The following is a 55,568-nucleotide window of genomic DNA, read 5'->3' as shown; positions in this document are numbered from 1 at the left end:
TATCACGCCGAGCTACTTGAACGTATTAGCGTTAGGAAAGCGACACAGCTTGCCCCACCTGAGATTATTGATTGCAGGCGGCGAAGCAATGTCGATGGAACTTGCCGGTCGATGGGATTCGGATTGCGTGCTCATGAACGCCTATGGGCCAACCGAGGCAACGGTGACTGCGACAACGTTCCGCCTGCACGACCTGCCTTCAAACGGGTCGGGCTCCTTGCGCTATATTCCGATTGGACGATCAACCGGCGACACGCAAATTTACGTACTCGACACGCGATTGCAGCCTGTGCCACCGGGTGTCATCGGAGAGATTTATATCGGTGGTGCCAGTGTGGCGCGCGGTTATCTAAACCTACCGGCTTTGACAGCTGAGCGGTTTTTACAAGATCCGTTTCGATCGAAACAGGGTAGCCTCTTGTACAAGACTGGTGACTTGGGACGCTGGCTGGTGTGCGGTAATGTGGAGTTCCTTGGGCGCAACGATCATCAGGTGAAGATTCGTGGCTTCCGAATTGAATTGGGCGAGGTCGAGAATGCATTGCGGACGCATGAAGATGTGAAGGATGCCGTTGTCATTGCGCGTGAAGCGCCCGAGGGCGGAAAGCGCCTCCTAGCCTACGTGGTGAGCAATGGAGCAGCATTGGAGCAAACCTTGGACGTTCGCAACCAATTAACTGCACAACTGCGCCAGCACCTAATGTGCAATTTACCAGATTACATGGTTCCGCAAGCTGTCATGGTTCTCGACCAGTTTCCACTCACTCTCAATGGAAAGATCGACCAAAAGGCGTTGCCGGAATATGATCAGGCAGCGCTGGAACGGGAATATGTTGAAGCACGGACGGCAGTTGAGCGTGCGCTGTGCGAAAGCTGGCAGGAGGTGTTGCGCATACCACGGGTCGGCATCACTGACAATTTTTTCCAGTTGGGTGGGCACTCCCTGCTGGCGATCCAGCTGATGTCTACCGTCCGGCGGCGTCTGGACGTAGAGATGCCGTTAAGGTCTCTCTTTATTGCGCCCGATCCGGAGTCTTTTGCTCGCGCTATAGCCAATCAGGCAACGGTTATACCTTTCCAAAATTTGGTCAGAATTCGTTCGGGGAGCACAGCAATTACCTCTCCCCTCTTTCTGCTGCATTCTGGCGAGGGTGAAATCGCGTATGCAATCAAACTGGCTCAATCGTTGCATGGCGACCTGCCCGTGTATGGGTTGGCCGCGATTGGGTTCCTCGATGGCGAGGAGGTTATGTCCAGCGTGTCCACGATGGCATCGATGCAAATGAAGGCAATCCGGCACATCCAACCCGAGGGACCATACCGCCTTGCCGGCTGGTCGGCCGGCGGGACAATTGCCTATGAAATTGCTCGACAATTACTGGATGACGGGGAGGAAGTCGATTTTCTTGGCTTGATCGACACGACGAGCAATTACGGTGGTGGATCTTTATCTACAGGATATGTGGACGTGGATGATGCTGCTTTTTGGCTAGCCAACCTTGGCGAGCTTCCTAAAGGGGTTGCTACCCAATTGCAGGCACTGGCGTCATGTGGGGACTTAGCACTCATGTTCGACGTGTGCCGACGTGAAGACCTCATCCCTCCACAGCTTGATTTTGCGGCATTCCGGCGTCATCTCGCTGTCAGAGCATCGATTGCCCGTGCTTTGTATGCATACAAACTGGTTCCGATACCAATTAACATCTCCTTGTTTTGCGCGGTGGATGAGATGCGGTCCGAACCCGATTTGGGCTGGAAGCAGGTGATGGGTGGCAGGGTTAGCATAACTTCGATAGGCGGTGGACACTATACAATCATGGATGAGCCGAATATCAAGGCACTCGGCGAGGCGATTTCGGCCAAGCTGCGTCTTTAAGGTTACCTCTAAAAACCCTCCGCTGGCCGGCCTACCTGGGTAAAAGGGTTCTAATGGAATGGACGCCCTCTTTCAAACGGCATCGAGGTGCCCAAATAGGGGGGTATCCCCCCTTAAACGAAAGGAGCGTCCACTATGAAGATTACTAATGCTGGGATTGATTTGGCAAAGAACGTTTTTCAGGGTAAGCATCCAGCCGTCCCATCTATGAATACCCCTAACGTCTCGCCATACTCCGATTTTTTATGGAGATTAGGATGAATTCAGATTTACGCAGGGCCTTATGGAAAGTGCGGGTGTAGCAATGGCGTGACAGTGGTTTGCTGTGGTCCAATTTGCCCGGACACCTCAATAGGTGGAAAATCCACCATCTGAGGAAAAAGCATGACAACAAGAAAACGTAGAACCTTTGAGCCGAGCTTGAAACTGGAAGTGGTCCGGCTGATCAATGAGCAGGGCCAGAGCGTCCAGAACGTCAGCGAAAGCATGGGCATCGGCCAGACCGCGATCCGTCGCTGGCTGCAGCAGTACAGTACCGAGCAGAACGGGCAGCCCGGCATCGGCAAGCCGCTCACTGCCGAGCAGCAAAGAATCCGCCAACTGGAGCTGGAAAATCAGCAGCTACGGCAGGACGTCACCATCTTAAAAAAGGCCTCGGCCTTCTTTGCCCGCGAAATGAAGTGACCCATACGCTTATTCGCCAGCTGCAAAAGGAGGCCATCCCAGTCCAGCACAGCTGTCGCATCCTGGACGTGAGCCGATCTGGATTTTACGAGGCGCAGCGTCGTTCTGCTAAACCGGTTTTGTGCAAAGCGAGCGTTCATCTGCGGGCCGCGTTTATGGCAAGCCATCAGAGCTACGGAAGCCGCCGACTGGTCACTGCCATGGCCAGCGCAGGGTTCGACATCGGGCGTTACAAGGTGCGCAGTTTGATGCGCCAGCAGGCTTTGAAGCCGGTCTGGAAGCGCAAGTTCGTCCATACGACGGACAGCAAGCACGACCTGCCAGTGGCCGCCAACGTGCTGAACCGACAGTTCAATCCGAGCGCGCCGAACCTGGCGTACGTCAGCGACACCACGTACATCCGTACCGGTGCCGGCTGGCTGTATCTGGCAACCGTGCTGGACCTGTACGCGCGCAAAGTGGTGGGCTGGGCCATGGCACCAAGCATGCCAGCCAAGCTGGTCTGCGATGCGTTGACGATGGCCATCCAACAGCGCCGGCCGGCAGCTGGACTGATCGTCCATTCCGACCGGGGCAGTCAATATGCCAGCGAGCTTTACCAGGACCTGCTGGCCAGCCACGGTTTCGTCTGCAGCATGAGCCGCAAAGGTAACTGCTGGGACAACGCCGTCGCTGAACGCGTCTTCTTGAACCTCAAGATGGAACGGGTCTGGCAGCGTCAATACGCTAACCACGCCGAGGCCAAAGCCGACATCACCGACTACATCGTCAGCTTCTATAACTGCAAGCGCATCAATTCAGCATTGGGCAATCTGCCGCCCTCTGTCTACGAACAGAAAATGGCAGAACGTGAACCTATCGTTGTGTCCGAAATTGCTTGACCACCGCAACCACCGGTTGTTGATCCGTACATGCCAAGCGTGGTTGTACTCCTTAAGGTCCTTACCAGATTTTCCCTAAAATCGTTACATCAAACACTATAGGCGAACTTGATGGAAGAAATCGATGAGCATACTCGTATTATGGCGGTAGCCGGGCAACTAGAACCTATTTAGATTTTACGGGTAGGCAATCGCCCTCGACCAATAATGGGAAATATTATTTAAAATAAAAGACTTAAAAATTATAAAAGTTGCATAAACCGTGAACTACAAAAAACCGGATGAAAATTTGTGGGTATTATGACGAAGCGGGGGGGGCATACTAGAACGCCCAACTAGGAGTGTGTGATCTAGGGCGATCGACTGAAATATATTGTCTAGGTAATTTATTTTGTGGGTGTTATGACGAAGTATTGCCGGGATTGAGAGGCATGTTGGCGCCAGCTGCCTTGACGCGTACCGCCATCCTGGCAGGCTTGCTCAATATCGGCGACCAACTCCTGGCGCTGCGGCAACGCAATCATGCGTCCTCGCCGTCGGTCCACAGCGCTTCGTACTTTCGGGACAGCACCAGCAGCGCCGCCGTCTCGGCCAATGCCTTCTCCTTGCGGCGCAAATCCCTTTCCAGTTCCCGGATGCGCTTTTTGTCCGTCGCGCGTTCGGTCGCGCCAGCTCGGTTCTGTCCAGGCGACAAGGCCGTGTGGACTTCAGTGCGCCAGCGTTCCAGCTGTTCCACCAGCAATCCCTTGCGACGGCAGTACGCCGCCAATTCTGCCGCGTTCAGAGGCGCCGCCTCCAGCACCACCGCAAACTTGTCGGCGGAACTCCATTGCTCGGGATTTTGCCCATCGCCGGGCACCGCGCGACCTTGCTCGCGTGCCTGCTTGCGCCACAGGTACAGCGTGGCCTCCGGTACTCCGGTTAGCTGAGCCACTGCTGCCACAGGCTTGTTATGCGGCGCGCTCATTTGGCTGAGCGCGTGCTCTTTCTTCTCATTGGTGTATTTCGTCATCGTCAAATCCATCGCCCCAGGGCTGATTAGAACTCCAAATGCTGGAGACGACAACTATTTTGACAGAGGGGGCTTGCGCCACAGGTACAGCGTGGCTTCCGGCGCGCCGGTGAGTTGTGCCACTTCGGGCGCGGGCTTGTTATGCGGCGCGCTCATCTGGCTGAGAGCGTACTCTTTCTTCTCGTTCGTGTATTTCGTCATTGTCAAATCCATCACCCCAGGGTTGATTAGAACTCCAATTGCTGGAGGCGACAACTATTTTGATCGAGAGGGCTCGCGGCACAATTCAGGAACGGGAGAACCTCCTTCGGCTGGCTTGAGGATGACGATGATCTAGCTATAGGTAAAACGGGATGCCTTCATTCAGCACCTTCAAAAATCTGAGCTTGGAAAATTCTATTTTTAAACGCGGTCGTATTTTTGGGGATTGCTGTCATAAAATTCGTTTGCCTACTCGAATTTAATGGCTTGCTATTTAATTTTACTGAGAAAAGAAATTTCATTCCATAAAACTTCAAAAGCTGACTATTCATGCACGAAGATTGCTGTGTAAATAGATAAGAATTTCGTTTTTGTGCTGAAATTTTATGTGGAGCTTGGATTTTTTATATTTCCCATCACCGAATGATTTTTCAACGGCCTGCCAGTGTCCCAGATTAAAAATCCGTTGAGTGAGTGTGCCGAGAATCACACCGATACAGCGTCACCCATGCTCGACAGGACTGGCTGTGTTGTATTCCTTGTTTCTGCGCACTTTCGTCACATCTTATCGTCAATGAAATTAAAAATCATAACATTAAGGAAATACTGATCAATTCGCTTTTCGGCTAGGTCTTGCGAGCTGAACTGCAGCACGACGAGTCGAACAGGTGCATTTTCGGTCGACTTGAGGGGATGCTTCACGCGTTTCTGCAATCAGGACGGACTACGGAATTCAATGATCGTAAAGCCACTGCTGGCCAACCGACGCCAGGTTGGCGAAAGCGAACGACATGAACAGCTACGCATGTCACGTCGTCAAACTCGGCAAGGACAAGGCCGCACTGAGTCAGCTTCTTTTTGGCGGTGTATTCAAGGGCGGAAAAGCACCTTTGTATGTCGATGGCATGTGAAAGGGGACTGCTATTGCTATAGGTTAGCGAACCGCCGGGAGCCGTGCCCATTGAGTAAATCAGTTCTTCCCTAGAGGAATGGTAGCGAGTGAAAGAATGTTTAGCAAGCAAAAGAATGAATGCTTAGTATCAAATCTGCATGGGTGGATAATTCGGCCGCATCGTGCATCAGGGCGGCCAGGCGCAAGGGGGGCGGCACCAGTTCGGCGACGATCAGGCTGTGCTGGGCGACCGAGTAGAACACTTGCGTCTGTCCATTGAAGCGGCACTGGTAAGCGAGGCCGTGGGCGATGTCTTCGATGGCGACCTTGTCGATATGCGGGCGCAAGGGATAAAAACGGTTGCCTGAATAAGTGGATACGTAGTCGGTAGTAATCATTTCTGGATCAGCTCGCCTGCTTTGCACGGATGATCCATCCTACACCCGATGGCCAGCGCTTGCCTTCCGCCTGTCCTGCCTCCTCCCGACCGAGCCTATGCATCTTGGCAAATCCTTTAATTTATTTCATATCATTCATTGATATTTCTCAAATACACTGTGGAAATCTTGTTTGAATGAAACTTAAGGGGGGGGCAGGGCAATGACGGCGATACCTTCGGCAAGACCTTCGTATATCTATCAGGGCGGTTCGGTGATGATGCACTCGCCGCTGCAATTGAAACAGTCGGAAATGTACGGTTATTTCGTCCGGGGCGACCTGGCGAAGCTGCAGGCGACCGTGAATACCACCCTGAACCAGGTGGCGGGCAGCAAGATGACACTGAAAGCCCTGTCGCCGTATGTGATGCTGACGTTTACGCGCGTCAACCATGCGGATTCCGCCAACCCCGTTGACCAGGCCAAGGGCTGGATCACGGAAGTCGATATCGTCACCTGGATCATGGTCGGCCAGATGGACGCCGCCGGCAAGCTCGCGCATATCTACTGGTATCCGTGCCATATCTTCGTCGATGACGCCATGGCCCTGATCAACGGGCGCGAACTGTTCGGCTATCCGAAATACCTGTGCGACTACGAGATCCCCGCCGCCGGCAGCGAGCCGCTGCGCTGCTCCGTGGCCGCCAAGGGTTTCCAGCATTTTTCGCCGGAAACAAAACTGGCCCTGCATCCATTGCTGGAGGTTAATGCCACCGTGCAGACGGGGCAGCACAAGCCCATCAACAGTTTCCTGGAACTCATCGAGCAGGCGTTCCAGATTTTCCTGTCCATCCCCGATTTCTTTGACATGGATCAGGCCGGCTGGGCCGATGTTTTGTCGCTGCTGCGCAATCCCCGCATCGACCAGATTTTCCTCAAGCAATTCCCCGACAGTGCGGGCGTGAAAGCCGTGTATCAGGCCCTGGTGGCCGCGCCGGCCGAGATCAACCGCCTGCACAGTGCGCGCCTGCTTGGCTACGAATACGAATGCACGCTGCACGCCTTCGACAGCTTCCCGCTGGACCAGACCCTGGGCCTGAAACTGGGGCCGCAGGCGGCGATCTTGCCGTTCCAGGTGAATTTCGACTTCACGGCCATGCCGGGCGAGGAACTGGTCGACAATTCCCGCATCGCGCCGGAAAAGATCGCCATCCTCGGCGGCGGCGTGGCGGCCATGACCACGGCGTACTATCTGACGAACCAGCCGGGCTGGCAAAACCGGCACGCCATCACCGTGTACCAGCTGGGCTGGCGCCTGGGCGGCAAGGGCGCCAGCGGACGCAATGCGCAAGCGGGCCAGCGCATCGAGGAACACGGCCTGCACATCTGGTTCGGCTTTTACGCGAACGCCTTCAAGATGATCAAGGAAGCGTATGCAAGCCTGGACCGTCCGCCCGGCGCGCCGCTGGCCACCTGGCGCGACGCTTTCAAGCAGCACGATTACGTGGCCCTGTCGGAAGACGTCAAGGGCAAGTGGCGCAACTGGTCCATCGTCTTTCCCACCTTGCCGGGCGAGCCGGGCGAGGGCGGCGAAGACATCACCCTGTGGCAGATGGCCGTCGCCATGGTGGGCTGGATCGAGCAGTGGATACGCCAGATCCGGCAAGTGGCGGACGCCGATGCGCGCATCGTGCGCGCCAGCGCATCGCAAGGCGAGGGCGTGTGGCCGGGCTGGCTGCGCCGCCTGGCCGATGAAGTGGTGGGGCAGGCCGATGAACTGGGGCTGGACGTGGGCCTGTCCGTGGGCGCGCTGGCGGCACTGGTGGCCGACCTGGCGCCGGACTCCACGCGCCATGACCAGGCCCGCCACCAGCTGCTGGCTAGCACCCTGAACGGCATCCGTGCCTGGCTGCGCCTGCGCTACCGGGCCCTGATCGATGGCGACGATGAATTGCGCCGCCTGTTCATTTGCCTGGACCTGGGCATCACGGTCATGAAGGGCATGTTCCAGGATGGCGTGTTCAAGAACGGCTTCGACGTCATCAACGATATCGACTTGCGCGACTGGCTGTGCAAGCATGGCGGCGACGAGCAGTTCAGCGTCAACTCGGCGCCCGTGCGCGGCTTCTATGACCTGGTGTTCGCCTACGAGGGCGGCGATTTTGCGAAACCGAACATCGAGGCGGGGACGCTGTTGCGGGCGATGGCGCGCATCGGCCTGGCCTACAAGGGCGGCATCATGTTCAAGATGCAGGCCGGCATGGGCGACACGATCTTCACGCCGCTGTACCAAGTGTTGAAAAAAAGGGGCGTGGAATTCAAATTCTTCCAGCGCGTGGAAGAACTGGTGCCGGGCGCGGGCGATATCGACAGCATCCGCATCACCGAGCAGGTGCAATTGAAAGACCCCGCCGCCGGCTATGCGCCGCTGGTCGACGTGAAAGGCCTGGCGTGCTGGCCCAGTACCCCCGATTATGCGCAGATCGAAGCGGCGCAGGCGGCGCTGCTGCAAGCGCAGGACGTCAACCTGGAATCGTACTGGAGCGACTGGCCGCTGCAGTACCAGCAAGCGTTCGGCCGCGCGCTGCCCGCCACGGTATTGAAGAAGGGCGTCGACTTCGACAAGGTAGTGTTTGGCATTTCCATCGGCTCGCTGCCCGCCTTGTGCCCGCAACTGCTGGCGCAAAGCCCGGCCCTGCAACTGGCGGCCGACAAGGTGAAAACCGTGGCCACGCAAGCCTACCAGGTGTGGCTGAACAAGGACTTGCGTCAGATGGGCTGGACCACGCAACCGAAGGGCCAGCAGCCCGTGCTGTCGGCCTTCACGGAGCCGTACGACACGTGGGCGCCGATGGATCAATTGTTGGCGCACGAGGATTGGCCGGCGGGACTGGCACCGAAAAACGTCTCGTATTTTTGCAGCGCCTTCCCCGTCGACAGCTATCCGCCCGTCACCGACACGGATTTCCCGGCCCGCTGTGCGGCCAGGGCGAAGCAGGGCGCGCTGCACCAGCTGGAACGCGAGATCGGTGCGCTGTGGCCCGAAGCGGGCGGGCCGGGCGCGTTCCCGTGGCAATGGCTGGTCGACGCGAAGGCGGCCACGGGCGCGGCCCGTTTCGACAGCCAGTACTGGCGCGCCAACGTCGACCCGTCCGAGCGCTATGTGATGTCTGTCGTGAACAGCACGCAGTACCGGCTGGCCACCGACCAGTCAGGATTCAGTAACCTGTTCCTCACGGGCGACTGGATCAAGACGGGCATCAACGCGGGCTGCGTGGAGGCGGCCGTGATGGCGGGCATGCAGACGTCGCGCGCCATGACGGGGTATCCGGCAGTGATCCAGGGCGAGACAGATTTTTAGTGATTTCGCTATGATGGCGTTTCATTGTTCCCTGCGCGAGCGAATCATGCAACGCCTGCTGCTGTTGTTTCTGATCTGTATCAACCTGCACGCTGTCGCCGCGCCGCCCGGCGCGATTGTGCTGTGGCCCGGCGCGCCGCCCGGTGGCGCGGCGCCGGGCCCGCAGCGCGACAGCGCCAAGGGATCCATCACGCAGGCCGAACAACCGTATCTGATCGCGCACCGCCCGGCGCAGCCGAACGGCATCGCCATGCTCCTGGTCAGCGGCGGCGGCTATGCGCATATCGAGGCGGGCAAGGAGAGCGGCCCCACCGCCCGCTGGCTGCAGGCGCAAGGTATCACGGCGTTTGAACTCGTGTACCGCCTGCCGCAGGAGGGCGGCGGGGTGGCCGCGCCGTTCCAGGATGGCCAGCGCGCCATGCGCGTGATCCGTGCGCGCGCGGCCGAATGGGGCATCGACCCGGCACGCATCGGCATGCCGGGATTTTCCGCCGGCGCGCACCTGGCCGGCATGACGGCCGTCCAGCCCGACGCGGCCCGCTACGCGCCCGTCGATGCGGTCGATGCCGTCTCTGCGCGCCCCGACTTTGCCGTGCTGCTGTACCCCGTGCTGACCATGCAGGCGCCATTCGACACGACGCATGCGAAAAAGCAGTTGCTGGGACGTCACCCCGCGCAGGCGGCGCGCGACGCGCTGTCGGTGGAATTGCACGTCGATGCGCGCACGCCGCCCATGTTCATTGCGCAGGCGCTCGATGACCCGATTGCGCCGCCCGAGAACAGCCAGCTGATGGCGGCCGCCCTGCGCCGCGCGGGCGTGCCCGTCGAACTGCATATGTTCCAGCATGGCGGCCATGGCTGGGGCCTGGGCAAGCCGGGCAGCGAGCCGGCCGCCTGGCCACGGCTGTTGCTGGCGTGGCTGCAAGCGCATGGCTGGATGGCTCAGCCGGCGGGCTGAGTTTCCAGGTCGCGCCGCGCCACGCTCAGCGCCTCCTGCAGCTGCGGCAGGAACTGTTCCACGTTATCGAGCTGGCCGTTCGAGGCCAGGGTTTCCATCTGGTGGCACAGGCCGTGCAGGGTGGGGCGGCTCAGGTAGCCGGCGCTGCCCTTCAGGGCGTGGAAGGCGGCCGCCGCCGCGCTGGCATTGCCATCGCGCACGGCGTGGCAAGCCAGGTCCAGGCGCCGCGGCGCTTCCGTCAGGAACGCTTGTGCGATGCGCTGCAAATGCTGCGGCGACAGGCCGGCCAGCGGCAAAATGTGCACGGGCGCCGTCATGGGATCGGCCGGCGTCTCCGCCTGCGCCGTGCCGGCATCGTCCAGGCCGAACTGGCGCGCCAGGCTGTCGTCCCCGATGGGCGCGGCAGGCGGCAGCGCGTGGCCGCGCGCCAGCAGCAGGTCGATGAGGGCGTCGATTTTCTTGAATAGCAGCGCTTCGTCGACGGGTTTGCTGAGGAAGTCGTCCATGCCGGCGGCCAGATAGCGTTGCCGGTCATGTTCGCTGGCGTTGGCCGTCAGCGCGAGGATGGGAATGTGTGCGTCGGGAATGGGGAATTTGGCGTTGCCGCCGTCGCGGATCAGGCGCGCGGCCTGTTCGCCATCCATCAGCGGCATGCGGCCATCCATCAGCACGCAATCGTAGGCGCCCGCACCCAGCGCGCGCAGCGCCTGTTCGCCGTTTTCCACGATGGTGACCTCATGCCCCATGCTTTCGAGCAGGGTGCCGATAATGATCTGGTTGGTGCGCACGTCTTCGGCGCACAGGATGCGCAGACGGCAGGCGTGGCGCACGTGGCGTGCCGGCCGGCGCGCGTCGGCCGCCGGCGCGCTGCCTGGCGTCAGCGGCAAGGTGAAATGGAAGCGCGAGCCGATGCCGATGCGGCTTTCCACGCCGATCGTGCCGTTCATCAGTTCGACCAGCTCCTTGCAGATGGCCAGGCCCAGGCCCGTGCCGCCGTAGCGCCGCGTGGTGGAGTGGTCGGCTTGCTCGAATTTCTGGAACAGGCGCGGCAAGGTGTCCGCGTCGATGCCGGGGCCCGTGTCGCTGATGATGAATTCGATCTCGCTGCGGCCGTCGCGGCGCGGCGGCGTGCGGGCGCGCCTCACTTCCAGCAGCACTTCGCCATTCGCCGTGAATTTCAGCGCATTGCCCAGCAGGTTGATGAGGATTTGCCGCAGGCGCGTGGGGTCGGCGCGCACGTAGCGCGGCAAGTCCAGCGCCAGTTCGCGGCGCAGCAGCAGGCTCTTGGCGTCGGCCTGGCCCTGCACGATGCCGGCAGCGTCGCCGATCAGCGCCAGCAAGTCGAAGTCCACGGTTTCCAGGGTCAGCTTGCCGGCGTCGATCTTCGAGAAATCGAGGATGTCATTGAGAATGGTCAACAGCGACACGCCATTGTGCAAGCCGATGCGCAGGTATTCCTGCGTGCGGCCTTTGACGGACTGGTCGCGCAGGGCGAATTTCAGCATGCCGATCACGCCGGCCAGCGGCGTGCGGATGTCGTGGCTCATGGCGGATAGAAAATCGATGCGGTGGCGGCTGACCACTTCCGCGTGCTCCTTGGCTTTCAGCAGGGCGTCGTTGCTGAGGGTGAGCGCCAGGGTGCGCTCCTGCACGCGCTGTTCCAGGTTGTTGCGCAGCAGGCGGATCTGGTCGGCCAGGGCAAAGGCCAGCAGCAAGCCGTCGAGCGTGCCGCCGAGCAGGGTCACCAGCTGGGCGTTGGCCACCATGGCCGGCATCAGGCCCAGGTTGGCCGGCAGGATCAGGAAGCCGGGCAGCATCAGGGCGACGAAGGCCAGCACGAAGAAGCGCGCCGGCTGGTAGCCGCGGCACCAGACGACGATGCCGCAGACGAGCGCCAGCAGCATCCAGATGCTGATGACGATGGTGGCCAGCGTGTGCGCATACGACAGGGCGAAGAAGCAGCTGGGCAGCAGCAGCAGGGGCAGCACCAGGTTGACCTTGCTGATGCGGTGCAGCAGGGGCGAGTAGTCGCGCAGGCGCAGGAAATGCGTGTAGAACAGGGTGCTGAAGACGGGCAGCAGGAAAAACGGCACGTAATGTAGCTGCAGCAGGCGCCAGTCGAACAGGTCGGCAAAGACGTGGAAGGTCATGGCCCAGGCCAGGCCATAGGTCAGCACGTACAGCGCGTAATAGGCCGAGGCTTTTTCCAGGGTGATGGAAAAGATGAAGAAATTGAACAGGCCCAGCGCCAGCAGGGCGCCGATGGACGCCACCATCAGGAAGTTTTCCTTGCCCACCAGCTTGCGGTAATCCTGCTGCGTCTGCACGCCGAACAGCGGCGCGCGCGCGTAATAGGGGCTGGAAAAGCGGATCAGGATGTCATACGTGGCACCGGGCGCCAGCTGCACGTTCCTGCCGTAGTGCAACAAATACTCGTGCGGACGCTGGTAGCCCGTCAGCAAGGTCTGCGGCGCCGCCTGCAGTCCGGGGCCATACACGTACACGTCGACCAGGTCGATCAGGGTGTCGTTCGGGTCGATGACCCAGGCCGTTTCGCCGCTGTCGTTGCGCACCTGCGCGTGCAGCCAGTAGGCGCCGCCGAACAGGTCGACCTGGCTGGCCGGGCGCTGGTGCGCCAGCCAGGCGGGCAGGGCGGCCGCATCGGCGGGCGCGGCGTCATTTCCGGCGAGAAACAGTTGCCCACCGTTGCCCAGGTGCTGGATGCCTTGCTTGCTCAGGGGCAAGGGCGCCGCCTGCGCCCCACCCGCCAGCCCCAGCAGGCCGATCAGCAGGCCGACCAGGAGCGGCCAGCCGCATAGCCAGGCGCAGACGCGGGAGCTGGAAGCGCGGTGGCGGGAAAGGGGCGGGTGGGCTGGCATCGATGGGTTTGGTGATGGTCGCGCGGGAAGCGGCGGCAACGCCGTTTGCTGTGGAGTGCCCATTTTAATCGACTCTTGCTGGCATACGGGCAATTTCATGTCCTGCCGGCATGACGCCCGCTCCGGTATCATGGCGCCTTTGCCCGCGAGATATTCATGCTCAGTCCCGACCAGTTCCTGGCCTTCCTGGCCGCCGCCGTTCTCATTACCGCCAGTCCCGGCCCCGACAACCTGATGGTGCTGGGCGTGGGCATGTCGCGCGGACGCCGTCAGGGCATGGCGTTCGGCCTGGGCTGCGCCCTTGGCTGCCTCACGCACACCGTGCTGGCGACCATCGGCGTATCGGCCCTGCTGGCCGCCTCGCCCACGGCATTTACCGCGCTGAAAGTGGCCGGCGGGCTATATCTGGTGTGGCTGGGCATCGGGGCCTTGCGCAGCCGCGGCGGCGCCAAGGTCGATGGCGCGGCGGCCTTGCCGGACGAATCGCTGCTGCGCCTGTTCGGCAAGGGCTTGTTTGCCAACAGTATCAATCCGAAAGTCGTGCTGTTTTTCCTGTCGTTCCTGCCGCAGTTCATCGTCGCGGGCCAGGGTAATGCCAGCTGGCAAACGGCGCAGCTGGGCCTCGTCTTCACGGCGCAGGCTTGCGTGCTGTTCGGCCTGCTCGGCTATTTTTCCGGCGCCGTCGGACACTGGCTGAACCGCCGTCCGCGCGCCGGCCTGTGGCTCGACCGCGTGGCCGGCACCATCTTCATCGGCCTAGGCTTGCGCCTGATCCTGGCGCGCTGAGCTCTTGCCTGGCGGTAATGCGAAACGCCAGTTCCATCTGATCCTGCACGGCCATGGCGCCGCCCAGCACGGCGAAGGGCACGATGCCGAAGTCGCTCTGTTTCAAGAGAAGGCTGCCGCTGGCCTGCAGTTGGCGGCCATCGGCCGATTCCTCAATCCGCACCGGCAATTGCAGCGTGCGCGTCACGCCATGCAGGGTGATGTCCGCCTCGAGCACTTCCTTGTCGCCCGTGCGGCGCGCCTCGATGTTCACCCACGGATAGCGTTCCGCCTCGAGCACGCGCACCAGCATGTTGTGGCGCGTGCCCGCGATGGCGTCGGCCGACGGCGTCGTCGTCAAGCCGGCCGCCTGGCGCAGGCCGGCTTCATCCACACTCATCTCGTCGAGCCGGAAGCGGAACTGCGCGCGTCCCGGCGCGGGCGCCACCACGCCCTGCAGGCTGCGGCTGGCCACCACGTGGTCATGCCCCAGCCGCGCCAGCGCGCCGCCGCGGCGCACGGTGATGGTCAGCAGGGATTCCTGCGGGGCGATGTGCAGGATGCGCACGCCTGGCTGTTGCCAGGGCGGCGCCTGCATGGCTGGCGCCGCTACTGGCGCGGCCGGGAGCGAGGCGGCGGGCGGCGGGGCGAACGGGCTGCAGGCCGCGAGCAGGGCGCAGGCGCAGGCCAGCAGCAGGCGGCGAGGGGCGTGGGGCATCAATGAGGACTCCTGGCAAAGGGATGGCGGTGGCGCAGGGCGCGATGGGGCGATAGTAAGCGATCCGGCACCGGTGCGATAGCCGCGACGCATGCGTGGCCGTTTTGCAAGACCAATTCCTCCAGCCGCATGCCCTGTCTTGCAGGGAAATGGACGTGAATGCCGCGGAATTGGTATTAACAGCAGGCGCCAGAAAATGAATGTGCGGCGGTGCAAAATCGAATGACGGGATTGCCGCGCATGCCGGGAAAAGGCGTATTCGAATTAATGCTGTTAATTAGCATTAATAGTTTCTTTTGAAAAACAAACTACGCGTTTGATAGTTTCGCATGATTATGTAAATGATAATTTAAATATAATGCCGAGCTAATCAGTATGCGGTAAAAATAGAATGTCGGTGTGACTACACGATGAATTCGATGAATGTGTTGTGAAATATCAACGAGATAATTTAATTTCATTGTTGGAAACAAAAAAACCACTGTTGTCGTACGCTTGAAGTGTTACTTGTTCATATAATCATGACAAATAAATGTCATTTTTATATTTGTCTGCATCTTGCAGCGGTACATTTCTTAGCGAACAACATGATCAAAACACACCAGGAAACGGCAGGCCGTTCCGGCCGCCACGCAGCTTTTTCGTCCGCCGGGCGCTATCTGGGGATGCTGGCCGCGCTTGTCGGCCGCGCCCGCCTGCCTCATTTTTCCAAGTGTCATGTTGCGCCGCTGGCGCTCGCTTCCCTGCTGCTGGGCGCCGCCGCGCCCGCCGCCGCACAGGTGTTGTGGGAGGATTACCGCGGCATCGAGCGGGTGCCGGCCAATCCGCCCGCGCCCAATTACAACAACGGTTTCAACGCGGGCAGCACGGGCCGGCTCGCCAGTCTGGCGGCGCTGGCCGCCAATCCCGCCGCCAACGCGGCGCGCACGGGGACGTCGGCGCAGCTGGACTGGGCCAATGGCACGACCGCCAATCCCGGGCAGTTATGCAACTTCGATACGCAGCAAACGTCGGCCGCCTGCCGGGCCTGGATCATGGGCCGCGTGATGTACACGCTGGTGGTGTTTCCCCAGGCGGGCAATTACAAATTCAGCGTCGCGCACGATGACGACGTGAAGGTGGATTTCTCGACCCAATATTCGACCAATTACCGCAATACCGTGTACAACGTGGCCGTGGGCAGCGTGGCCGAATATTCGAATAATGAAACGGATTTCCAGAATTTGGCCGGCAATTTCAATAGCGCCACGCCCGGCGGCTGTTATCTGGCCCGCGTCCTGTGGAATAACGTGGGCGGCATCAATTATTTGCACATGCGCTGGACGCGTCCTGACAATGTGACGGAAATTATTCCCGCTGCGCAATTGCGCGATCCCGGCCTGGCCAGTTCCTATGCCGACTGTACCAATAGCAAGACGGACCTGGCCGTCAGCAAGGTGGGACCTGCACAGTTTTCCGTCGGCAAGCCCCTGAGCTACACCATGAAGGTGTGGAACCGCGGCCCGGCCCTCAGCACGGGCGCCACCTTCAGCGATGTGCTGCCGGCTAGCCTGAGCAATGTCAGCTGGACCTGCGCTGCCAGCGGCAGCGCTTCCTGCGGCACGAAAACCTCGGGTTCGGGCAGCAACAACGTGAGCATTACCATGGGCAACCTGCCCGTGAATGGCGCCGTCAGCGACCCTACCGCGGGTGCCTACCTGACGGTGACGGTCACGGCCACGCCGGGCGACGCCGCCAGCATCGTGAATACGGCCAATGTGACCGTCTCGCCCAACGAAACGGATAGCGATCTGAGCAACAACAGCAGCAGCACCACGGCCACGGTCAGGACGAATACCTTGACGGTGCTCAAGGTGCTGGCGCCGGCCGGCGACAGCGGCCTGTTCATCATGAATGCCAACGGCACGGCCGGCGTGCAGGGCGGCAACGGCGCCACGGCCAGCGCCGTGGTGCGCGTGGGCAACCTCGCGACGTTTGCGGAAACCGGGGGCGCGGCCACCGTGCTGGCCCAGTACCAGAGCAGCTACAGTTGCGTGCGCACGGATACGGCGGCCGTCATTTCCAGCGGCGCGGCCAACGCGGGCAACTTCACCATGCCCGAGGCGCCCGTCACGTGTACCATCAGCAACCGCCGCCTGCAGGCGGACATGCAAGCCGTTACGACGGTGCCGGCCGGCCCCTACAATGCCGGTTCGCCCGTGACGGTGACGGGTGTGTGCACGAACAACGGCCCCGACAGCGCGGCCGCGCCCACCTGCGTGATGAGCGGCTTGCCCGCCGGCGCCACGGCCACCTGCAGCGCGCCCGTGTCGCCCTTCATTCCCGGCTCGCGCATCAATTGCAGTTCCACCTTCAACCTGCCCGCCAGCGGCAGCCTGACGATCACCACCACGGCCGGCGCGAGCACGCTGGACCCGATCCACGCGAACAACGTCGACAGCGACACCCTGGGCATCGTCAGCCCGCTCGTGCGCGTGCAAAAAAGCGTCGACAAGACCAGCGCCTTCATAGGCGACACCGTGCAGTGGACCTTGACGGCGAACAACACCGGCACGGGCGCCACCACGGCCATCCTGACCCTGACTGATACCTTGCCGGCCAACCTGGCCGGCATCGTCGTCACGCCCACGGCGCCCGCCACCTGCGCGCCGCTGGCCGGCAATACGCTCAGCTGCACCGTGCCGGCCGGCCTGGCGCCGGGCGCCAGCGCCCAGGTCAGCCTCACTGGCGTGCCGACGGCGGCCGGCAATTTCATCAACAGCGTGGCGCCGTCCGGCGGCAATGGCGCCAGCTGCGCCACGGCCGGCGCCTGCCAGACCACTACCGTGGTCAGCAAGGCGCTGGTGGACGTCACCACCACCCTGAACGGATTTCCCGGTTCGACGAATGCGGGCGATGCCATCAGCGGCACGGTTACCTACCGCAACATGGGACCGGGCACGGCGGAAAACGTCACGTACACGCTGCAATTGCCGCCCGGCTTGACGGGCGTGTCCGTCGGCGGCGTGACGGGTGTGTACAACGCGGGCACGGGTTTCATCGTCCTGTCGGGGCTGCCGCCGAACTTGGCGGCCGGGCAGGGCGTCACCTTCAATCTCAGCTATACGCAGCCGCCCACGAACACCTCGTTTGTCACCAGCGTGATCGGTACCTCTTCGGTCGAAGTGGCCAACGATTTGCCGAATACGGCCACCGTGATGGTGCCGGGGCCGAACGTGCGCGTCACCAAGGTGGCCGACAAGCTGACGGCCAACGTGGGTGAAAACATCACGTGGACGATTACGGCCAGCAATACGGGCAATATCGCCAACCAGGGCGTCGTGAGCCTGGCCGATCTGCTGCCGCCCAACCTGGTGGTGACGAACGTGGTGGCGGCGCCCGGGGTGACCTGCCCGCCGCTGGCGGCCTGGGTGGCGTCGAGCACCCAGACGTGCACCATCGCCGCCGGCCAGCTGGCGGCCCTGAACGGCAGCCGCAGCGTCACCATCACGGCGCATGCGACGGCGGGCGGCAGCCTGGCCAACCGCATCATGCCGGCCGGCCCCGATAATCCATCCTGCGCCACGGCGGAAAATTGCAGTACGGTCACTGCGATCACCAGCCCCAAGGTGGCGGTGACGAAAACCGTCGACCACGCCAGCATCAATATCGGCGCCACCCTGACCTGGAGCGTCACGGCGACCAATAGCGGCGATGGCGCGAGCACCGCGCCCATCACCCTGACCGACACCTTGCCGGCCAACCTGACGGGCGTGAACGTGGCGCTGGTCGGCAGCGCCACGTGCGCCGCGCCGGTGGGCAATACCCTCACGTGCACGGTACCGGCCGGCCTGGCCGCGAATGGCGGCGTGGCTGGTTTCACCGTCACGGCCCAGCCTGCAGCGGCGGGAACGTATGCCAACAGCGTCGTGCCGTCCGGCGCCGACAACCCGGCCTGCGCCACGCCTGCCGCCTGCGCCACCACCAGCACGGTGACCAGCCCCAGCGTGGCCGTGACGAAAGGCGTCGACAGGACCACCGTCAACCTCGGCGACACCATCACGTGGACCCTGAAAGCCATCAACAGCGGCAGCGGCCCCACGAACGGCCCAATCACCCTGACCGACACCTTGCCCGCCAACGTGGGCGCGCTGCAGATACTGCCCGTGGCGCCCGCCAGTTGCGGCGTGCCCGCCGGCACCACGCTGACCTGCACGGTGCCGCCTGGCCTGGCCAGCGGCATGCAGGCAACGGTGACCATCAAGGCCGTGGCGAATGCGGCCGGCACGGTGGCCAACAGCCTCGTGCCGGGCGGCGTCGACAATCCTGCCTGCGCCACGCCGGGCGATTGCCAGACCACCACCACCGTCACCAGGCCGAACGTGGCCGTGAAGAAGACCGTCGACAAGGCCAGCATCAACGTGGGCGACACGCTCACGTGGACCTTGACGGTGAGCAATAGCGGCACGGGCGCCAGCACGGGCGCCGTCACCTTGGCCGACACCTTGCCGGCAGGGCTGTCGAACGTTGTCGTCAGCCCGCAGGCGCCCGCCACCTGCGCGCCCGTGGCGGGCCAGAACCTCGCATGCAGCGTGCCGGCCGGCCTGGCCCCCGGCGCCTCGGCGAAAATCGTCGTCAGCGCCACGGTCACCGTGGCTGGCGCCGCCGTCAACAGCGTGCTGCCATCGGGTCCCGACACTCCCGCCTGCGTGCTGCCCGGCGATTGCGGCACCACCACCACGGTGGTCAAGCTGCTGGTCGACGTCACCACCACCCTGAACAATTTCCCGCCGAATACCCTGGCGGGCGACATGATTTCCGGCACCGTCACCTACGCCAACGTGGGACCGGGCCCGGCTGAAGGCGTCACGTACACCCTGCAACTGACGCCCGGCTTGAGCAATGTCACCCTGACGGGCGCCGTGGGCAGCTACAATCCCGCCACGGGCGTCGTCACCCTCAGCGGCTTGCCCGTGGGCCTGGCGAATGGCCAGAGCACCAGTTTCAACGTCAGCTACACGCAGCCGGCCGACAACCTGTCGATGGTGACGTCGAGCATCGCCACCACCTCGGTGGAAGTGGCGAACCACTTGCCGAACACGGCCACGGCAACCGTGCCCGGCCCCATCATCCGCGTGACGAAACTGGCCGACAAGACGACGGCCAACGTGGGCGAGACGATCACCTGGACCATCACGGCCACGAACACGGGCAGCCTGGCCAACCTGGGCGTGCTGACCCTGACCGACATCCTGCCCGCCAACGTGGCGGTGCTGTCCGTCACGCCGGGCGCGGGCGTCAGCTGTCCGCCGCTGGCCAGCTGGCTGGCCAACAGCGCGCAAGCGTGTACCGTCGCGCCAGGCCAGCTGGCCGCCGTGAATGGCAGCCGCAGCATCACCATCACGGCCAGGGGCACGGCCGGAGGCAGCCTGGGCAATAAAGTGCTGCCGAGCGGGCCAGACAATCCCGCCTGCGCCCAAGCCGCTTCGTGCCAGACGACGACCACCATCCTCAGCCCGCAGGTGGCCGTGCGTAAAACCGTCGACAAGAGCAATATCAACGTGGGCGAGGCGCTGACGTGGACGATAGCCGTGGCCAATACGGGCACGGGCGCGACCATGGGCATCGTCACCCTGACGGACACCTTGCCGGCCAACCTGACCCTGTGGCAAGTGTTGCCCGCGTCGCCCGCCACGTGCGCGGTGCCGAGCGGCAACCAGCTCGTGTGTTCCATTCCCGCCGGCATGGCGGCGGGCGCCACGTTGAATATCGTCGTCAAGGGCGTGGCCAATGCGGCCGGCGCCTATGTCAATACGGTGGTGCCGAGCGGTCTTGATAATCCCGTCTGCCCGCAGCCCGGCGATTGCAGCACCACCAGCACGGCCGTGAAACTGCTGGTCGACGTGACCACCACCCTGAACGGCTTTCCTGGCAGCACGCATGCGGGCGACACGATTGCGGGCACCGTCAATTTCAGCAATATCGGCCCCGGCCCGGCCGAAGGCGTGACGTACAGCCTGCAACTGGCGCCCGGCCTGGCCGGCGTCAACCTCGGCGGCGTGACGGGCAGCTACAACGGCGGCTCCGGCCTGGTGACCTTCAGCGGCGTGCCAGCCACCCTGGCGGCGGGGCAGGGCTTCAGCTTCCAGCTCAGCTATATCCAGCCTGCCAGCAACCTGTCGACTGTGGTCAGCCGCATCGCCACGACATCGACGGAAGTGCCGAACGACCAGCCCAACGTGGCCACCATCACCATGCCCGGTTCCATCATTCGCGTCAGCAAGACGACCAATAAGGCCGTGGCGAATGTCGGCGAGGAAATTATCTGGACGATTACGGCCAGCAACACGGGCAGCCTGGCCAACCAGGGCGCCGTGATCCTGACGGACTTGCTGCCAGCCAATATCGTCGTGACGAATGTGGCGCCCGACAGCGGCGTCACCTGTCCGCCGCTGGCCAGCTGGGTAGCCAACAGCAGCCAGAGCTGCAGCGTGGCCATCGGCCAGCTGGCGGCCGGCAACGGCCAGCGCCAGATCGTGCTGACCGGCAAGGCCAGCGCGGGCGGCAACCTGGCCAACCAGGTCATGCCGAGCGGTCCGGACAATCCAGCCTGCTTCCAGGCCAACAGCTGCCAGACGCAGACCACCATCACCAGCCCCAGCCTGGCGCTGAGCAAGAGCGTCGACAAGCTGGCCCTGAATATCGGCGACAGCCTGACATGGACGGTCACGCTGGCCAATAGCGGCACGGGGGCCAGCACGGCCGTCGTCACCCTCACCGACACCTTGCCGGCCGGCCTGGCGAATATCGTCGTCACGCCCGCCGCGCCCGTCACCTGCGCGCCGCTGGCCGGCAATGTGCTCACGTGCAGCGTGCCGGCCGGCCTGGCCGCCGGCGGCAATGCCACGCTGCAAGTGACGGCGCGCGCCGCCGCCGCTGGCAGCCTGGTGAATGGCGTCAGCGCCAGCGGCACGGATAACCCCGTCTGCCTGCAGGCGGGCGATTGCAGCACCACCAGCACCGTCAGTTCGCCGCTGCTGCACGCCAGCAAGACGGTCGACAAGACGGCGTCCAACGTGGGCGATACCCTGACGTGGACCTTGACCTTGCGCAATACCGGCACGGGACCGAGCACGGCCATCGCCACCCTGGCCGATACCCTGCCTGCGGGCCTGGCGAACGTGCTGGTGACGCCGGTGGCGCCCGTCACCTGCGCCGCACCGGCGGGCAATGTCGTCAACTGCAGCGTGCCGGCCGGCCTGGCCGCCGGCAGCGCCGCCACCGTCAAGCTGAGCGCCACGGCGACCCTGTCGGGCAGCCTCGTCAATGCGCTGCTGCCGGGAGGGCCGGACAATCCCGTCTGCGCCGTGCCCGGCGATTGCCAGACCACCACGGTGGTGTCGAAACTGCTGGTCGACGTGACCACCACCCTGAACGGCTTTCCCGCCAGCAGCAATGCGGGCGACGCCATCCGCGGCGTGGTGACGTTTGCCAACGTGGGGCCGGGCGTGGCGGAAACGGTGACTTACAGCTTGCAGCTGGAAGCGGGCCTGAGCGGCGTATCGCTCAGCCCCGTCAGCGGCGCGCCCGGCATCAGCGGCGTCTACAACAGCGCCACGGGCATGTACGTGCTGAGCGGCTTGCCGGCCACCCTGATTGCGGGGCAGAGCGCCAGTTTCAACCTGTTCTACACCCAGCCGGCCAGCAACAGCTCGCGCATCACCAGCGTGGTGGGGACCAGTTCCACGGAAATCGTCAACGACTTGCCGAATACGGCGACGACGAACTTGCCCGGTCCCGTGATTCGCGCCAGCAAGACGGTCGACAAGGTGAACGCGGCCGTCGGCGATATCCTGACCTGGAGCATCACGGCGACGAACTCGGGCAACTTGCCGAATCAAAACGCCGTCGTCATCGCCGACGTGTTGCCCGCCAATATCGTCGTGCTCGGCGTGACGCCCGATGGGGGCGTGAGCTGTCCGCCGGCCGCCAGCTGGACGGCAGGCAGCGTGCAGTCATGCACGATTGCGGCAGGTCAATTGGCCGCCGGCAATGGCAGCCGCAAGGTCGTCATCACGGGACGCGGCACTGCGGGCGGCAGCCTGTCGAACCGCGTCGTGCCCAACGGTGGCGACAATCCCGCCTGCGATACGGCCAGCGCCTGCCAGGCCACGACGACCCTCGTCGCGCCGCAAGTGACGGTGCGCAAGAGCGTCGACAAGGGCAATGTCAGCGTGGGCGACTTGCTGACCTGGACCATTACCGCCAGCAATGGCGGCACGGGCGCGACCAAGTCCGCCATCGTGCTGACCGACAACCTGCCAGCGGGCGTCAGCGGCGTGCAAGTGCTGTCCACGCAGCTGGCCACCTGCGCGCCCGTGGCGGGCAATATCGTCACGTGCAGCGTGACGGCCGGCCTGGCGCCGGGCGGACAGGCGCAAGTGGTGCTGCGCGCCACGGCCAGCGCGGCCGGCGTGCTGCAGAACACGGTCTTGCCTAGCGGCCCGGACAATCCTGTCTGCGCGCAGGCGGCGGACTGCAGCACCACCACCACGGCCATCAAGCTGCTGGTCGACGTGACCACCACCCTGAACGGTTTCCCCGGCACCACCAGCGCCGGCGACCAGATCAACGGCATCGTCAGCTACAGCAATGTGGGTCCCGGCACGGCCGAGAACGTGACGTACAGCCTGAAACTGGCGCAAGGCCTGATGGGCGTGACCCTGAGCGGCGCGGCCGGCAGCTATGACGCCGTCAGCGGCATGCTGACGGTGACGGGCTTGCCCGCCAGCCTGGCGGCCAACGAATTGCACAGCTTTGGCCTGTCGTATATCCAGCCGGCCAGCAATGTGTCGACCATCGTCAGCATCATCGCCACCAGCTCGACGGAAGTGCAGTACGACTTGCCGAACACGGCCACGGTGACCATGCCTGGTCCCGTGATTCGCGTCAGCAAGACGGCCAACGTCGGCAATGCCAACGTGGGCGACAGCATCATCTGGACCATTACCGCCATCAACAGCGGCGGCGTGGCCAACCTGGGCGTGGTGACCCTGGCGGACATCCTGCCGCCGAACCTGACGGTGCTGGCGGTCAACGCCGATGCGGGCGTGACGTGCCCGCCGTTGGCGAACTGGGTGGCGAACAGCGTGCAAAGCTGCAGCATTGCTGCTGGTCAATTGGCTATCGGCAATGGCACGCGCAGCGTGCGCGTGACGGCCACGGGCACGCTGGAAGGCGTGCTGTCTAACCGCGTCATGCCGAGCGGACCCGACAATCCAGCCTGCGCGCAGGCGAACAGCTGCGAATCGAGCGTCGTGCTGACGGGACCCAAGGTAGCGGTGCGGAAAAGCGTCAACCGTGCCAGCGCCAATGTGGGCGATACCGTCGTATGGACCATCACGGCCAGCAACACGGGAACCGGCCCCACGCGCGCCGTCATGACCCTGGTCGACACCTTGCCGGCCGGCCTGGCGAATGTGGTGCTCACGCCCGTGCGCGCCACATGCGCGCCCGTGGCCGGCAATGTGCTCACTTGCAGCGTGCCTGCCGGTCTGATCGGCAATGGCGGCGAAGCCAGCGTGGAAGTGTCGGCGACCGTCACCCAGGCGGGCGCGGCGCTCAACCGCGTCGTGCCGTCCGGGCCCGATGCGCCGCTGTGCCTGTCTCCGGCCGATTGCCAGACCACCACCAACGTCACCAGCCCCAGCGTGATGGTCAAGAAAGTGGCGGACAAGGCCAATGCCAGCATCGGCGATACCGTCAGCTGGACCATCACGGCCACCAACAGCGGTAGCGGCGCCACCACGGCGGCCATCACCTTGACGGACGACCTGGCCGTCAGCCTGGCGGAGATCGTCGTCACGCCTGCCGCACCGACCACGTGCGCGCCGCTGGCGGCGAATAAACTCGTCTGCACGGTGCCGGCCGGCCTGGCGCCGAATGCCGTGGCCGCCGTCACGGTGAGTGCGAAAGTGGCGGCCAGCGGCACCCTGAGCAATACCATCGTGCCGACAGGTCCCGACTTGCCGCGTTGCGCGCAGGCATCCGATTGCACGGCCGTCACGGACGTGGCGAATCCCGCCATCGGCGCGGCGCTGGGCGTGGGCAAGGTGACCCAGCTGTCGGCCAAGGTCTTCAACGTGCCGTACACGGTGGTGATCCGCAACGTGGGCAAGGGCGCGGCGCAAAACGTGCAGGCGCTCGACAGCCTGCGCGCCGCCTTCCCCGAACCGGTCGCGTGCCGCATCGTCGCGCCGCCTGCCGCGCCCGCCATTGGCGGCAGCCGGCAGTTGGCCGTCAATCCGGGCTTTACGGGCGGTTGCGGCGGCAGCGACTTGCGTTTGCTCAATGGTGATGCGGCCTTGGGCGAGGGCGAGTTGAGCGTCATTACTTTCACTGTGGAAATCACGGTGCAGGATGCGACCTTGCCGCAGTACAACAACAGCGTGTTTGCCAGCGCGCTGGGCGGCAATGTCGCCAACGGGGGCGGCGCCATCAGCGTGCCGCCCGCCCCGGCGGCAGGCGTGATCGCCGCCAACCCCACTTACACGCCGCCCGTGGGCAGCCTCGTGTTCGATGCGTCCAACAATGGCGGCAGCCATGCGGGCGCCGTGGCCACGGCGGCGGAGGTGGCCGCGCTGGCGGACAAGGTCGATCCCAACCGCAACGGCAATGCGTCGGATACCGTGGGCGGCGTCGCCTTCACGGGCGAAGACACGCCCACGCCCGTAGTGTTGCTGCGGCAAGTGGTCGATGTCATCAAGGCCGTGTCGGCGCAGCAGCAGGTCGATGCCAGCAAGTTCGAGATCAGTTACACCGTGCAGGCGGCCAACCGCTATCCTGCCGGTTACCCGACCTCGACCATGGTGCAGGTGGCGGAAAACCTGAAGGCCGTCTTCCCCACGGCCACGAACGTCACCTTCAAGCCGGGCAGCCTGGCCGTCACGGCGCGGCCCGCCGGCGCCACGGCTTGCGCGGCGAATGCCGACTTCAACGGCGTCACCGTGTTTGGCTTGCTGAGCGGCCAGGGCGACTTGCAGCCGCAGGAAAGCTGCAACATCGTCTTCACGGTACTGGTCGACTTCGGCAGCGTGGCGGCGATTCCCACCGTGCCGCAATTGAACCAGGTGTATGCGAGCACCATGCTGGGCACGGATGGAAGCGGGCGCAACATCGGCCACAGCTACAGCGGCGCCGGCGGGATCAGCACGCCGGTGGCGCCGGCCAGCGTGCTGGCCCTGGCCAGTTCGGCCGACACCTTGCTGCTGCCGGCCACGCCAGGCGCCACGCCGCCCAGCTTTACGCCCGTCGTGTTCAACACGAAGGACAAGCCGATGTTGTTGATCAGCAAGAGCGTCAACAAGACCCAGGCCGAGATCGGCGACAGTCTGCAATACACGATCGAGGTGAAGAACACGGGCCTGGCGACGGCGTTCGGCGTCAGCGTGCTCGATAAATTGCCGGCCGGCTTCCGCTACATCGACGGCACGACCACGCGCAACAATGTGCTGCAGCCCGATCCTTCCGGCAAGCCCGGTCCCCAGCTGAGCTTCAAGCTGGAATCGCTGGCGCCGAACGCCAGCGCCAGCTTCCGCTACCGCCTGCGCGTGGGCGTCGGTTCGCTGCAGGGCGACGGCATCAACCGGGCCCAGGCAACGACCACCAACGGCCCGCCCTCGAACGAGGCGCGCGCGAAAGTGAAGGTGACGGGCGGCGTGTTCACGACGGATGCCTGCATCGCCGGCAAGGTGTTTGTGGACTGCAACAACAACCACGTGCAGGACGGCGAGGAACTGGGCATCCCTGGCGTGCGGCTGTACATGGAGGATGGCACGAACTTCACCACGGACGTGGAAGGCAAGTACAGCTATTGCGGCATCACGCCGAACAGCCACGTGATCAAGGTCGACGGTTCGACCTTGCCGCGCGGCAGCCGCATGATGGAAGCGTCGAACCGCAACCTGGGCGACCCGCACAGCCTGTTCCTCGATACCAAGAACGGCGAGCTGCTGCGCGCCGACTTCATCGAGGGTTCGTGCTCGAATCCCGTGCTCGAGCAAGTCAAGGCGCGCCGCGCGCAGGGCGAGGTGCGCAGCGTGGAAAGGGAGGGCGGCAAGGGAGGGGGCTTGAGCTTCAGCAGCCAGCCGGCCGCCGCGCCGGCCCAGGCAACGGACAGCGCCAACCAGCCTGTCGTCGCACCGCGCGTACCTGCCGCCGCGCCAGCCGCAGGAGGCAGCCATGCGCAATAAGCCTCTTCCACCTTACTTGCCGCTCGCCAATGCTGCTAAAGAGAAACAAGCCATGAAGAGAACTCTCCCCGCGCCCCGGCGCATGGCGGCCGCGCTGGCCCTGCTGGCCTTGCCGGCGGCCAGCCTGGCGCAACTGCCCTTGCCGGATGGTGCGGCAAGCTCCGCCGTGGCGGCGCCATCCTTCCTTGCCGGCAAGGTGGGCGCCACCGATTACGCCATCAACCGGGGCGTGGCGCGCATCGCCGTCGAGACGGACGGGAACGGCGTGCCGGCCGATGGTCAGAGTCCCGTCAAGGTGACGGTGAGCCTGTTTGACGAGCAGGGCCAGCCCCTGGCGGGCAAGGCCTTGCTGACCATCGAAGCCAGCGGCGGGCGCATCCTGCTGCCCGGCGCCCGCACCGATGAACTGGGCCCGGAGCGGCGCGACGCCGACAAGGTCACGCCCGGCACGCAGCTGGCGGTGGAAAACGGCGTGGCGACGTTCAGCCTGCTGGCTCCCGCCACGCCGCAGGACGTGTTGCTGCGCGTGTCGGCCGGCAGTGTGGCGGCGCAGGGCACGATCAGTTTCTTGCCGGAACTGCGCGACATGCTGGCCGTGGGCTTGATCGACGGCATCATCAGCAAGCGCAGCCTGTCGAGCAGCGACATTGCGCCGTCGCGCTTCAACGACGGTTTCGAGCGCGACATCCAGCGCTGGAGCCGCGCTTTTAATAATGGCAAGGCCAACGTGGCGGGCCGCGCGGCGATGTTTTTGAAGGGAACCATCCGTGGCGACGCCTTGCTGACGGCCGCCTACGATTCGGACAAGGATACGCGCGCGCGCCTCTTGCGCGATGTCAATCCGGAAGAGTTCTATCCCGTGTACGGTGACAGTTCCGTGCGCAATTTCGACGCCCGCTCCAGCGACCGTTTATATGTGCGCATTGACCGGCAAAAAAGCTATGTGCTGTACGGCGACTTTGCCACGGGAGACGGCTTCAGCCAGATGACGGGCGGCGGCGCCGTGGCCAGCTTGCAGCAGAGAAAACTGGGCCAGTACAACCGCACGGCCACGGGCGGCCGCGGCCACTATGAGCAGGATGGCATCGTCGCGAATGCCTTCGCCATCAACGATAGCCTGAAGCAAGTGGTGGAAGAGTACCGGGCGAACGGCACGTCGGGGCCGTTCGCCGTGCGCAACAACAATGCCATCGAAAACTCGGAAAAGATCGAGATCGTCGTGCGCGACAAGAATCAGAACGGCAATATCGTGCAGGCGACGCAGTTGCGCCGCTTCGAGGATTACAGCTTCGAGCCGTTCAGCGGGCGCATCCTGTTCAAGCAGGCGATCCCCGCGCTGACACCGAATGGCGACCCGCAATCGATACGCATCAGCTACGAGGTGGACCAGGGCGGCGAGAAATTCTGGACCGTAGGCGTGGATGGACAAGTGCAGCTGGGCAAGATGGTCTCGCTCGGCGGCTCGGCCGTGGAAGACAGGAATCCCTTGTCGCCGTACAAATTGCATAGTGTCAACGCGGGTGTGCGCCTCGGCGAGCACAGCCTGCTGGTGGTCGAGGTGGCGCGCACCACGTCCACCAGCTACAGCGCGGGCGGCAGCATCTACACGACGCCGTCGGGCCAGGCGGGCGAGTTGCGCGATGAAGTCAGCGGCAATGCGGCACGGGTCGAGTTGCAGCACAAGGATGACAAGCTGGAAGCGAAAGCCTTCTGGAGCCGTTCCGACCAGGATTTCAACAACACGGCGGCCGGCATCACGGGCGGGCGGGGCGAGGCGGGGCTGAAAGCGGGCTACAAGCTCAGTCCCGCCGTCACCGTGTATGGCGAGGCCATCCGCAGCGACGAGCGCAGCACGGATGCCCGCCGCGATGCGCAGCGCCTGGGCGTGGCGTGGAATGCCAGCGAGCGCTGGCTGCTCGATGTGTCCGTGCAGCACATGAAGGAGAGCGGCGGCATGCCGTCGACGGCCGGCATCGCGCCGAACACGTCGCCGCTGGGCACGGGCTTGAATCCCACGGGCGGCTTCTTCGGCAACGGCACGGCGAACACGGCCATCGACCCCGTCACGGGCGGCAGCATCACCACGTTTGCGCCGATCAATCCCGGCGTGGGCGCGGGCGCGACGGTGCCGCTGGATGCCACCACCGTGCGCCTGGGCGCGCAATACAAGGCCACGGACCGCTGGACCCTGAATGGCGACGTGGAAAAAAGCATAGCCGACGCGGACCAGCACCGCTACGGCCTGGGTGCGCAATACCAGCTGGCCGAACGCAGCCGGCTGTATGCGCGCTATGAAAACCAGACGGGGCTGGCGTCCGCGTATTCGCTCAATCCGGCCGACCGCAGCACCAGCTTTGTCGCCGGCGCGGATACGGGCTACATGCCGGGCGGCACCGTGTTCGGCGAGTACCGCATGCGCGACGCCATGGATTACAGCCTCAGCAACCAGCGCGACTTGCAGCTGGCGTCCGGCTTGCGCAACACGTGGAACCTGGGCGAAGGGCTGGCGGCGAACACGAATGTGGAATACCTGAAAGTCATGAACGGCCAGCAACAGCAAGCCGTGGCCGTGGCGGCAGGCTTCGACTATGCCGTCAATCCTCTGTGGCGTGGCTCCGTCAAGCTCGAGTACCGGCGCCTGTTCGACAGCGACATCGCGCCGGGCAACCAGCGCCAGGATCAATGGCTCAATACCATCGCCTGGGCGCGCAAGCTGAGCCGCGACTGGACTTTGCTTGCACGCAACTACCTGCTATACACGCGCAACAACGACGACGCCAGCGGCGCGCCCGTGGGCAACGTGCTGCAGGACCGGGCGCAACTGGGCTTTGCGTGGCGTCCCGTCGACGACAACCGTTTCAACGGCCTGGCCCGCTATGAGTACAAGACGGTGCGCGACCAGTCGCAGATCGATGGCGACAATTACCGCGCGCATATCGTTTCCACGCACCTCGATTACCACCCCAGCCGTCCGTGGTGGTTCACGGGTAGGGTTGCCGCCAAGCACAATAACGACAGGAACCTGCCCGCCGGGCAAGAGAAGTACACGGCGTGGCTGTTTTCCGGACGCACCGTGTACGACATCAGCAAGAACTGGGACATCGGCGTGCTGGCGGCCGTGATGGGCAGCCCGCAAGGGGGCAGCCGCCAGTGGGCCAACGGCGTCGAAGTGGGCTATCTGCTGGCGCAAAACCTGTGGCTGTCGGCCGGCCACAACTGGTCGGGCTTTTCCGACCGCGACCTGACGGGCGCCGACTACACGGCCCGCGGCCCCTATTTGCGCCTGCGCTTCAAGTTCGATGAAAACTTGTTCAAAGGCAAAGACGCCACCATCAACCGTACCCTGGCCCGGCCATGAAAGCTACCATGACTCCTTCACTGATACCGACGATGACACCGATGATGACCACGACGATGAAACTGCTGCCGCTGGCCGGCCTGCTGGCCATGGGCCTGGCCCGGGCGGCTACGCCGACCCTGCCGGCGGCGCCGCTGGCCATGCCCCAGCTGCGCATCAGCGACCAGGCCGTCTCTGCCGACCAGCAGGCGTACCGGCTGCTGCAGGAGCGCATCAAGAAGCTCAACGACGGCGGCGTGCGCGTGGGCGACTATTACCTGTCCAAGGCGCAATGCTGGCTCGACGTATCGTTCCACGAATACACGCGCAACGACCGCTCGGCCTTTCCCCTGCAGGCGCTGCAGGAATCGGCGAAGATCGTTGCCGCGCTGGAAGACGGCAGTACGCCCAATCCCGGCGATGCGACGCCGCTGGTAAACGACGCCACGCGCTTGCGCGATGACCTGTGGGCCGGCTTCGGCAAGTTGCGCGCCTCGCCCGGCTTCGCCTGCGCGGCGCAAAAGGTGGCGTGCGGCGAAGTGGAACTGGCGCATGCGGGCAATGAATACAAGCAGCAGGGCTGGCGCCACGCGAACCCGTACGTGCAACTGGCCGAGGATGCGCAGGCGGCCGCCCAGTCCGCCGCGGCATCCTGTCCCGCCGACCAGCCGAAGCGGGTAACGCCGCCGGACATCTTGCCGCCGCGCATCGAGCATGAACGCATCACCCTGGACATGGACGCCCTGTTCCGCTTCGACAAGGCGGGCGCGGCCGACGTGCTGCCGCAGGGCATCGAGAAAATCCGCGACCTGGCGGCGCGCCTGAAGCAGGGCTATGTGCAGATCGATACGCTGTCCGTGACGGGGCACACGGACCGTCTGGGTTCGGACAGCTATAACCAGGCCTTGTCCGAGCGGCGCGCCTTGACGGTGAAACAGTTGCTGCGCGAACAGGGCATCGCCAATGTTATCAGCGCGTATGGCAAGGGCAAGGCGGAACCCGTCGCCGCTTGCGAGAAGGTGGCGCCGGGCGCGGCCCTGATCGCCTGTCTGCAGCCGAACCGCCGCGTGGAGATCGAGTTGACGGGTATCAAGAGTTCCGCAAAGGAGGGCGGCGCACCTTAGCGCTACGTCATAAGGCGGTCATATGCCGCTGTTATGATGCTTTTGTTGGCACACAGCATGCGGTGCGCAAATCACTACGTTCCGGGAGCGATAGGATGCAGGCATGACTCAACAGCTTAGCCGGTGAGCTCAACCATCGGCACCAGACAGGCCGGCGCAGCGTGAAATTGCTGTGATGGCAAGGCATGCAGGGTGAAAGCGGGAAAATGAAGGGACTTTAATGAAGTCCTAAGCCTGACTAAGTGAAGGACTGGCATAGTGGATACATGGCGCACGGAAACCCCGGGCGCAAGGTTGCCGGACACCTCAATGACCGGCACGATTTCCACTTTTTCATGTGTTTTCCGTTTTATCCCTGCGCTCTGAAACAGCGTTTCAACCGGCTGCCGCGACTTGCGAAGCCGGTTTTTTTTGCCCGGATTTTCGTGCAGGGCCGGAAAATGCCCGGCGCCGCCATACTGCGGCGCCGGGCGCGGGCGCTTAACCCGTTTGCTTGGCCAGCCATGCATCGACGGCCGGCAGGCGCTCGGTACGCACCTTGATGCGGTACTTGATGCCGGCCACGGAACTGTCGGCGTCGCCGCGCGCGCTGGCCGGCAGGTTGGCCTGCGCATACGCTTCCAGCTTGGCGATCATTTCCGGCTGCGCCGAGCCGGCGGCCAGGCGCGGGAAGTAGCGGCTGCGCGAACTGGCGTCGATGCGCGCATTGACTTGCTCCAGGTGCGCCAGCGCGAAGTCGAACGCCAGTTCCGGATGCCTGCGCGACACGCGCGAAATCATGGCCGGGCTGTTGGTCACGCCCGGTTCATCCGTCAGCGCCAGCGCCAGCGCGCGCTGCGCCAGGGCCGCGTCGTCGGTCGAGGCCAGCAAGTCGTACAGCTGGTTCTTGACTAGCGGCGTCTTTTCCTGCTGCGCCCTGGCGTGCAGCTGTTCCCAGGTGGCGGCGTCCGCATGCTGGGCCACGACGCCCAGGATGGTGCGGCGCAGCGGCGCGGGCATGGCGGACGGATCCTGTTCGCTGGCCGCGTAGCGGCGGCGCGCTTCCGCGATCACGCCGGGCTCGCCCATGTCGCCGAGGATGGCAATCAGGCGGCCGCGCAGGGTTGCCACGCTCGATGCTTCGCCCGCGCGCGCTTCCCAGCCCGTCTGCGCCATCATCGGCGCCAGGCGCGCCATGGCAAAGCGGGCGAAGGCCTGCTGTCGTGCCGTGTCGCCTGCATACTGTTCATACAGGCCGTTCAGCGCGCCAGCCACGCGGCCCAGCACTTGCGGGTCGGCCGACAGGGGCGTGGCCTTCACCAGTTCCAGGAAAGCGGCCGGGTCTTGCAAGCCCGCCATGCCCAGCGACTGGCTGTCCGCCAGCAGGCCCAGCTGGTCGATCGGCGCCAGGAGCGCGAAGCTGCCCGCCAGCGCGTGCGTGCCGGCCGGCGCGTACAGGGTGCGGTAGTAGCCGCTCTGGCCCGCGTTCACCAGCAGGGCGCCGCAACCGGGCACGTTCAGGGTGGCCTTGCCATTCTTGACCAGCACGCGGGCCAGCTTGCCGTTGCCGACCGTCGACGCGATGACGGGCACTTTCCACGACAGCGGTTTCTTGTCCGGCTGGTCCTTGGAAAATTCCGTCTGCGTCAGGGTCACGCGCGTATTGCCGTTCCTGCACACGGCGTCGCCCACGGTGATCATCGGCACGCCCGGCTGCAGGGTGAAATCATGGGCGATGGCGCTGACAGGCTTGCCCGCGGCCGCGTCGACTTCGCGCCACAGGTCGTTGGATACCGTATTGCCATACGCATGCTTGCGCATGTAGCTGCGCACGGCCGTGCGCCACGTGTCGGCGCCCACGTACGCTTCGAGCATGCTGATCACGGCCTTGCCCTTTTGATAGGTGATGCCGTCGAAGGCCTGGCTGGCCTGTTCCACGGTGGCGATGCGCTGCACCACCGGATGCGTGGTGAGCAGCGCATCCTGGCTCATGGCCGATTCGCGCCCGCCCACGTTGGACAGGGCCGTGTTCCATTCCGGGTGTAAACGCTCCGTGGTGCGGCTTTCCATCCACGAGGCAAAGCCTTCGTTGAGCCACAGGTCGTCCCACCAGCGCATGGTGACCAGGTCGCCGAACCACTGGTGCGCCATTTCATGCGACAGGGTGGTGTAGATGTTTTCCTTGTCCGACTGGGTCGAGATGGCCGGGTCGAGCAGCAGGCCGTATTCGAAGGTGAACACGGCGCCCCAGTTTTCCATGGCGCCGAAGAACTGGCTGCGGCCCGGCGCGGCGATGTTGTCGAGCTTGGGCAACGGGTAGCGCACGCCGAAATAATCGTTGTATTCGCGCAGCAGGGCGGCCGACTCGTCGAGCGCGAAGCGGCTTTGCGCCAGCGCGCCCTTCTTCGTGATGACGCCCAATTCCGTGCCGTCGGCCATCTTTGTCGCCCGTTCGAAGTCGCCCAGGCCTAAGAACAGCAAATACGTCGACATGCGCGGCGTAGTGGCGAAATACACGTGTTTCATGCCATTGCCCAGTTCTTCGCTGCTGGCGATCGGCATGTTACCGACGGCCATCTGGCTGCTCGGGACGACCACGTCCAGCGCGAAGGTGGCCTTGTAGTCCGGTTCATCCCACGACGGCAGCATGCTGCGCGCGTCCGAATTCTCGAACTGCGTGTACAGTGCGCGCTGGCGTCCTTGCGGCGTGTCGTAGTCGAGCGAGAACAGTCCCGTGGCCTGCGTGCCGATCTTGCCGGTGTAGTCGATGCGCAACAGGTACTCGCCCTTGGCCAGCGGCTCGGCGAAATGCACGGTGGCCGTCTGCTTGTCCGCGTCGATATCGATCTTGCGCGTCACCTGCTTGCTGCCGCCCGCGCCTTCGATGGCGGCGGCGGCAAACGCCAGGTTCAGGGCATTGAAAGTGATGCTGGCCGTCGGCGTGTCGACGGCCACCTTGATGGCGGCTGCGCCCTTGAAGGTGGAGGCGGCGGCGTCCGGCGTGATCGACAGGATGTAGTGCAAGGGCGTGACGCCGCGCGGCAGCTGCGTGGTGGTGCCAGGGGAGTGGCTGGCCGAGGCGTATTTGGCGGCCGGTGCGGCGTGGCCCGGGGTAAAGGCGGCGACGGCGGCCAGGGCCAGGACGGCGGCGGCCAGTTGGCTGCGGCGGAAACGCGGAGTCGGTGTGCGATGCATGGTATGCCCTTCGTTCATGGGTAAAACGCCCGCCGGCCGGGTAGGCTGCGAGCGTTGATGGCGGTTGGGGGACATCGCTGGAACTGGAAGCCAGCGTTCCCGTACAGCAATCTAAGTGGAAACGGGGGCAAAGTCAACGCGCCGGGAGCGCCGCACCATCACGGTGCGCTGGTATGATGGGCGCCTGACCGCCTTGCCACAGGCCGGTGCCGCACCTGATTGTCAACCACCCTAACGAGACGAGACTTGCACATGAAACTGTATATCAGCCCCCGCACGCCGAATCCACGCCGCGTCACCATGTTCATCGCCGAAAAAGGCATCACCGGCATCGAGGAAGTGGCGCTCGACCTGATGGCGGGCCAGCACCGCGATCCCGCCTTCCTGGCGAAAAACCCGCTGGGCCGCGTGCCCGTGCTGGAATTGGCGGACGGACGCGTGCTGACCGAGACGCGCGCCATCTGCACTTACCTGGAAGGCTTGCAGCCGCAGCCGAACCTGATGGGAGAAGGTTTCGAAGAGCGCGCGTTCATCGAAATGGCCGACCGCCGCGTGGAACTGCATTTGTTCAGCGCCGCCGCCAACTGGGTGCGCCACGGCCATCCGGCCCTGGTGGCGCTGGAAAACCCGCAGTTTCCCGATTTCGCCACGGCGCAGGCGGGCAAGCTGCGCGAGACGGCGCAGTGGCTGGACCAGGTGCTGGCGCAGCAGCCGTACATCGCCGGCGAGCGCTTCACCATTGCCGACATCACGGCCTTCTGCGCGCTGGAATTTGCGCGCGGCCTGATGAAATACCGTCCCGGCGCGGAAGGCTTGCAACACCTGCAGGCTTACCGCGACTGCATCGCCGAACGCCCCAGCGCGCAGGCGAAGTAAGCACTAAAAGCAGAACGCCTGCGCCGGAATCCGGTGCAGGCGTTCTGTCTTGCGGGGGCCGTCAGGCCGGGTTTACTTCGAGTTCCTTACTTCAGCTGCTCCAGCAGGAAGGTGTAGGTCAGCGCCCACATCAGCGCCTGCTGGTCGTTATTGGCGGCGCCCGCGTGGCCGCCTTCCGTGTTTTCCCAGTACAGCACGTCGTGGCCTTGCTCTTCCATCTTCGCCACCATCTTGCGCGCATGGCCGGGGTGGACCCGGTCGTCGCGCGTCGAGGTGGTAAACAGCACGCGCGGATATTTCTTGTCCTTGAAGACGTTCTGGTACGGCGAGTACTTGCTGATGTACGCCCATTGTTCCGGCACGTCCGGGTCGCCGTACTCTCCCATCCACGAGGCGCCCGCCAGCATCTTGTTATAGCGGCGCATGTCGAGCAGCGGCACCTGGCTGACGACGGCGTTGAACAGATCGGGACGCTGCACCAGCACGGCGCCCGTCAGCAGGCCGCCATTGCTGCCGCCCATGATGCCCAGGTGGCGCGGACTGGTGACCTTGCGCTGGATCAAATCCTGCGCCACCGAGATGAAATCGTCATACGCGCGCTGGCGGTTTTCCTTCAGCGCCGCCTGGTGCCAGCGGGGGCCGAATTCGCCGCCGCCGCGGATATTGGCCAGCACATACACGCCGCCTTTTTCCAGCCACGCCACGCCCGTGGTGCCGCTGTAGCTCGGTTTCAGCGACACTTCGAAGCCGCCGTAGCCATACAGCACGGTGGGGTTGCTGCCGTCGAATTTCGTCTTCTTGCCCATGATGGCGAAATACGGCACCTTCGTGCCATCCTTCGACGTCGATTCGAACTGCTCCACCTTGTACGGCGCCGCGTCGTAGTAGGCGGGCAGCGACTTGATCTTGGTCCGCTTGTCGCTCTGCGCCGTGGCCAGGTACAGGGTGGTGGGGTTGAGGAAGTCGGTCACCGTCAGGAAGTACTGGTCCGAGTCGACGGGGTCGAGCGCGCTGACGGCCAGGGTGCCCAGCTTGGGCGCATCGACGGCGCGGCGCTGCCACTTGCCGTTCACGTGGCGCAGTTCCGTCAGGCGGTTCTTGACCTTGTCCAGGGTGGTGACGAGGATGGCCGATTTCGTCGCCGTGACATTGTCCAGCGATGACGTGGCCGTGGGCGCGTACAGCACTTCCAGCACCTGCTTGCCCTGCATGAAGGACTTGAAGTCGGTCGCCAGCAATGAGCCTTGCGCATAGGTCTTGCCGTTGACTTTCCAGTCCGAACGCAGGGTGATGACCAGCTGGTCGCGCACGGTGACGGCCGTCGCGTCGTCCGGTTTCGGCACTTTCTTCAGCTCGGCGCCGTCGCGCAGGAACATTTCGCCGCTGTAGAAATCGATTTGCCGCTCGATGAACTGGTGTTCGTGGCCGGGCGTGAAATCCTTGTAGGCGCCCGCGCTCAGGTCGTCGGCTTTGGCTTCATACAGCGTTTGCGCCTGCGCCAGCGGCGTGCCGCGCTGCCACTGCTTGATGATGCGCGGGTAGCCGGAGCTGGTCATCGAGCCTGGGCCGAAATCCGTGGAGACGAACAGGGTGTCCTGGTCGATCCAGCTGGCGCTGCCCTTCGCTTCGGGCAGGGTGAAGCCGCCGTCGACGAAGGCGCGCTTGGCCACGTCGTATTCGCGCACCACCTTGGCGTCGCCGCCGCCACGCGACAGGGAAATGAGGCAGCGTTCGCCCTTCGGATACAGGCAGGAAGCGCCGCCCCAGACCCAGTTTTCACTCTCGCCGGCGGCCAGCTGGTCGAGGTCGATCACGGTTTCCCACGCAGGTTCGGCCTGCTGGTACTGCGCCAGCGTGGTGCGGCGCCAGATGCCGCGCACGTGCTGGGCGTCGCGCCAGAAGTTGTAGTAATACTCGCCTTCCTTGCTGACGTAGGGAATGCGTTCCTTGGAATTGAGGATGGTTTTCAGGCGCGCCTGCAGAGCCGAAAAGCCGGGCTGGGCTTCCAATTCCTTGGTGGTGACGGCATTGTGCTGCTTGACCCAGGCCAGCGGCTTGTCGCCGAGGACGTCTTCCAGCCACAGGTGGGGATCGGTGTTGGCGGCGGCGGGCGCGGGGGCTTGTGCATGGGCGATGCCCGCTGCGGCCAGGCCGAGCAGCATGCTGCTGGCGAGAATGCGATATGACGACATGTAGGGTTCCTGGTTGGTCCGATGGAGGCCGCGTTGCAGGCAAAACGGCGCAGCCATGGTGCCATGGATTGCTGTAAGGAACCAGTGTCTATGGGCGACTACTTAAAAAATAGCATGCTTTTCCAATATTGTTTGCTGGAATGGACGCAGGCCGCAGAATCTGCGGCGTGTCGCGCCTTTCAGCATATGCCAGGCCCGATCAGCGAGGTCAAGGTGAGCTGCGTCGGTTCGACATCGCCGCCGTCGCAGTGATAAATCCATAATGCCTCGTTGTCGCGGCTGTCGATGAACAGGATGCGCGTGTTTTCCTCGCCGATGGCCAGGCAATCCGCCAGTTCGGCAAGGCTGAACGGTGCTGCCTGCTTCGACCCCGTTCCCGCCGCTTGCGCCAGGGCCTGCCCAAAGCCGGCCAGTTGCCTGACTGCCAGGTACCTGGTTCCATCCACATCAACGTCCTGGCACAGCGCGTCCAGGCTGTACAAGGTGAAGGGCTCTTCATCCTTGAAAATCGCCACGCCGGGTAGTGACTTTGCGCTGCGGAGGTGCGCGAGATAGGCCTGGGGCACGATTACTTGTTCCCTGGCCAGCAACTTTTCCAGCTGCTTGCCGTTTTTCTTCGTGACTTTGGCGGCCTTGGGCGCAGCCGTCTCGCAAGCCTGCGCTGTCCAGGCGACCGGATTGAACTGGAACATCCTTGCACATGCGGGACAGTGCAGGAACATGAACGTCATCTTTTTGGCGATGGCCGTTGTTAAGAACGCGCCATCCGGGGCATCCATTGCGCTGGGGGCGAAGTGGCGCCCGCAGTCGCCATCGTAGGGACAAATGATCTCTGTCATAGTTCAGATTGGTGTCGCATTGAAGTAGTGTTCCATACGCAAAGCGATCTCCTCTTTTTCTTGCGGATAAGATGCCTTGGGGTTTCTTTCCCAGTAGGCAATACCTTCGTGCAAGGCCCACAAGGCTTTTTCCTGCTTGCCGGCCATCAGATAATAATCGTAGGCCCTGGCATGCGAGCCTTGCGCTTCGACCAGGGCCAGGGCCGCATTTTCCCAGTTGGACCGGTGGTCGAGCCAGGGAATGGCCAACTCCAGCAGATTGTCCCGCAGGCAGGCCATAACTGTTGTCCGATGGGACGGATCGACGAGCTGGTGTTCCTTGTCCTCCTTGCCATCGATGACAGGGAATTGCCAGTTTCTGATATCCCAGTCGGCCACATCACCAACGATATTGTTGGCAGGTTCGTGAGCGTAACGCGCCTTGTGCCATGAGGTGTAGGATCTGGATGAAACCTGATAGTGGCTCCAGAATGCCACACAGACATGCTCTTCATTATGGCGGTTGGCCTGGAAATGGATGGCCTGGACGAATTCGTTCCGCGCGCGCTTGAAGGTCAGCTGGCTTGGCGAGAACTTGAAGCCCGCTGCCGTCAGCGGCTCCAGCAAGAACGCTTCGATATTGGCGATGATCAGCGCTTTTGGCTTCATTCCGTTTCCTGGCATTCGTCGGTTGCGCCGCCTGCGGTCAAAACGGCGCTGCCATGTTGCCATAGATCAGCGCCAGCGCACCTTGCGGCGGGCAATCGTGCGAGGGGAAAACCTGCCGCTATTTTTCCTGCGCGCTTCCGGGGGCTGTGTGCTGGCCAGGCAGCCTGGCCACTACCTTGATCTCGAACTGGAAACCATACAGCCACGTCACGCCAACGGCCGTGACGGTGGGGTGGGGAGCTTCGCCCCAGTAACCGGCTTGCACGATATCCCAGATGCGCTGGAAGTTGGCCTGCGGGTCGACGATAAAGATGGTCACGTCCTGCACGTCGTCGAACGAGCAGCCGGCCGCTTGCAAGATGGCATTCAGGTTGTCGAAGGCGCGCCGGACCTGGGCTTCGAGCCCGGGTTCGGGCGAACCGTCTTCGCGGCTGCCGACCTGTCCCGACACGAACAGCAGGCCGTTGGCGCGCACGGCGGGCGAATAGCGGTTCTGCTCATACAGGGCTTGGCGGCCCGGAGGGAATACGACGTCGCGTTTCATCAGCTTTCCTTTGTCGATGCAGCGAAGTTGCTGCCTGGAGAACACTTTATCTGCTGCCAGCCTGCTGATAAAGCGGCCAGAATCGTCTGCACTGTTTGTATAATCCAAACAATCGGGTGGCGGAGGTGTGGATGGACAAGTTGGATACGATGCGGGCATTCGTGCGGGTGGTCGAGACGGGCAGTTTTACGCGGGCGGCCGCGACCTTGCATATGAGCCGCACGACGGTGACGCAGCTGGTGCAGCAGCTCGAGGCACGGCTGCGCCTGAAGTTGCTGAACCGCACCACGCGCAAGGTCAATGTGACGGCCGATGGCGCCGTCTACTACGAGCGCATCGTGCAGGTGCTCGACACCCTGGAAGAAATCGAAACGAGCTTGCCGCATGCCGCTGCCTTGCCGCGGGGCCAGTTGCGCGTGGACGTGCCCAGTCCGCTCGCCGCTTTGCTGCTGGTGCCGGCGCTGCCCGGGTTTCATGCGCGGTATCCCGATATTGTGCTCGACATGGGCGCCAGCGACCGCATGGTCGACGTGATCGGCGACAATGTCGATTGCGTGATACGCGGCGGTGACATCACCGATCAGTCGCTGATGGCGCGCAAGCTCGCCGACTTGCCGCTGGGCGTGTATGCGGCGCCTGCCTACCTGCAACGGGTGGGCACGCCCTTGCATCCGCTGGACTTGCAGGACAGCGCGCACCGCATCGTGCGCTTTCGCTGGGGACGCAGCGGCAACGGCTTTCCGTACGTGATGCACCGCGAGGGCAAGAGCGTGAAGATCCATGGCCAGTACGTGCTGTCGATCGACGACGGCAACGCCTACCTGGCGGCTGGGGTGGCGGGGCTGGGCGTGCTGTGGCTGCCCGAGTATATGGCGCAGCCGCACGTGGCCAGGGGCGAGCTGCTGCCGCTGTTCCACGCATGGACGGTCGACGCCATGCCGCTCTATCTCGCCTATCCGCCGAACCGCCATGTCAGCAAGAAACTGCGCGTCTTCATCGACTGGGTCGCCGAACTGATGGCTCGGCATTCCGCCCCCGCTGTCACCGTCACGGCAACTGATTGACCCACACGGGCGCCGACCAGACGATATTGCCGTCGTCCTGCGTCAGCCGCGCGTAATAGAAATGGGGGCCGGGCGCGGGCGTGAGGGTGAGTTCGGCCTGGTCCGATACCTGTGTGACGGATCCATTGCTTCCCGGCACGCCGTGGAAAATGGCGACGGCGGCCGCTTGCCGCCCGGCGCTGTTGCTGAAGCTGATGGCCAGGTGCAAGGGACCGTGGTTGTCGAAGCGCTCGCCCATCAGCTTGCCGTTGGCCGTGAACAGCAGTTGCGCGTGCTTGTCCATGGTGGCAAACACGCGGCGCGCGCGCAGCGCTTCGAGGAAGCCGTCGCGTGACACGGGCGTGCCAGCGGCCGGGCTGGCCACCAGCACGGCCGTGCGGTTGCCGTAAGCCGCTCCCCAGTTGGCGCAGTGGTTGTCCTGGTTGCTGCTGAAGGCCACGTGATAGCCGGCCGCCAGGGCTCGGTTGCAGGCCGCCTCGTAATTGCTGCGCCGCGTTTCCGTTTCCTCGTCGTTGGTGGAAAAAGCGGACGTGTTCATGACTTCGCACAACACCATGGCCGCGTCGCCATCCGGCGTGTAGCCCAGCGGCTGCCCATCGACGAGAAACTGTCCCGCATAGGCTGGGTGGTTGAACTGCCCGATCCAGCCCCGTTCGCGCATCAGCGCGTACAGGCCAGCGTAATCGCTTTTCGGCGTTTCCACGTCGGCCAGCAGCTCGCCCAGGGCATTCCTTTCCCAGCCCAGCAGCTGGTCGCTATTGAAGATGTTCAGGTGGCCGCCCTTGTTGATGACGCCCCATTCCATGCCGTACAGGGCCAGGAAGCCGGGATGGGCGGCCGTATACGCGGCCGCTTCGGCCAGTCCCGTCTGGTACAGGGCTGTCGCTTCGGCCGGGATGGCAGCGGCGTTGGTGCCATCGGAACCGTCATACATATGGTTGTGCTCGGATGTCAGCAGGGCGTCGAGTCCATGTTGCTGCGCATACTTGTAGGCATCGATGGGGCCGAAGGGCGCCGTTTGCGGTTCCTGCGCGCCATGACAGGCATCGAGCGCCGCGCCGCCGTCGCTGTGGCGCGTCTGGCTGTGCAGGTTGGCGTAGACGATGCGGTACGCTAGCTGGCCATCCAGGCTGGGCAGTTGCTGCAAGCCCGCCTGGAAGGCGGGTACCCTGGGCGGCGCGCCGGCCCCCCGCTGCACCTGGATGTGCCATTGCTGTTCCACCTGCGCTTCCTGCGGCGTGCCGGCATCGGCCACGGCCAGCAGGCGCAGTTCATACAAACCGTCCGGGACCGGCACGCGCCGTGCGCGCGCATCGGCGTCGGCGCGGCCATCCCAGGGCAAGGCGACGCTCTTGCCGCCGGCCCCCACCTGTTCCGTGCCCGACCAGCGCCGCAGCACGGCGCCTTGCGGCCCTGGGCCGGACAAGGTCAAGGTCCAGCGCACCGCATGCGCGCGCCCCGCGTCGGGATAGGCGAGGCGGACCAGAAAGGTGCGTGCCTGCGTTGTCCGTGCCCCGGGCGCGGCGCGGAAGGGCGCGACGACAGTGGCATCGAGTTCGCTGTGTTCCTTCGGATCTTGCGCGGCGGCACTGTTGCTCCACGTTATGAGCAACACGCCAGCACACGCGCAAGCGAGCCACGGCGGCCAAGGCGGCCGCCAGCGGCGCAGTGTCTTGAGCATCGTGGCCTCCCGCAACTGCTTCAGATGGTAAGTTAGACAAGAGTTGCCACGTGCCGGTTCCCGCATGCACCAGCAAGTGGCGTGCTTGCACCGTGATTGGCCATGATCTGGCGCAAAGCCAGTGCAAATGGCGCCGCGTACCCCTGCAAAAGCTGGCACGGCGCTTGCTACACAAGAGATACGGATCAACGGCGATCCCCTGAATAAACGCACAACGGTCCAACGACGGACCACATGGACAACGGCGTCCGCCCAGGCTGATTTTTCTCATCGGCGGGGCGGGCGCCGTTTTGTTTTATCAACGGGATACTTCGGGAACCATCATGGTCAGCCAAAAAGCAACGCGCATTGCGCTCTTCTCCCTCGCCACGCCGCCCATGCGCGCATTCCACCTGACGTGGATGGCATTTTTCGTGTGTTTCTTCGCCTGGTTCGCCTGCGCACCCCTGATGCCTGTCATCAAGGGCGAGTTCGGCCTTTCCTTGGCGCAAGTGGCAAATATCAATATCGCGGCCGTCGCCATCACCATCCTCGTGCGCCTGATCGTGGGGCCATTGTGCGACCGCTACGGCCCGCGCAAGACCTACACGGGTTTGCTGCTGCTGGGCGCCATACCCGTGCTGGGCGTGGCCGCGTCGCAAAGCTATGAAAGCTTTCTGTTCTTCCGCCTGGGCATCGGCGCCGTCGGCGCCAGCTTTGTCATTACGCAATATCACACCTCCGTGATGTTTGCGCCCCGCGTGGTGGGCACGGCGAATGCGGCCGCCGCCGGCTGGGGCAATGCGGGCGGCGGCGCGGCGCAGGCGCTGATGCCCTTGCTGCTGGGCGCCGTGCTGATGCTGGGCGTGTCCGAATCGCTGGGCTGGCGCATCGCGCTGCTGGTGCCGGGCGTGCTGATGCTGGTGATGGCTGCCCTCTACTGGCGCTTTACGCAGGATTGCCCGGAAGGCAATTACGCGGACTTGCGCGCCGCTGGCGTGGCTATCGAGGGTGGAAAGGCCGGACATGCTCCGGCCGGTGGCTGGGACAGCTTCAAGGCCGCCAGCGCCAACTACCGCGTGTGGCTGCTGTTCGTCACCTACGGCGCCTGCTTCGGCATCGAAATCTTCATCCACAACATCGCCGCCGTGTACTACGTCGACCATTTCGGCCTGTCCTTGAAATCGGCGGGACTGGCCGCCGGCAGCTTCGGCTTGCTGGCCCTGTTTGCCCGCGCTTTGGGCGGCTGGATGTCGGATAAATTGGCCCTGCGCGGCAATTTGAACAGCCGCGTGACCCTGCTGTTCATGCTGATGATCGGCGAAGGCGTGGGCTTGCTGTGGTTTGCCAAGGTCGACAGCGTCACGTATGCCGTCATCGCCATGCTGGTCTTCGGCCTGTTCACCCACATGGCGTGCGGCGCGACCTATGCGCTGGTGCCCTTTATCGACAGCCGCGCGCTGGGCGGCGTGGCCGGCATCATCGGCGCGGGCGGCAATGTGGGCGCCGTGGCGGCCGGTTTCCTGATGAAGGGTACGGGCGACATCCGCCTGACATTGATCATTCTCAGCGCGCTGGTGGTGATCTCGGCCCTGTGCGCCATCGCCGTGCGCTTTACGCGCGAAGCGGCCGAACCGAACATGGCCGCGGCCTGAGGAGACAGCAATGAACCACCCCTTGAACATCGTCGTCCTTGGCCATGGCATGGTCGGGCATAAATTCCTCGAACGCCTGGCGCTGGAAAACGCGCCGCACTTGCACGTCACAGTGCTGTGCGAAGAACCGCGCCCCGCCTACGACAGGGTGCACCTGTCCGAATTTTTCAGCGGCAAATCGGCCGACGACCTCTCCTTGGTGGCGCCCGGCTTCTTCGACAAGGGCAACGTCGTCCTGAAGCTCAATGCGCGGGCCGTGTCCATCGACCGCGCCGCGAAAACCGTCACGGCCAGCACGGGCGAAGTCTTGATCTACGACAAACTCGTGTTTGCCACCGGTTCGACGCCGTTCGTGCCGCCGCTGCCGGGCAAGGAGCGCGACGGCTGCTTCGTCTACCGCACCATCGAAGACCTGGAAGCCATGCTGGCCTGGGGCGGAAAGTCAAAAACGGGCGTGGTGATCGGCGGCGGGCTCTTGGGCCTCGAATGCGCGAAAGCCCTGCGCGATTTAAAGCTGGACACCCACGTGGTGGAATTCGCGCCGCGCCTGATGGCCGTGCAGGTCGATGAAGGCGGCGCGCGCGTCCTGCGCCGCAAGATCGAGGAACTGGGCGTGACCGTGCACACGCAAAAGAATACCTTGGCCATCGTCGACGGCGAAGCGGCCACGCACCGCATGCAGTTCGCCGACGGCAGCCACCTGGAAGCGGACATGATCGTCTTCTCGGCCGGCATCCGCCCCCGCGACGAGCTGGCGCGCGCCTGCGGCCTGGAGGTGGGGCCGCGCGGCGGCATCGCCATCGACGACAGCTGCGTTACCTCCGACCCGGACATCTACGCGATCGGCGAATGCGCGCTGTGGGGCGGCCTGGTCTTCGGCCTGGTGGCGCCCGGCTATGAAATGGCGCGCATCGCGGCGCGCCACGTGCTGCAGGAGGAAGAAGGAGAAGCGGGCGAAGCATCGTTCAAGGGCGCCGACATGAGTACCAAGCTCAAATTGATGGGCGTGGACGTCGCCAGCCTGGGCGACCCGCACGGCAATGCGCCGGGCAGCCGCTCCTACCAGTTCATGGACGAGCGCAAGCAGATCTACAAGAAAATCGTCGTCTCCGATTGCGGCAAATACCTGCTGGGCGGCGTGATGGTGGGCGACGCCAGCGAATACGGCACCTTGCTGCAGATGATGCTCAACAAGATAGAGCTGCCGGCATCCCCCGAATTCCTGATCCTGCCGCAGGCGGACGGCCAGCAAAAGGTCGGCCTGGGCGTGGACGCCTTGCCCGAATCGGCGCAGATCTGCTCGTGCAACGACGTGTCGAAGGGCGCGCTGTGCGCGGCCGTCGCCGGGGGCGCCACCACCATCGGCGCTTTGAAAAGCTGCACGAAAGCGGGGACGGCTTGCGGCGGCTGCGTGCCGCTCGTGACGCAGATCATGAAGGCGGAAATGCAAAAGCAGGGTCTGGCAGTCAACAACCACGTGTGCGAACACTTTGCGTACTCGCGCCAGGAGCTGCACCACTTGGTGCGCGTGGGCAAGATCCGCAGCTTCGGCGCGCTCCTGGGCGCGCATGGCCAGGGTTTGGGGTGCGACGTGTGCAAGCCCGTGGCGGCGAATATCCTCGCCTCTTGCTGGAACGATTTCGTGCTCTCTCCCGTGCACGCCAGCTTGCAGGACAGTAACGATTATTTCCTTGGCAATATCCAGAAGGATGGCACGTATTCCGTCGTACCGCGCATGCCGGGCGGCGAAGTGACGGCCGACGGCTTGATCGCCGTGGGCATGGTGGCGAAAAAATACGGTCTCTACACGAAAATCACGGGCGGCCAGCGGGTCGACCTGTTCGGCGCGCGCGTCGACGAGTTGCCTGCCATCTGGGAAGAGCTGATCGCGGCCGGCTTCGAGTCGGGTCACGCCTACGGCAAATCCTTGCGCACGGTCAAATCGTGCGTCGGCTCCACCTGGTGCCGCTATGGCGTGGCCGACAGCGTGGGCTTTGCCATCGCGCTGGAAAACCGCTACAAGGGCTTGCGCACGCCGCACAAGATCAAGTTCGGCGTTTCCGGCTGCACGCGCGAATGCGCCGAGGCGCAAGGCAAGGATATCGGCCTGATCGCCACGGAAAAGGGCTGGAATCTGTACGTGTGCGGCAATGGCGGCATGAAACCGCGCCATGCGGAATTGCTGGCGTCCGATCTCGATGAAGCCACCCTGGTGCGCTACGTCGACCGCTTCCTGATGTTTTACGTGCGCACGGCCGACCGCCTGCAGCGCACCAGCGTGTGGCGCGACAACCTGGAAGGGGGCCTCGATTACCTGAAGTCCGTCGTCGTGGCCGACCGCCTGGGCATCGCCCACGAACTGGAGGCGGACATGCAGCACGTGGTCGACACCTATGCCTGCGAGTGGCAGGCAGCCGTCACGGACCCCGCCGTGCGCCAGCGCTTCCGCCATTTCGTCAACAGCGAAAAGAACGATGAAAACGTGGTGTTCGTCGAAGAGCGGGGCCAGATCCGGCCCGCCACGCTTGACGAACGCCGCGGCACCGTGATCCCCATCCTTGCCGTGGAGGCTTGAGCCATGAATGCGATGAATGAACTTTCCGGCGCCACCGCCGACAACTGGGTGGCCATCTGCCCCTTGACCGACATCGTGCCCGACACGGGCGTGTGCGCCTTGCTCAATGGGCGCCACGTGGCCGTGTTCCGCGTCGGCGATGCCGCGCCGCGCGTGTACGCCATCGACAATATCGACCCGAACGCGGGCGCTTCCGTGCTGTCGCGGGGCCTCGTGGGCAGTATCGGGGAGCGCGTCGTCGTCGCCTCGCCCATCTACAAGCAGCATTTCGACCTGGCCAGCGGCGAGTGCATCGAAGCGCCGGAACACTCGGTCGCCGCCTGGCCGGCGCGCGTGTTTGCGGACATGGTGTGGGTGGCCCTGTGAATCCGCCAGTCAGGGCCACTGCGCGTCCCTCGCTGATCGTCGTCGGCAACGGCATGGCCGGCATGCGCACGGTCGAGGAGCTCTTGAAACTCGCGCCGGACCTGTACGACATCACCGTGTTTGGCGCCGAGCCGCACGGCAATTACAACCGCATCCTGCTGTCGCCCGTGCTGGCCGGCGAAAAGTCGGTGGACGACATCATGCTGCATACGCGCGACTGGTATGCGCACAACGGCATCACCCTGCACGCGGGCGACCCCGTCGTGCGCATCGACCGCCAGGCGCGCACGGTACAAGCGCTGTCCGGCATCGAGGTGCGCTACGACCGACTGCTGCTGGCCACCGGTTCCACGCCCTTCATCGTGCCCGTGCCGGGCCACCAGCTGCCCGGCGTGATCGGTTTTCGCGATATCAGCGACGTCGACACCATGCTGCAGGCGGCGCGCACGCACCGCCACGCGGTGGTCATCGGCGGCGGCTTGCTGGGGCTGGAAGCGGCCAACGGCTTGCAGCGCCAGGGCATGGACGTCACGGTGGTGCACATGAGCGGCGCGTTGATGAACCAGCAGCTGGACGCACCCGCCTCGATGCTGCTGAAAACGGCGCTGGAAGCGCGCGGCCTGCGTTTCCTGATGCAGGCGCAAACGTCTTCCATTCTGGGCAGCACCCGCGTGGAAGGCGTGCAGTTTGCGGACGGCAGCAGCATTCCCGCCGACCTGGTGGTGATGACGGCCGGCGTGCGACCCAACATCGCGCTGGCGCAAGCGGCCGGCCTGCACTGCGAACGGGCCATCGTCGTCGACGACTGCCTGCAAAGCTATGACCCGCGCGTGTACGCCGTGGGTGAATGCGTGCAGCACCGGCGCGCCACCTTCGGCCTGGTGGCGCCCATCTGGGAGCAGGCGCGCGTGTGCGGCGCGCACCTGGCCGGCGCGGGCCACCGCCGCTACGTGCAGCAAGCCAGCGCCACCAAGTTGAAGGTGACGGGCATCGACCTGTATTCGGCCGGCGACATCATCGGCGGCGAAGGCAGCGAAGACCTGGTGCTGCGCGATCCACGCCGCGGCGTCTACAAGCGCCTGGTGGTGCAGGGCAGCCGCCTGGCCGGCGCCGTGCTGTATGGCGACGTGCAGGACGGTCCCTGGTATTTCGACCTGATCCAGCAGCGCCGCGACATCAGCAAGCTGCGCGCCCATTTATTGTTTGGCCAGGCGCTGTGCGCCCAGGCCGCCTGACAGGACATTCCATGACTAGCTGCACGCCCGTGAAAACCACTTGCCCGTACTGCGGCGTCGGCTGCGGCGTGGAAGCGACACGCCTGCCCGACGGCGCCATCCGCATCGCCGGCGATACGGCCCACCCGGCCAACCAGGGCCGCCTGTGCGTGAAAGGCTCGGCGCTGGGCGACACCCTGGACCTGGAGAACCGTTTGCTGCAGCCGCAGGTGCGCGTCGACGGCGTGCTGCAGCGCGCTTCCTGGGACGCCGCGCTGGACCAGGTGGCCGGCGGCCTGCGCGCCATCATCGCCGAGCACGGCCCCGACGCGGTGGCCCTGTATGTCTCGGGCCAGCTGCTGACGGAAGATTATTATGTTGCCAATAAATTCATGAAGGGCTATGTGGGCAGCGCGAATATCGACACCAATTCGCGCCTGTGCATGTCGTCGGCCGTGGCGGGCCACAAGCGCGCGTTCGGCGAGGATATCGTACCGGGCTGCTATGACGACCTGGAACTGGCCGACATGGTGGTGCTGGTGGGCTCGAACACGGCCTGGTGCCACCCGATCCTGTTCCAGCGCATCGCCCGCATCCGCGAAACCCGGCCGCACATGAAACTGGTGGTGATCGACCCGCGCCGCACGGCCACCTGCGAGCTGGCCGACTTGCACCTGCCCGTGAAACCGGGCACCGACGTGTGGCTGTTCAACGGCTTGCTGTGCTATCTGGCGCGGGAAGGTGCGATCGACGACGCTTTCGTCACGCAGCACAGTGCGGGCCTCGACGACGCGCTGGCGGCCGCCCACGTGGATTGCGGCGACCCCTTGCAGGTGGCGGCCATCTGCAAGGTCGACCCGCACGCCTTGCTGGCGTTTTACCAGGCGTTTGCCACCACGCGCAAGGTCGTCACCGCGTTTTCCCAGGGCGTGAACCAGTCATCGAGCGGCACGGACAAGGTCAACAGCATCATCAACTGCCATCTGGCGACGGGACGCATCGGCCAGCCCGGCATGGGGCCGTTTTCCCTCACGGGCCAGCCGAACGCCATGGGCGGGCGCGAAGTGGGCGGCCTAGCCAACATGCTGGCCGCGCACCTGGAGCTGGACAAGCCGCTGCACCGCGAGGCCGTACAAACCTTCTGGGACTCGCCGCGCATGGCAAGCAAGCCTGGCCTGAAGGCCGTGGAACTGTTCCACGCGATCGAGGCGGGTAAAGTGAAAGCCGTGTGGATCATCGCCACCAATCCGCTGGTCAGCATGCCGGACGCGGACCAGGTGCGCCGCGCGCTGGCCAAGTGCGAACTGGTGGTGGTGTCGGACATCAGCGCAGGCTCGGATACGAACGTCCATGCCGACGTGCTGCTGCCAGCCCTGGGCTGGGGCGAAAAGGATGGCACGGTGACCAATTCGGAGCGCCGCATCTCGCGCCAGCGGGCGTTTCTGCCGGCGCCCGGCGAAGCGCGCGCCGACTGGGACGTGCTGTGTGACGTGGCGCGGCGCATGGGCCATGCCGGCTTCGATTTCGCGTCGCCGCAGGCCATTTTCGACGAACACGCGCGCCTGTCCGCCTTCCGCAACGCGGGAGAAACGGCGCGCCTGTTCAACCTGGGCCACCTGGCCGGCCTGGATGCGGCGCGCTATGACGCCCTGGCGCCGCAGCAGTGGCCGCAGGGCCAGGCGCGCCTGTTCGGCGACGGCCGTTTCGCGCATGCGGACGGGCGCGCGCGTTTCGTGCCCACGGTGCCGCGCGCGCCGCGTAACATGCCCGACGAAGACTATCCGCTCATCCTGAACACGGGCCGGGTGCGCGACCAGTGGCATACGATGACGCGCACGGGCAAGGCAGCGAAACTGTCGGGGCATATCGCCGAAGCCTTCATCGACCTCCACCCGCAGGATGCGCTGCTGTACAGCGTGCGCGAAGGCGAACTGGCGCGCGTCTCCAGCGCCTGGGGCGCGATGGTGGCGCGCGTCGTGCATGGCGGCGGCATCGCGCGCGGCCAGGTCTTCGTGCCCATCCACTGGAGCGACGCGAATGCGTCCGACGCGCGCGTGGGCGCCGTCGTCAATCCCGTCGTCGATCCCGTCTCGGGCGAACCGGAATTCAAGCACACGCCCGTGCGCATCGAGCAATTCCGCGTGCACTGGCATGCGTTTGTCCTGAGTCGCACGCCCTTGAACCTGGGCGGCGTGGCGCACTGGACGCGCATCCAGGGCGAGCAATTCCTGCGCTACGAACTGGCCGGCCGCCAGCGCATCGAGGACCTGGGCGCCTGGGCGCGCGCGCTGCTGGGCGTGACGGACGAGAATGCCGACTGGCTCGATTATGCGGATGCCAGCGCGGGCGTGTACCGCGCCGTGCACCTGGACGAGGGGCGCATCGCGCAATGCGTGTATGTCTCGCCGCGGCCCGACCTGCCGTCGCGCAGCTGGCTGGCTGGCCTGTTTGCGCACGCGCAGCTCGATGCGGCCGACCGCGCCGGCGTGCTGCTGGGCCAGCCCATCGGCAAGGGCATGGACGCCGGTCCCACCGTGTGTTCGTGCTTTGGCGTGGGGCGCAACACCATATGCGCGGCCATCGTGGAACAGAAGCTGACGACGACGGCGCAGGTGACGGCCTGCGTCAAGGCGGGCGGCAATTGCGGCTCCTGCGTACCGGAGATACGACAGTTGCTGCTTGAGGCGCGCAGCGCGGCCTGAAAATCTGTCCTTTCCGGCACGGCTTTGTTATATTGCCAGCTCTATAACAGAGAGGCAGTGTGATGACAGCAGTACAACACCCGACGGTCTGGCTGACGGGCTTGAGCGGCGCCGGCAAGACCAGTATCGCCCTGTCGCTGGCGCAGGCGCTGAAGGCGCAGGGCCGCGCCGTGACGGTGCTCGACGGCGACCAGCTGCGCCATGGCTTGAACCGCGACCTGGGTTTTACGCCCGAAGACCGGCATGAAAACATCCGCCGCGTGGCCGAAGTGGCGCGCCTGATGAACGGCGCGGACTTGACCGTCATCGCCGCCTTCATTTCCCCCAGCCGCGCAGACCGGGCCATGGCCGCCGCCATCATCGGCACGGCGCATTTCATCGAAGTCCACGTCAGCACCCCGCTGGCCGTGTGCGAGGCGCGCGACGTCAAGGGGCTGTACGCGAAGGCGCGCGCGGGGCAGATCGCCGAATTCACGGGCGTGTCCGCCCCCTATGAAGCGCCGCTGGCGGCTGCGCTGACCCTCGATACGGGCGCCCTGGCGCTGGAAGAGTCGGTCGGGCGTCTGTGCCGGCATTTGCAGCAGCGGCCGTGACGACCTGGCGCAAATGGCTGCGCCGGCACGTGCCCGCCAGCCTGAAGGCGCGCATGAGCGTGGTCGTCTTCCTGCTCGTGCTGGGCGCGGTCGCCTCGCTGGCGCTGGCCACCCTGGCCGTGGCCGAGCGCGGCATGCGCGACGTGACGGGGCGCCAGCAGTACGTATCGCTGTCCAGCGCCGCCGTCTTCATCGATGAAGAACTCGACGCGAAGCGCAATGTGCTGCGCGCGATGGCGGACAGCCTGGCGGCCGGCGGCGCGCACGACGGCGCCAGCCTGCAGCGCTTCCTGGCCGCGCAAACGGTGCTGAGCAAGGAGTTTTATTCGGCCGGCGTGGTCGGCATCGACGGCGTTGTCCTGGCCAGCGTGAGTCCCTTCAAGCCGCAGGCGGGGTTGAACGTCAAGGGCCGTCCATACTTCGAACAGACGCTGGCGACGCGGCGCTCGGTGATTTCCGCGCCGCTCAACGGCAGCATTTCCGGCATGCCCATCGTCGTGGTGACCCAGCCCGTGTTCGACGCGCAGGGCGGCGTGCGCTATGTGCTGGCGGCCAGCGTGAACCTGCGCCAGCCCGATTTCCTGGGGCGCCTGGGCGCGCTCAAGCCGGGTCCGGGCGGCTACCTGTACATCATGACCAGCGCAGGCGTGATCGTCGAGCATCCCGACAAGTCGCGCATCATGCAGCATATCGAAGCGCATGGGCCCATCAGCATACCGACGCGGCGCGCCATGCAGGGTTTCGAGGGCTGGCTGACGGGCACCACCTCGCAAGGCGTCGATGCCCTGTTTGCCTACCACCGCATCGCCTCGACGGACTGGATACTGGCTTCCGTCTATCCCATGAGCGACGCGTTCGCGCCGCTGCACGCCATCCGCAGCAAGATCCTGCTGGCCGCCGTGCTGCTGGCCGCGCTGGCGGGCCTGGCCGGCTGGCGCGTGGTGCTGCGCCTGTTGCAGCCTTTGGCGCGCTTGCGCCACCAGGTGCATGAGATCCGCCGTCATCGCCTGGGCATCGATGTGCTGCAAATCGAGCGGCGCGACGAGATCGGCGACTTGAGCCGCGACTTTTACTCGCTGGTGGCCGAGCGCGAAATCGCTGAGGCGCAGACGCGCGGCAGCGAGCGGCGCCTGAAACTGCTGACGGACCATGTGCCCGTGGTGATCGTGTATATCGACCGCGAGCACCGCTACCAGTTCATCAACGCCACGTTTGAAAAATGGTTCGGCAGGTCGCAGCGGGAAAGCCTGATGCAGTCGATCCGCGACGTGCTCGGCGAAGAGGCGTATCAATTGCGCGAAGCCTACCTGCGGCGCGCCTTCGCGGGCGAGGAGGTCGAATATGAATTTACCATCGGCGGCGAAGGGGAGGCCGGCCCGCGGGCCTTCCAGACCAGCTACGTGCCCGACGTGGGCGAGAGCGGCGCGGTGGAAGGCGTGTATGGCCTGATCCACGAAATCACCAAGACCAAGGCGGTGCACACGGCGCTGCAGTCTGCCGCCGCCACCGATACCCTGACGGGCATCGCCAACCGGCGCCGCTTCGACGAGCAGCTGGCGCAAAGCATGCAGCGCACGCGGGCCGCGCGCGCGCCGATGGCGCTGGCCTATCTCGATATCGACCGTTTCAAGGCCATCAACGACAGCCTGGGACACAAGGCGGGTGACGAAGTGCTGAAGGAATTCGCCGCGCGCCTGGTGCGCAGCGTGCGCGCCAGCGATCTGGTGGCGCGCCTGGCCGGCGATGAATTCGTGATCATACTCGAAGGCGTGAACGGCGCGGCGGAAGTGCGCCAGGTCGGAGCCAAGATCATCGACGCCATCCGCCAGCCCTTCGCGCTGGCCAGCGGCCCGCTGCCGGTGACGACCAGCATCGGCATCGCCATCTTCCGCGAAGGCGCGCTGACGCCGGCGCAGTTGCTGGACCTGGCCGACCAGGCCCTGTATGCCGCCAAGGGGCAGGGCCGCGACGGCGTGGCGCTGCTCGAGGCGGCGCCGTAGGTTTTACTTACAGGGTGGCAGTCCAGTGGTCGAGCTGCTGCGTGGTGGCCGTCACGCCGCCGCAGACGATGACGAGCACCTTGCGGTAGGGCGCCAGTTCCGGCGCCTTGCCGTAGACGGCCGCCAGCGCCGCGCCGCAGGCCGGTTCCACCACCAGGCGCTGGTCGGTGATGAAGCGCTGGCAGGCGTCGACGGCGGCCCGGTCCGACACCACCACGCTGTGCAGCGGGCGCGTCTGGCTGATGGCAAACGCTTGCGCGCAGACCTGGCGCGCGGCCAGCGACGTGGCGATGCTGCTCACGGCCGGCAGGGCCACGTGTTCGTGCGCGGCCACGGCCGCCGCCAGCGACGCGGCGCCTTGCGTTTCCACGGCCACCAGGGCCACGTCATCCCAGCCATTGCGTTGCAATCCTTCGGCCACGCCGGCCAGCAGGCCGCCGCCGCCCACCGACAGCACCACGGCGTCCGGCTTCAGGCCCGCGCCGGCCACTTCATCGATCATGCCGGCGTGGCCCTGCCACAGCAGCGGGTCGTCGAACGGATGCAAAAAGGCGTCTTGCGGCGTGAGCATCGACTGCGCCAGCGCATTCGCTTCCTGCCACGCGGCGCCGTGCACGATGACTTCGGCGCCTTCCTGCGCGATCAGGGCCCTGGCCCGTTCGCTGGTCGTTTCCGGCACGACGACGATGACGGGGATGCCCAGCTGGCGTCCCGCATAGGCGACGGCGATGCCGGCATTGCCGCCGGAAGAGGAGATGAAACGGCTGGCGCCGCGCCGCGCGTATTCTTCGCAGGCGAGGCCGATGCCGCGGATCTTGAAGGAGCCGGGCGGCTGCAAGGCTTCGAGCTTGAGCCAGACGGCGCGTTCGCTGTGCAGGCTCAGGGCGCGCGAGTTGAGCAAGGGAGTTTCGATGTGCAGGGCCATGCGGGTTCCTGGTAAACGGTCAGGCCAGCATCATAGCCGAAGCGCCCGCGCCACCGCGTCACCCTTGCTGATACATGACTGCTGCTAGTTCAGCGGGGCGTTCTTGAGCTGGTGCGTGCGCGCCACTTCCTTCATCGCTTCGAGCAGGTCGTCGCGCAGCTGGCGCGGCAGCTTGCCGAAGAATTCCTCGTCGTTCTGGTCGGCCATCCCGGCCAGCACGGGCACCAGCGCCTCGCCTTCCGTGGTCAGTTCGATCGAATGCTGGCGGCGGTCGGCCAGCAGGATCGACTTGCTGACCATGCCCTTGCTTTCCAGGCGGTCGATCAGTTTCGATACGGCGCCCTTGCTCATGCCGGACACTTGCGCCAGCACCGTGGGCGAGGTGCAGCCCAGGCGGAACATTTCGCGCAGCACCACCCATTCGGAGACCGTCACGCCATTGGCCTCGGCTTTTTTCTGGAAGCTGTGGGAAACGTGGTTGGAGACGAAACGCAGCCAGTAACCGAGATGGGCTTCCAGCTCGCTGACGGGGACGCTGTTGGGATGGGCGGCTTGCGGCATGGCGGCCGTTTCAAAATTATGGCTCATTTCTTTTCCTTCACTGGGCGGCGTTGCCGGCATGGTTAAGGCCTTCACGCTTGCTGTCGAGTGGTTTGTTTGGGAACAATCATCGTGCTTGAGGTATTTCTAACACTGTTTTCACAGGAAATCACTTACCGGCAAAGAGTTTTTCCTTTTTTCTTGCTCTGGATGGATAAAAAACAATATCAAGCGAATAATCGTATTGCCAGAGAGGAAGATTAAAAAAATAACTCATGTTGCATCAATGGTAACAGGATTTTTGCCGAATTGATAAATATTTCATATCATTCCGTGTGCTTGCCCACATACGACGTATTGCCCACGCGACAGTGCGAGGTTTTGATGCAGAAATGCGGTCCGCTCAGGCCAGCACCACCTTCACGCCCGCTTCGCGCAGTACTTCGGCAAAGCGGGGGGGCGGCGGCGCATCCGTAAACAGGATATCGACTTGCGCCAGGTCGGCCAGCCGCACCAGCGCCTTGCGGCCGAATTTGTGCTGGTCGGCCACCAGCCACACTTCGCGCGATTGCTCGATGATGGCTTGCGCCACCTTCACTTCGCGCGCGTCGAAGTCGCGCAGGCTGCCATCCTCGTCAATGCTGGAAATGCCGATGATGCCGATGTCGACCTTGAACTGGCGGATGAAGTCGATGGTGGCTTCGCC

Annotated in this window: 32 protein-coding genes (1 of these 32 cut by a window edge); 17 read left to right on the top strand and 15 right to left on the bottom strand. The window is 64.4% G+C overall.

The features are described 5' to 3' along the window. Together O3301_RS23045 and O3301_RS23040 are read left to right on the top strand one after the other, a co-directional pair. On the top strand, positions 1-1,876 hold a 1,876-nt coding region (locus O3301_RS23045; RefSeq protein ID WP_305057603.1), incomplete at its 5' end, for a thioesterase domain-containing protein. Positions 1,877-2,260: 384 nt separating this feature from the next. Then, positions 2,261-3,441 (top strand): IS3 family transposase gene (locus tag O3301_RS23040; protein ID WP_305057602.1). Its coding sequence is split into 2 segments (ribosomal slippage): positions 2,261-2,531 and positions 2,531-3,441, totalling 1,182 coding nucleotides; the frame shifts between segments, so codons are not numbered across the junction. A 520-nt stretch (positions 3,442-3,961) separates the two neighbouring features. Here O3301_RS23040 and O3301_RS23035 read toward each other — a convergent pair. The 3 genes from O3301_RS23035 to O3301_RS23025 all read right to left on the bottom strand — a co-directional run bounded on the left by O3301_RS23035 (position 3,962) and on the right by O3301_RS23025 (position 5,944). Next, positions 3,962-4,453 (bottom strand): transposase, encoded by a 492-nt coding sequence (locus O3301_RS23035; protein ID WP_305057601.1) that lies wholly within the window; start codon positions 4,451-4,453, stop codon positions 3,962-3,964. A gap of 54 nt (positions 4,454-4,507) precedes the next feature. Further along, entirely contained in the window at positions 4,508-4,654 is a 147-nt protein-coding gene (locus tag O3301_RS23030) for a hypothetical protein (protein ID WP_289914147.1), read from the bottom strand. Positions 4,655-5,665: 1,011 nt separating this feature from the next. Then, the gene (locus tag O3301_RS23025; RefSeq protein WP_289914148.1) at positions 5,666-5,944 is read right to left on the bottom strand and encodes a hypothetical protein; all 279 of its coding nucleotides are present in this window, start codon (positions 5,942-5,944) and stop codon (positions 5,666-5,668) included. Between the two features lie 202 nt (positions 5,945-6,146). Here O3301_RS23025 and O3301_RS23020 point away from each other — a divergent pair, with 202 nt between their 5' ends. Both O3301_RS23020 and O3301_RS23015 read left to right on the top strand, forming a co-directional pair. Further along, on the top strand, positions 6,147-9,284 hold the full coding sequence (locus tag O3301_RS23020; protein ID WP_305057600.1) for an NAD(P)-binding protein: 3,138 nt from the start codon (positions 6,147-6,149) through the stop codon (positions 9,282-9,284). A gap of 46 nt (positions 9,285-9,330) precedes the next feature. Continuing rightward, the gene (locus tag O3301_RS23015; protein ID WP_305057599.1) at positions 9,331-10,242 is read left to right on the top strand and encodes an alpha/beta hydrolase; all 912 of its coding nucleotides are present in this window, start codon (positions 9,331-9,333) and stop codon (positions 10,240-10,242) included. Here O3301_RS23015 and O3301_RS23010 read toward each other — a convergent pair. Next, positions 10,227-13,121 carry a hybrid sensor histidine kinase/response regulator gene (locus tag O3301_RS23010; RefSeq protein ID WP_305057598.1) on the bottom strand — a complete coding sequence of 965 codons (2,895 nt, stop codon included), beginning with the start codon at positions 13,119-13,121 and terminating at the stop codon, positions 10,227-10,229. The two genes, O3301_RS23015 and O3301_RS23010, sit on opposite strands and share 16 nt — an antisense overlap. Before the next feature lie 156 nt (positions 13,122-13,277). Here O3301_RS23010 and O3301_RS23005 point away from each other — a divergent pair, with 156 nt between their 5' ends. Next, the gene (locus tag O3301_RS23005; RefSeq protein ID WP_251348108.1) at positions 13,278-13,907 is read left to right on the top strand and encodes a LysE family translocator; all 630 of its coding nucleotides are present in this window, start codon (positions 13,278-13,280) and stop codon (positions 13,905-13,907) included. Here the strand turns inward: O3301_RS23005 and O3301_RS23000 are convergent. After that, a complete protein-coding gene (locus O3301_RS23000; RefSeq protein ID WP_305057597.1) occupies positions 13,870-14,604 on the bottom strand; it encodes a YceI family protein in 735 nt (244 codons plus the stop codon). The two genes, O3301_RS23005 and O3301_RS23000, sit on opposite strands and share 38 nt — an antisense overlap. A gap of 587 nt (positions 14,605-15,191) precedes the next feature. Here O3301_RS23000 and O3301_RS22995 point away from each other — a divergent pair. Genes O3301_RS22995 through O3301_RS22985 form a run of 3 tightly spaced genes read left to right on the top strand, consistent with a single transcriptional unit; the run spans position 15,192 to position 31,295 of the window. After that, on the top strand, positions 15,192-26,834 hold the full coding sequence (locus tag O3301_RS22995; RefSeq protein WP_305057596.1) for a hypothetical protein: 11,643 nt from the start codon (positions 15,192-15,194) through the stop codon (positions 26,832-26,834). 52 nt (positions 26,835-26,886) lie between these two features. Next, on the top strand, positions 26,887-30,192 hold the full coding sequence (locus O3301_RS22990; protein ID WP_305057595.1) for a hypothetical protein: 3,306 nt from the start codon (positions 26,887-26,889) through the stop codon (positions 30,190-30,192). A gap of 8 nt (positions 30,193-30,200) precedes the next feature. Continuing rightward, complete coding sequence (locus O3301_RS22985; protein WP_305057594.1) at positions 30,201-31,295, top strand: OmpA family protein; 1,095 nt, start codon at positions 30,201-30,203, stop codon at positions 31,293-31,295. A 116-nt stretch (positions 31,296-31,411) separates the two neighbouring features. Here the strand turns inward: O3301_RS22985 and O3301_RS22980 are convergent, their stop codons facing one another. Both O3301_RS22980 and O3301_RS22975 read right to left on the bottom strand, forming a co-directional pair. Continuing rightward, positions 31,412-31,804 carry a hypothetical protein gene (locus O3301_RS22980; RefSeq protein ID WP_305057593.1) on the bottom strand — a complete coding sequence of 131 codons (393 nt, stop codon included), beginning with the start codon at positions 31,802-31,804 and terminating at the stop codon, positions 31,412-31,414. After that, complete coding sequence (locus tag O3301_RS22975; RefSeq protein ID WP_305057592.1) at positions 31,776-34,469, bottom strand: M1 family metallopeptidase; 2,694 nt, start codon at positions 34,467-34,469, stop codon at positions 31,776-31,778. Before O3301_RS22975 ends, O3301_RS22980 begins: the two co-directional genes overlap by 29 nt. A 252-nt stretch (positions 34,470-34,721) precedes the next feature. On the opposite strand from O3301_RS22975, the gene O3301_RS22970 reads away from it, so the two are divergent. Next, positions 34,722-35,345: a glutathione S-transferase family protein gene (locus tag O3301_RS22970; RefSeq protein WP_305057591.1), complete on the top strand. Its 624-nt coding sequence runs from the start codon at positions 34,722-34,724 to the stop codon at positions 35,343-35,345. Between the two features lie 86 nt (positions 35,346-35,431). Here the strand turns inward: O3301_RS22970 and O3301_RS22965 are convergent, their stop codons facing one another. The 4 genes from O3301_RS22965 to O3301_RS22950 form a co-directional block, all read right to left on the bottom strand. Next, positions 35,432-37,537 (bottom strand): prolyl oligopeptidase family protein, encoded by a 2,106-nt coding sequence (locus O3301_RS22965; protein WP_305057590.1) that lies wholly within the window; start codon positions 37,535-37,537, stop codon positions 35,432-35,434. A 179-nt stretch (positions 37,538-37,716) separates the two neighbouring features. Further along, positions 37,717-38,376, bottom strand: coding sequence for a hypothetical protein (locus O3301_RS22960; RefSeq protein WP_305057589.1), 660 nt, complete (start codon positions 38,374-38,376; stop codon positions 37,717-37,719). A 3-nt stretch (positions 38,377-38,379) separates the two neighbouring features. Then, entirely contained in the window at positions 38,380-39,024 is a 645-nt protein-coding gene (locus tag O3301_RS22955) for a DUF4304 domain-containing protein (RefSeq protein ID WP_305057588.1), read from the bottom strand. 118 nt (positions 39,025-39,142) lie between these two features. Beyond that, on the bottom strand, positions 39,143-39,571 hold the full coding sequence (locus O3301_RS22950) for a RidA family protein (RefSeq protein WP_289911466.1): 429 nt from the start codon (positions 39,569-39,571) through the stop codon (positions 39,143-39,145). 128 nt (positions 39,572-39,699) lie between these two features. Here O3301_RS22950 and O3301_RS22945 point away from each other — a divergent pair, with 128 nt between their 5' ends. Further along, positions 39,700-40,632 carry a LysR family transcriptional regulator gene (locus tag O3301_RS22945; protein ID WP_305057587.1) on the top strand — a complete coding sequence of 311 codons (933 nt, stop codon included), beginning with the start codon at positions 39,700-39,702 and terminating at the stop codon, positions 40,630-40,632. Here O3301_RS22945 and O3301_RS22940 read toward each other — a convergent pair. Then, positions 40,616-42,247, bottom strand: coding sequence for a CehA/McbA family metallohydrolase (locus O3301_RS22940; RefSeq protein ID WP_289914163.1), 1,632 nt, complete (start codon positions 42,245-42,247; stop codon positions 40,616-40,618). The genes O3301_RS22945 and O3301_RS22940 overlap by 17 nt on opposite strands. A 389-nt stretch (positions 42,248-42,636) precedes the next feature. Here O3301_RS22940 and O3301_RS22935 point away from each other — a divergent pair, with 389 nt between their 5' ends. The 7 genes from O3301_RS22935 (at position 42,637) to O3301_RS22905 (ending at position 53,397) form a co-directional block, all read left to right on the top strand. Beyond that, the gene (locus O3301_RS22935; protein WP_305057586.1) at positions 42,637-43,947 is read left to right on the top strand and encodes an MFS transporter; all 1,311 of its coding nucleotides are present in this window, start codon (positions 42,637-42,639) and stop codon (positions 43,945-43,947) included. Between the two features lie 10 nt (positions 43,948-43,957). After that, the gene (gene nirB / locus O3301_RS22930) at positions 43,958-46,522 is read left to right on the top strand and encodes a nitrite reductase large subunit NirB (RefSeq protein WP_305057585.1); all 2,565 of its coding nucleotides are present in this window, start codon (positions 43,958-43,960) and stop codon (positions 46,520-46,522) included. A gap of 12 nt (positions 46,523-46,534) precedes the next feature. Continuing rightward, positions 46,535-46,888 (top strand): nitrite reductase small subunit NirD, encoded by a 354-nt coding sequence (nirD, locus tag O3301_RS22925; RefSeq protein WP_099667321.1) that lies wholly within the window; start codon positions 46,535-46,537, stop codon positions 46,886-46,888. After that, positions 46,885-48,123, top strand: a complete 1,239-nt coding sequence (locus O3301_RS22920; RefSeq protein WP_305057584.1) for an NAD(P)/FAD-dependent oxidoreductase — start codon at positions 46,885-46,887, stop codon at positions 48,121-48,123. The genes nirD and O3301_RS22920 overlap by 4 nt, the downstream gene beginning before the upstream one ends. Before the next feature lie 11 nt (positions 48,124-48,134). Continuing rightward, the gene (locus O3301_RS22915) at positions 48,135-50,804 is read left to right on the top strand and encodes a nitrate reductase (RefSeq protein WP_305057583.1); all 2,670 of its coding nucleotides are present in this window, start codon (positions 48,135-48,137) and stop codon (positions 50,802-50,804) included. A gap of 62 nt (positions 50,805-50,866) precedes the next feature. Beyond that, positions 50,867-51,397, top strand: a complete 531-nt coding sequence (gene cysC, locus O3301_RS22910) for an adenylyl-sulfate kinase (protein WP_289914168.1) — start codon at positions 50,867-50,869, stop codon at positions 51,395-51,397. Next, a complete protein-coding gene (locus O3301_RS22905; RefSeq protein WP_251348124.1) occupies positions 51,394-53,397 on the top strand; it encodes a diguanylate cyclase domain-containing protein in 2,004 nt (667 codons plus the stop codon). The genes cysC and O3301_RS22905 overlap by 4 nt, the downstream gene beginning before the upstream one ends. A gap of 7 nt (positions 53,398-53,404) precedes the next feature. Here O3301_RS22905 and O3301_RS22900 read toward each other — a convergent pair whose 3' ends face one another. The 3 genes from O3301_RS22900 to O3301_RS22890 form a co-directional block, all read right to left on the bottom strand. Next, the gene (locus O3301_RS22900) at positions 53,405-54,322 is read right to left on the bottom strand and encodes a pyridoxal-phosphate dependent enzyme (protein ID WP_305057582.1); all 918 of its coding nucleotides are present in this window, start codon (positions 54,320-54,322) and stop codon (positions 53,405-53,407) included. A gap of 84 nt (positions 54,323-54,406) precedes the next feature. Continuing rightward, a complete protein-coding gene (locus O3301_RS22895; RefSeq protein WP_077406479.1) occupies positions 54,407-54,910 on the bottom strand; it encodes a MarR family winged helix-turn-helix transcriptional regulator in 504 nt (167 codons plus the stop codon). A 355-nt stretch (positions 54,911-55,265) separates the two neighbouring features. Continuing rightward, on the bottom strand, positions 55,266-55,568 hold the final stretch of the coding sequence (locus O3301_RS22890) for a DeoR/GlpR family DNA-binding transcription regulator (RefSeq protein ID WP_305057581.1). The gene runs 456 nt beyond the window's last position; the window shows 303 of its 759 coding nt (coding positions 457-759); its start codon lies off the right edge, out of view; its stop codon occupies positions 55,266-55,268.

Source organism: Janthinobacterium sp. SUN211, from assembly GCF_030587315.1.
In the GTDB taxonomy this organism is placed as follows: Bacteria; Pseudomonadota; Gammaproteobacteria; order Burkholderiales; family Burkholderiaceae_D; genus Janthinobacterium; species Janthinobacterium kumbetense.
The sequence above is the reverse complement of the archived record's forward strand: the minus strand, read 5'-3'. Positions and strand labels throughout refer to the sequence as shown.

Excerpts from the sequence above, each read along its gene's own strand:
- O3301_RS23005 (WP_251348108.1), top strand. The coding sequence starts at position 13,278 with ATGCTCAGTCCCGACCAGTTCCTGGCCTTCCTGGCCGCCGCCGTTCTC.
- O3301_RS22980 (WP_305057593.1), bottom strand. The coding sequence starts at position 31,804 with ATGCATGGCTGGCCAAGCAAACGGGTTAAGCGCCCGCGCCCGGCGCCG.
- O3301_RS22975 (WP_305057592.1), bottom strand. The coding sequence starts at position 34,469 with ATGCATCGCACACCGACTCCGCGTTTCCGCCGCAGCCAACTGGCCGCC.
- O3301_RS22965 (WP_305057590.1), bottom strand. The coding sequence starts at position 37,537 with ATGTCGTCATATCGCATTCTCGCCAGCAGCATGCTGCTCGGCCTGGCC.
- O3301_RS22945 (WP_305057587.1), top strand. The coding sequence starts at position 39,700 with ATGGACAAGTTGGATACGATGCGGGCATTCGTGCGGGTGGTCGAGACG.
- nirB (WP_305057585.1), top strand. The coding sequence starts at position 43,958 with ATGAACCACCCCTTGAACATCGTCGTCCTTGGCCATGGCATGGTCGGG.
- O3301_RS23015 (WP_305057599.1), top strand. The coding sequence starts at position 9,331 with ATGCAACGCCTGCTGCTGTTGTTTCTGATCTGTATCAACCTGCACGCT.
- O3301_RS23025 (WP_289914148.1), bottom strand. The coding sequence starts at position 5,944 with ATGATTACTACCGACTACGTATCCACTTATTCAGGCAACCGTTTTTAT.
- O3301_RS22970 (WP_305057591.1), top strand. The coding sequence starts at position 34,722 with ATGAAACTGTATATCAGCCCCCGCACGCCGAATCCACGCCGCGTCACC.
- O3301_RS22960 (WP_305057589.1), bottom strand. The coding sequence starts at position 38,376 with ATGACAGAGATCATTTGTCCCTACGATGGCGACTGCGGGCGCCACTTC.
- O3301_RS23035 (WP_305057601.1), bottom strand. The coding sequence starts at position 4,453 with ATGACGAAATACACCAATGAGAAGAAAGAGCACGCGCTCAGCCAAATG.
- O3301_RS22955 (WP_305057588.1), bottom strand. The coding sequence starts at position 39,024 with ATGAAGCCAAAAGCGCTGATCATCGCCAATATCGAAGCGTTCTTGCTG.
- O3301_RS23000 (WP_305057597.1), bottom strand. The coding sequence starts at position 14,604 with ATGCCCCACGCCCCTCGCCGCCTGCTGCTGGCCTGCGCCTGCGCCCTG.
- O3301_RS23010 (WP_305057598.1), bottom strand. The coding sequence starts at position 13,121 with ATGCCAGCCCACCCGCCCCTTTCCCGCCACCGCGCTTCCAGCTCCCGC.
- O3301_RS22895 (WP_077406479.1), bottom strand. The coding sequence starts at position 54,910 with ATGAGCCATAATTTTGAAACGGCCGCCATGCCGCAAGCCGCCCATCCC.
- O3301_RS22995 (WP_305057596.1), top strand. The coding sequence starts at position 15,192 with ATGATCAAAACACACCAGGAAACGGCAGGCCGTTCCGGCCGCCACGCA.
- O3301_RS22935 (WP_305057586.1), top strand. The coding sequence starts at position 42,637 with ATGGTCAGCCAAAAAGCAACGCGCATTGCGCTCTTCTCCCTCGCCACG.
- O3301_RS22900 (WP_305057582.1), bottom strand. The coding sequence starts at position 54,322 with ATGGCCCTGCACATCGAAACTCCCTTGCTCAACTCGCGCGCCCTGAGC.
- O3301_RS22915 (WP_305057583.1), top strand. The coding sequence starts at position 48,135 with ATGACTAGCTGCACGCCCGTGAAAACCACTTGCCCGTACTGCGGCGTC.
- O3301_RS23030 (WP_289914147.1), bottom strand. The coding sequence starts at position 4,654 with ATGACGAAATACACGAACGAGAAGAAAGAGTACGCTCTCAGCCAGATG.
- nirD (WP_099667321.1), top strand. The coding sequence starts at position 46,535 with ATGAATGAACTTTCCGGCGCCACCGCCGACAACTGGGTGGCCATCTGC.
- cysC (WP_289914168.1), top strand. The coding sequence starts at position 50,867 with ATGACAGCAGTACAACACCCGACGGTCTGGCTGACGGGCTTGAGCGGC.
- O3301_RS23020 (WP_305057600.1), top strand. The coding sequence starts at position 6,147 with ATGACGGCGATACCTTCGGCAAGACCTTCGTATATCTATCAGGGCGGT.
- O3301_RS22985 (WP_305057594.1), top strand. The coding sequence starts at position 30,201 with ATGACTCCTTCACTGATACCGACGATGACACCGATGATGACCACGACG.
- O3301_RS22990 (WP_305057595.1), top strand. The coding sequence starts at position 26,887 with ATGAAGAGAACTCTCCCCGCGCCCCGGCGCATGGCGGCCGCGCTGGCC.